This is a genomic window from Streptococcus sp. KCJ4932 (genome assembly GCF_004352745.1).
GTDB classification, from domain to species: Bacteria; Bacillota; Bacilli; order Lactobacillales; family Streptococcaceae; genus Streptococcus; species Streptococcus ruminicola.
The window spans coordinates 1-57,671 of sequence record NZ_SJWW01000010.1; the positions used below are offsets into that span (position 1 = coordinate 1).

The following is a 57,671-nucleotide window of genomic DNA, read 5'->3' on the forward strand; positions in this document are numbered from 1 at the left end:
CTATTCACCTCATCCTTCTTTTGACAGCTTCATTTTATCATTTTATTTTATAAAAGTATATACTTTTATAAAGAATTATGTTATACTTTTTTTGGATGCGTTTCCTGAAACTTTGTTTATGTTTTTGTATACAATTACTAGCACATGTCACAAAAAGGAGATCTACACAACTAACACTATTAATGTCTAAATTGAACACTTAGTTTTAACATTTGGGAGAGGAGAAAACTAATGAATAAAAAACTCGTCGGATCATTAACAGCGCTAGCTTTGCTTACTGGTGCTGTGTCAGCTCATGAGGTAAAAGCTGATGCGATTATTTCAGGAAATACTTACAAAATCACAGCAAAGCACAGTGGGAAAGTTCTTGATGTCGCTCGTGGTGCAACTAATGCTGGCGCTAACGTCCAACAATGGGATGACACTGACGGGACTAATCAAAAATGGACAGTCCTTGATGCTGGAGATGGTTACTATAAATTGGTCTCAGCCAATAGTGGAAAAGTCCTCGATGTCGCTTCCGCAGCAACCTACAACGGCGCTAACGTCCAGCAATGGGACGATACTAACGGGACTTGTCAAAAGTGGAAAATTGTTGATAACGGCGACGGTTCTTACAAACTAATATCAGCAGTCAGCGGAAAAGTGCTTGATGTGGCTCGTGGTTCTAAAGCTGCTGGCGCTAACGTCCAACAATGGTCTGATACTAATGGGACTAATCAAAAATGGGAATTTACAAAAGTAGGTGAAGATCATCCCAACCCTAATCCAGTAACCACAACTAGTGGTTTCCACACAAGCGGAACAACACTCTATGATGCCAAGGGCAATCCATTTGTCATGCGCGGTATTAACTACCCTTATGCTTGGTATAAAGGGCAGGAAGACACTGCCATTCCTGCTATTGCAAAAACTGGTGCCAACTGTATTCGCATCGTTACGGGAGATGGGCAACAATACAGCAAAACGTCTCTAGCAGAAATTCAAAAACTCATCAAACTTTGTAAAGACAACCACTTGATTGCCATTGTTGAAGCGCATGATGCTACTGGTTCCGACAACATTCAAGATTTGGAAAATGCGGCAAATTATTGGATTGAAATGAAGAACGCCCTCATTGGAAACGAATCAAATGTTATTTTGAACATTGCTAATGAATGGGCTGGTTCTTGGGATAGTTCTACTTGGGCATCAGGTTATCAACAAGTTATCCCCAAACTTCGTAACGTTGGGATAAAAAATACCATCATGGTTGACTGCGCTGGCTGGGGGCAATATCCAAAATCAATCGCAGATGCTGGCCAAAGCGTCGTCCAATCCGATTCAGAGCACAACCTTATTTTCTCAATCCATATGTACGAATACGCTGGTGCCTACGGTGCTGTACAAAACAATATTGACTCATCATTAGCCGTTGGGGCACCGCTATGTATCGGTGAATTTGGCATTAAACACACAAATGGTCCAATCGATTACAAGACAATCATGAGCTACTCTCAAGCCAAAGGTGTCGGCTATCTTGGTTGGTCTTGGAAAGGAAATAGCAGCGAGCTTGCTTACCTGGATATGGTTCAAGACTGGGCTGGTACACAATTGACTGAGCAAGGTAACGCCATTATCAATGACACAAATGGTATCAAAAACACCTCAAAATCTTGCAGTATTTTTGACTAATCATTTCACACTCAGAGTCTGAACTACGCTTCAGGCTCTTTTATGTTAATAGCAATGCTTTCTCACTACTTATTTTTGACCTACAATTTAAAATTTTCTGAATATTTGATATAATGTTAGCTAGACATGTTTTATTCTAAAAGTTTTTGTGGCTTTTGGTGAAAGGAGACTCTCATGAAAAATACCGTATTGAGCTTTCAAAAAGCTAAAGCAGACGGTAAAAAGTTAACCATGTTAACCGCCTACGACTACTCAACAGCTAAGTTAATCGATAGCACTGGTGTCAACAGCATTCTTGTTGGTGATTCTCTTGGCAACGTCATGCTAGGCTACGATGACACTATTTCAGTAACCATGGAAGATATGATTCATCATGGCAAAGCGGTCTGCAGAGGGGCTAAAAACGCTCTAGTTATCGTTGATATGCCTTTTATGTCTTATCAAGTTTCGGTTGAAAAAGCTGTGGAAAATGCTGGGCGCTTGATGAAGGAGACTCATTGCCAAGCCGTCAAATTAGAAGGTGGTAAAAGTGTCTGTCCACAAATCAAGGCAATGGTGGAGGCTGGGATTCCAGTTTGTGCTCACCTTGGTTTAACCCCACAACACATCAATGCCTTCGGCGGTTTCAAAGTTCAAGCCAAAACCGAAGCTGCTGCCAAACAACTTTTAGAAGATGCCAAAGCTGTTCAAGAAGCTGGTGCTTTTGCCGTGGTTCTTGAAGCTATCCCAGCTAAACTCGCCCAACTTGTAACCAAACAGCTAGATATTCCAACCATTGGGATTGGCGCTGGCAATCAAACCGATGGACAAGTGTTAGTTTACGCTGATTTGTTGGGGTTATTCTCTGATTTCACACCAAAATTCGTCAAACGCTATGCCAACATCGGCGAGCTCATCTCCGACGCTGTCAAAAACTATATCGAAGATGTTGACGCTCAGAAATTCCCAACACCTGATAATGAATATCATATTGATGACAGTATTATTGAAAAACTCTATTGATTAGAAAAGAGGCATGACATTACATGAAAATTGTTCACACCGTTGAAGACGTTCGAAAAGCTGTTCAAGCTTGGAAAGCAGATGGAAAAACTATCGGACTTGTTCCCACAATGGGCTACCTTCACGAAGGGCATAAGAGTTTGATTGACAAAGCTGTTTCTGAAAATGACCACGTTGTTGTCAGCGTTTTTGTCAATCCAATTCAATTTGCTCCGACTGAAGACCTTGAAAGCTACCCACGTGATTTGGAACAAGATGCCAAACTCTGTGAAGCCGCAGGCGCTAGCCTGATTTTCAATCCAGAACCTAGCGACATGTACTCTCCTACTTTTTCAAGTTTCATTGACATGTCAACGTTGACGAAGGGACTTTGCGGGAAAACACGTCCAATTCATTTCAGAGGTGTTTGTACCGTTGTTGGAAAACTCTTCAACATTGTGGAACCAAATAAAGCCTACTTTGGTCAAAAAGATGCGCAACAACTGGCTGTTATCAAACACATGGTTGACGATTTGAATTTTAACCTTGAAATAGTTGGTTGCCCAATCGTTCGTGAAGCTGATGGACTTGCTAAAAGTTCACGTAACACTTACCTTTCAGCTGACGAACGAAAAGCTGCTCTTGTTCTTTCACAAAGTTTAGCTCTTGCTGAAAAGATGATTTCTAATGGCGAAAAAGACACTAGCAAATTAAAAGAAGCTATGGCTGCTTTTATTGAAAAAGAACCGCTAGCAAAAATCGACTACGTCGAATTTGTGGACTGGAAAACTCTAGAACCCGTTAGCGAAATCGACCGTCCTGTCCTCAATGCCATTGCAGTTTACATTGGCAAGACACGCTTGATTGACAATCACATCTACGAGTAAGGGAGAAAAAAATCGTGCACATTCAAATGTTAAAATCAAAAATTCACCGCGCTGTCGTAACGGGTGCTGAGGTGGATTATGTTGGTAGTATCACCGTCGACCCAGAACTTTTTGAACTAGCTGGTATGGTAGAATACGAAAAAGTACAGATTGCTGATGTTGAAACCGGCAGCCGCCTTGAAACTTACATCATTGCTGGCGAACCAGGGAAAGGCGAAATTTGCCTTAACGGTGCCGCAGCAAAACTCGTCAATGTCGGTGACCACGTCATCATCATGTCATACGCTGACTTCACACCTGAAGAAGCCAAAACTCACAAACCACGCGTCGTCTTCGTTGATGACAATAATAAACTCGCACGCTTTACGCGCTACGAAAAAGCAGGGCGTTTGTATGACCTTGAAGTTGAAAAATAAGCTAAAAAGGAATCCGAAAATTTCGGATTCCTTTTTAGTTTATGTCTACTTATAATTAGTTTTCATTTGGGTGACTAGCAATGATTTCCAATTCACCATCAAATTTCCAAGTTTTCACATCGTTTGGAAGAATGAAATGGTCACCTTTTTTCACGTTATACACACAGTTATCAACAGTTAAGCTACCTTGACCAGACAAAACACTGACCAAAAGATATGGAGCTGTTTGACTAAAAGCAACCTCACCAGACACCACCCATTTATAAACCGCAAAGAATTCATTTGACACCAAAAGGCTTGAAGTCAAGTTATCCACACCGAGAGTCACAGGGGTGCTGTTAGCTGGTTCACCAATGGTTAAGACATCGATTGATTGTTTGATATGAAGATCACGAAGATTCCCAGCAGCATCTCGACGGTCAAAATCGTAGACACGATAAGTTGTATCACTTGATTGTTGTGTTTCCAAAATCAAAATACCTTTACCAATGGCATGCATTGTGCCGCTTGGTACGTAGAAGAAATCACCTGCTTTGACTGGAACTTTTGTCAATAAATCGTCCCAATCACCTGCTTCAATCATCTTGGCAAGTTCTTCTTTAGATTTGGCATTATGACCGTAAATAATCTCAGAATCTTCATCAGCAGCAATGACATACCAACACTCTGTCTTACCAAGCTCCCCTTCATGCTCAAGAGCGTAAGCATCATCTGGGTGAACTTGGACACTAAGCCAATCGTTGGCATCCAAAATTTTAGTTAACAATGGAAAGACTTCTGATTTTGGATTGCCAAAAAGCTCTTTGTGGTCACGGTAAAGTTTATCTAAGCCTTGTCCTTTATAAGTCCCATTATCCACAATCGACACACCATTTGGATGAGCTGAGATTGCCCAGTATTCACCAGTCGTTTCTGTTGGAATATCGTAACCAAACTCATCACGAAGCTTAGTTCCACCCCAAATTTTATCGTGCATTTGCGCTTTTAAAAATAATGGTTCTGCCATAATTTATCCTTTCTTTCGGGGGATTTCCCCGTTCAGCAGTTAAGCCTGGAGACTTTTCTCCAGACTTAACCGTTACCCTATCGACTCTTAACTATTTTTAACATCTAGCAATGAATACCCGCGGACATCATAACGATTTCGCGTACGTGAATACTCAATCGGTCTACCATTTTCCAAATAAACCACTTGCTCAACTTGCAAAATCGGGTCATCATCCTTGCAAGCAAGGTAATCTTTGTCATAGTGGTCAGGCTTTTCAGCCGTAATATGACGATAAGACCCAGCAAATTTAAGTTCCAAAGTATTCCAAAGGTAATCATAAACGGATGCTAATAAAATACTATCATCCAGACCTGGAACTAAATCGCAAGCCATGTAAGTATGCTCAAGCGCATACGGCTCACCATCTAAGAGACGTAATCGAATAATCTTATAAACTGGCGTTGATTCTTCCACTTGAAGGCGCTCAGCAATTTCCGCATTGGGAAATTCAACCGTAAACTCAATAATTTGACTCGTTAATTGTCGAGGGTCATCCTTCAAATCGTTACTTAAACCATTGTAGTTGTTCAATCGAAATTTTGAATCCTCTTTGTCCCAAAATGAGGAATTCAAAACCTTGGTGCCATTTCCTTGTTTTGAAATGACCAAGCCTTCGATGGTTAACATCTCAATAGCTTTTTTCACCGTCATTCGACTAACGCCAAATTCCTTTGCCAAATCAGACTGAATCGGCAACATGGAATCAATCGGATACGTTCCATCTGAAATTCTAGCTCGAATAATCCCTGCAATCTCTTCATATTTTGACATAGATCGCTCCTACTCTACTTGTATAGACTAATATTTTTAAACTATAGTCATATTATAGCGCAGAGTCAGGTTGTTTGTCCAGCATGTGCAAGAATGGTAGCCAAATACAGCCAACAATCAAGCAGTCAACAATTTGAAGAAGTCCACCAGCAAGTGAGTTTGTCGCAATCATTCCACTAAAGAAGACAGGTACTGTCCAAGGAACTGAAACCCCTGTTGGTGCAGGAACAAGACCAATTGACATCACAAAGTAATTAAGGGCTGTGACAATAATTGGTGAGATGACCCATGGAATAAGAATTGTAGCATTCAAAACGATTGGCAAACCAAAGATAACAGGTTCATTAACATTGAAAATACCAGCACCAAGTGCCAAACGACCAACATCACGATATTGTTTTTTCTTCATGATAAAGGCCATGATAATAACAACTGCAAGCGTCATACCTGAACCACCAAGACCAACAGTAAATGTTTCCATGAATGGTTTTGAAATAATATGAGGAAGATGTTCACCAGCTTTATAAGCTTCCAAGTTTTCAAACATCAAAGTATTCCAAACAGGGTCCATGACTGAATTCACAAGAATTTGACCGTGAAGACCAAAGAACCACAGGAATTGAATAAAGAAGATTGCAACCAAAGTTGCCCAGATACTACTTCCAAGACCAACAAGCGGAACTTGAATAACGTTATAAATCACATCGTGAAGATTTGTTTTGAAACCAACTGTCACAACAGCATTAATCGCTGTAAAGACAGATAAGGTCAAAATAGCTGGAATCAAAGCTGCAAAAGACTTAGCAACTGCAGGCGGTACACTGTCAGGCATTTTAATTTGCCATCCTTTTTTGCTCGTGCGGCTGTAAATTTCTGCAGCAAGAAAAGCAACAATCATCCCAAGAAACATTCCTTTTGCACCAAGGCGATCAAGACTCAAAACACTTGAAACTTTTTCGCCACCATCACTTGTTGTGAAAAACGGTGTCAAAATAAGGAAACTTGCAAATGAAATAGCACCCCCGAAAATTCCTTCAACATCGTAAGATTTAGAAAGATAATAACCAATACCAAAAGTAACGAAGACTGTCATAATCGACATGGTAGCACTTTGACCACTACCAAGCAGGTCGTTTAAAAGCGCTTTCGTGCCATCGTTTAAAAAAGGAAGGTTACAAATAACCACGACAATTGACCCAAACATGGTCAAGGGGAAGGCAAGCATAAAGGCATCACGCAAAATCGATAAATAACGATTTGAAGCGAGCTTGTTTGCCAAAGGCAAAAGTTTGTCACTGATAGCATCTAGAAACTTGTTCATAAACACTCCTCTTTCCATTTATTTGTTTTTACATTATCATTATAACTTATTTTTTGTAAAAGTCTAGTCTTTTTATATAAAAATATTGTCTTTTAATTTTAAAAGTGTATAATTGTACTTGTAAAACCAAAACTTATTAAGGAGAATCCTATGGCAACTTACACTTTTCCAGAAGATTTCTGGTGGGGAGCTGCGACATCTGGACCTCAAAGTGAAGGACGTTTCAATAAGAAACATGCTAATATGTTTGATTATTGGTATGAAATTGAACCTGAAGCTTTTTACAACCAAGTTGGACCAGACACAGCCTCTAACTTCTACAATAGTTATAAAGAAGATATTGCTCTAATGAAAAAAGTCGGTTTAAATAGTGTCCGTACTTCTATTCAATGGACACGTTTGATCGATGACCTTGAAAAAAACACTGTCAACCAAGATGCAGTAGACTTCTACAATAAAGTCATTGATTGCTTTATCGAAAATGGTATTCGTCCAATCATGAACCTACACCACTTCGACTTACCAGTCGAACTTTATCATAAATATGGTGGTTGGGAGTCACGTCATGTGGTTGACCTTTATGTAGGCTTTGCTGAACAAGCTTTCAAGGCTTTCGGTGACCGCGTCAAAGACTGGACAACTCATAACGAACCAATGGTTGTTGTCGACGGTGAATACCTCTATCAATTCCACTATCCAAAATTAGTTGATGGTAAAAAAGCTGTCCAAGTCGCTTACAACTTGAATATCGCATCCGCAAAAGCCATCGCTAAATTCAGAGAACTTGGCTTAGACAAAGACGGTGGTCGCATTGGTACAGTTTTAAACTTAACACCAACTTATGCTGCTTCTGATTCTAAAGAAGACCAAGCTGCTGCACACTTTGCTGAACTTTGGAATAACAAAATGTTCCTTGAACCGGCTATCAATGGACATTTCCCAGAAGAACTTGAAGAAGTTCTCAAAAAAGATGGTGTCATCTGGCAAACAGAACCTGAAGATGCTCAAATTCTTAAAGAAAATACCATTGATTTCTTAGGTGTTAACTTCTATCACCCAAATCGTGTAAAAGCACCAGACATCGCACCAAATTCTGTCGGAGCTTGGATGCCAAATCGTTATTATGACGAATACCATATGCCAGGACGTCGCATGAATATTGATAAAGGCTGGGAAATTTACCCAGAAGCTATTTATGATATCGCCATTAACATCCGCGACAACTACAATAATATTCCTTGGTTCGTCTCTGAAAATGGTATGGGAGTCTCTCGCGAGGAACGCTTCATGGATGAAAACGGTCAAGTCCAAGACGACTACCGCATCGACTTCATAAAAGAACACTTAGCTTGCCTTCACCGTGGTATCCAAGAAGGTTCAAACTGCTTTGGCTATCACCTTTGGACACCAATCGATTGCTGGTCTTGGATGAATGCTTACCGTAACCGCTATGGATTCATCTCAAATAACATCCATACTCAAATCAAAACCATTAAAAAATCAGGTGAATGGTTCAAACAAGTCACTATCGATAATGGTTTTACCGATTAATCCCTCCTAATCCCATATTTCAATCCTCCAATTAAAATTAATATTTATGATTATCACCCATCCTCGGTAATCAAAACTTCTATCCTTTTATTAATTCAAACAAAAAGCTCCCTTCCTCTAACCAAGGAAGGGAGCTTTTGATGATGATAAAAAGAGCGAGTTTGTCACTCGCTCATCTAATTTCATTTATTTAAGTGCAAGTCTTTGATACATTCCCATCATCTCGATAGCAACTTCTTTCAAAGTCATTGTCGTCATCAAATGGTCCTGGGCATGTACCATGATAATTTCAATTTTAATTTCGGTACCGCTTGCATATTTCTGCAACAAATCTGTTTGAGCATGGTGTGCCTGTAATAATTCTTCGTCAGCAGCAGCTAATTTTTCTTCCACCACTTCAAATTTACTTTCTTTCATAGCATCAAACGCTTCATGAACGTAAGTTCTAGCTGTTCCACTGTGTAAAATAATCTCAAAAGCGGCAAGTTGTAATTCTTCTTCTGTCATATCTTGCAATCCCTCATTAAATGCTTTCTAAAATTAAGTTAGCCATTTTTTCAACTCCCATTGGAATTGGAACATAAGCTTGTGGTGGCACTTTAACGACTGGTCGTCCTGATTTTTCACCAGCAGTCGCAAATTGGTTGTAGTACATAGTTGCTTGCGGGCTAACAAGATACAAATCATAAGTAGCATCCGTAATCACGCGCTCACCTTCATTAGAGCTAATCGCTTCAACAGTAATATCTTTACCTTGATTTTTGAAGAATTCTGTTGTTTTTTGAGCCATAAGTGATGATGACATTCCAGCAACACAAATAATTAATGCTTTTGACATGGGCATTCTCCCTTTTTGAATATAAATATTAGCTAAAGATGTTTTCACTCCCCAACATCTTTACCAAAAGTATATCACAGGTGTTTTAATAAGTCTAGTCTTTTATTTTAAAAGAACAAACTTTTTTAAAAATCACATTTAAAATCCAACTAATTTCTCCAAGCTAATCATTTGTCTCTGCCCTTTCATTATGGTAAATTGACTAAAAATACTATTCACATGAGGTGTCTTATGACAGAAAAAACACTAACCATCGTCTACATTAGCTTAAGTGGCAATGTCCAGAGTTTTGTGAAACGTTTAGGAGAATATCTTCAGAACCACTATCAGCTCTCTAGCAAAGCCATCAATATCAAGGATCTTAACCACGAAACCTTTCCCGTTGCCTCACCTTTTGTGGCAATTCTGCCAACCTACCTAGAAGGTGGCAATGGCGTTGATTCGGGTGATGTTGAGATTTTGACCACCCCACTTGGAGATTTCATTGCTGCCCATGATAATGACAAACAGTGTTTTGGTATTATCGGCTCAGGCAACCGCAATTTCAATGAACAGTACTGCTTAACAGCCAAACAATACGCCAACCGCTTTGGATTTCCCATGCTTGGGGACTTTGAACTCCGCGGCACAAGCTCAGATATTGAACGACTAGCAGAAGTTATCGTAGACCATTTTCAAAACTTTACGCCTCAGTCAAAATGACTTTTTTTCTTCGTCAGAAACAAAGTCGCAAATAAATGTTATAATGACATTAGACTGTCGGAAATGTCCGACAAATGACTAGATGGTATTGGAGAGACAATGAAAACAACAGTTGATTACATTACAAAACTTGCAAATATCCCTTCACCTACTGGCTACACAAGCCACATTATGAATTACGTGATTGCTGAGCTTGAAAGCTTTGGCTACGCTCCTGTCCGCACAAATAAAGGTGGCGTTATGGTCACTGTCACTGGTAAAGATGACAGCAAACACCGCGTGGTCACAGCTCACCTTGATACCCTTGGTGCTATGGTGCGAGCTGTCAAACCAGACGGTCGCCTTAAAATGGACCTTATCGGTGGCTTTGTCTACAACGCTATCGAAGGTGAAAATTGTACTATCCACGTTGCCAAAAATGGTAAAAAAATTAGTGGTACAATCCTTATGCACCAAACTTCTGTTCATGTCTACAAAGATGCTGGAACTGCTGAACGCAATCAAGATAACATGGAAGTTCGTCTGGACGAAAAAGTAACCAATGAAAAAGAAACACGTGCTCTTGGTATCGAAGTTGGTGACTTTATCTCATTTGACCCACGCGTGGTTGTTACCGAATCAGGTTTCATCAAATCACGTCACTTGGATGACAAAGTATCAGCAGCCATTCTCATTGAATTGCTCAAAGAATACAAAGCTCAAAATATCACTTTGCCATACACAACTCACTTCTACTTCTCAGCTTTCGAAGAACTCGGTCACGGTGCTAACTCAAGCATTCCAGCTGCAACAGTCGAATACCTTTCAGTTGACATGGGGGCTATGGGTGACGACCAACAAACAGATGAATACAGCGTTTCAATCTGTGTCAAAGACGGTTCTGGACCTTATAACTACGAACTCCGCCAACACCTTGTTGCCCTATCTGAAGAAAATAAAATCCCATACAAATTGGACATCTACCCTTACTATGGTAGTGATGCCTCTGCTGCCCTTCGTGCAGGTGCCGAAGTCAAACACGCCCTCTTTGGCGCAGGCATCGAATCAAGCCACTCATACGAACGCACACACATCGACTCTGTCCAAGCAACAGAACGCCTTGTTGACGCTTACCTAAAAAGCCCAATTGTGGAATAAAAATATATAACAAAATCTTTTTTCTGATACTTCCCTTAGGTGGTATGGTCGGCAGCGAATTCCTTCGAAATTCCATGCCTAAGTTTTGAGCCTAAAGCCTCAAAACTTCCCGGTGGCTGATTTATCATTATTTCAGCCACTTTCACCACGGTGGAAAGTATCACTCTATCGAGAGCAAAGCTCGCAATATTTCTAAAATCAAATTATAGTAAATAACTAATTTTAGATTTGTTTATATTTTAAAACGCCTTTTACCAAGGTGTTTTTTTTACACATCAAAAGCGCCCCGGGACAAGGGCGCTTTAAAAAACAAACAAATAATTAGGAGGTAGAATTAATTAGTAGTTAAGTTCGACAGCAAGACCAAAATGGTCACTGACGATTGGAGATTCACCGCCATCAAAGACAACGGTTGAGGATTGAATCTCAATTTCTTTACTTGTAAAAACGTGATCAACCTTGAGTGACTGTTTATTGCCTTCCCAGCCATCAATATCTTCGATAATGGTGTGATCACCTTGAATGGATTTAGCCACTTTGTGACTATCTTGCAACTCAAGCGGGCTGTTTAAAATCATGTCATAGCCAGCCGTATCGGTAGGATTGTTGAAATCTCCCATAAGGACAAGGGGTCTAGGAAAATCGCTGAGCGCTTTTTCTAACTTTGCCCATTCACTTTCAAATCCTTTACCGAACCAAGACATATGAAGGCTCACCACGGTAACTGGTTTGCCATCAACTTCAGTCTCAGCCGCTAGGACACGTCTAGTATGATAATCATGCTCATCATCCACCGCTGAGACAAGAATATCTTTTACCTTAATTGGATTTTTCGATAAAATCACAACACCTTCATTGTACTTATCATATCCAATATGGTTATAAGCCCAAGACCAATAATAATGTCTTCCTTGGCTTCTGAGGTAATTGACCAATTGAAGAGCATAATTATCACGGTGTAATTCGGGGCTACCAGGTAATTTTTCATACCCTTCCACATCTTTTGCAGCTAAGCCTCGAATGTCTTGGTTAATTTCTTGAAGACAAATGACATCATAATTCTCAATGTAAATATTTTCTGCCAAATCGAATAATTTTTTTAACGAATTTGCCTCTAACCAAGAATGCGTATTAAGTGTTAAAAATTTTGCCATGTCCTTTCTCCTCAAGTTAAAGGAGAGTCCGAGATGTCTACCCCGGACTCCCTTCTATTTAGTTTTAACCCAAATCTCTTTATCACTATTAGTAATATAAGCTTAAAGTTCTACTTTTGCAACAGGTGTTTTAGCAGAAACTTTTCCTGTTTGTGTTAAATTGACTGCTTTAATTTCTGCTGTATTTGTGAAGGCAACAATGATTGTCGTTTCACGTCCTGCTGAACTGATAGCTGCCAAGTCAGCTACCACCAAAAGATCACCTGCTTGAACACGTTGACCTTCTGCTACTTTAACAGAGAATGGCACACCGTTAAGAGCAACAGTATCAAGTCCGATGTGAACAAGAACTTCAAGACCACTATCAGTCAATAATCCAAAGGCATGTTTAGTCGGGAAGACACTTGTGACAATACCTGACACAGGTGCATAAACATTACCATTTTCTGGTTCAACAGCGAAGCCATCACCCATCATTTTAGCTGAAAATACGGGATCTTTAACAGCTGTGATTGGTTTTACTTCACCATCTGCGATTGATAGGACATCTTCTGTGACACCTTTATATGAGACTTTTGTAACATCATTACCTTTAACTTCTGCTAAGTCGATTGTTGGAATTTCAGCACCAGAATCAAGAAGGTCTTGAATATCAGATTTCAAGATATCCGCTTTTGGTCCGTAAACAGCTTGAACACCAGAGCCTTTGATAATGAGACCCATAGCACCAGCTTTTTTCCAAGTTTCTTCATCACCAACTCGTGCGACATCTTTGACAGTTACACGAAGTCGTGTCATACAAGCATCAACATCTTCAATGTTATCGCGGCCACCAAGGAGATTAATGATTTGAACGATTTGAGAGTTTGCAGATACTGTCGCACCAGTTGTTGATGCAGCAGCGTCATCATCCATGTCATCGTAATTACCGTTACGACCTGGAGTGGCAAAGTTAAATTTCTTAATCATAAAGTCTGCGATGAAGTACATCACAACACCTGATAAGATACAGCAAATAACAAAGTTAATTAAATCTCCACCAAGACCTGCTTTAAGAGCCATTGGTGTACGTGTCAAAAGTTCGATATTACCAAATGAATGGAGACGAAGGTTAACTAAATCAGCAAGAGCAAATGTCACCCCTTGTACAAGTGCGTATACAACATAAAGTGGCATTGCGACAAACATAAACATGTATTCGATTGGTTCAGTAACACCTGTCAAGAATGTAGCAGCTGCTGTTGAGATAAACATCGCAGTGTATTTTTTCTTCTTGTCTGGGTCAACGTTACGGTACATTGCAAGGCTAAGCCCCATAAGTGTACCAGTTGCACCAATCATTTGTCCGACTTTGAAGCGGGCAGGTGTTACAGTTGCCATAAGGTGATGGTAATCTGAAGGATTTGAACCTTTAAGGTTGATAAGGTCTGTTACCCATGCTAACCAAAGTGGGTCTTGACCAAAGACTTCAGTACCTTTTTGAGCACCAGTCAAGATTTCATAAGTACCACCAAGTGAAGTGTAGTTCATTGGGATAGTAATCATGTGGTGAAGACCAAATGGAAGAAGCAAACGTTCCAAAGTACCATACAAGAATGGAGCTAAGAATGGAGCTGAGTTTTGTGATGACGCAATCCACATACCAAATCCATTAATTCCTGATTGGATGATTGGCCAAACAAGTGCCATAAACAAACCAACAAGAACTGAACGATAGATAACAACGAATGGTACGAAACGTTTACCATTGAAGAATGAAAGAACATCAGGCAATTTGCGGTAGTTATAGTATTTATTGTAAGCTGTTGCCCCAACAAAACCTGAGATAATACCTACAAAGACACCCATGTTAAGCGCTGGTTGACCAAGCACATTGACAAAGTAGTCAGAGACAAGCATCTTGCCACCGAGAACATTGTGAACAACACTTTTACTATCAGCAATCATATCAAGTGATACACCGTAAACGTGACCAGTGATCAAGTTGATAAGAATAAATGCGATACCAGCGGCGAATGCACCACCAGCACGTTCTTTTGCCCAGCTACCACCAATAGCTAGAGCAAACAAAATGTGAAGGTTATTGATAATCCCCCAACCAATTTGTGCGATAACATTACCAACAGTAGCAAGTACAGCTGAGTCAGCATTGATTAGCGGGAGCGAGTTACCAATACTAACCATCAAACCGGCTGCCGGCATAACGGCAATAACAACCATCAAGCATTTACCGAATTTTTGCCAAAATTCGAAGCTGGTCAATTTTTTAAATGCCTTCTTCATGAAACGACTCCTTAAAACTTTTTCTCGGAAACCATTTGCTTTACAAATCAAGCAAGAACGTCACTAATATTACTTGAATTGTTTAAAATAAATGGTTTTTGAGTTGAATAATTTACGCAAACGTTTGCGTTACTTTTGATGATTTTATTATAGCACGTATTTTTATTTTGTAAAGCGTTTTCGAGAAAATTTTTTTAAACAAAAAAGAGCAAAGAGACCTTTTCCCAATGAAAAAAAGCTTTCTTTACTCTTTTCATTTTTAATTAAAAACGCAAGGTTGATTCTCTTTCGATGATTTGATGAGGAATGATGACTTTCTGGCTTACGCTTTTTCTAGATTTTTCCAAAAGCAATTGCGCTGCTTTTTCACCAAGCTGATAAGGAAAAATATCAACCGATGTCAAAGCTGGATTGGCAATTTCTGTAATCAAAGAATTGTTAAAGCTAATCACGGCATAAGACTTTTCTTGCTTGCTATTTTTAAACAAACGTTGCAAACGAATAGCCATGATATCATCACAAGCAATAAAGGCTTGCGTTTTAGGATGCTCAGCTAAAAACTGCTGCAGCTTAAGAATATTCTCATCTTCTTTGACCCTTGAAAAATGAAGAGACAAACTGTCTTTTTGCTGTTCATCTAAATATTCCTGATAGCCTTGATAACGCTCAGTCTGCACCAATTCGTTCATGTCAGTATAGGCAAAAACAAGGTGCTCAAAACCTTTATTCACCATAAATTCAGCAACATCTCGCCCTGCCTGATGGTTATCATTATCCACAAATTGGACAGATTTGGTAGCAAGCTTTTCATAAGAACTTCCGACAACTACACAAGAAACTTTCTTCTGCTTTCTCACAAAATCAAAAACTGGGTCATCTTTGTGCGAATACAAAAAGATAAATTTGCTAATATTGCCGCTACGAATCAGTGCCTGACAATTTTTGCGCAGTTCTTCTGGCGTGCGCCCACTTGCCAAGCTAACCATGTAATCATTCTCACTACAAACACTTGAAATACCTTGGATAATCTGCATGAAAAAGGGGTTATTACCAAGAGAATCTTGGCTCTCACGAACTGGCAGCACAATCCCAATGGTGTTAGTCGTGCGATTAACTAAATTTTGCGCAGAATAATTTGGTGAATAATCTAATTCTTGCATGGCACGACGAACGCGTTCCTTAGTTGCTTCACTAATCATGTCACTGTTATGCAAAGCTCTTGAGGCTGTTGACGTAGAGACGCCAGCAAGCTTTGCTACATCCTTTATCGTTGTCATTTTCTATCCTCATCTTGAAATCGTTATCTATAGGATAAGAATTTTTTAAAGCGCTGTCAATTAAAAAATAAAATAAGAGCGAGAAAAATCTCACTCTTGTTTTAATAATTCCAAAGCATAGCTGACGCTTGATAAAGCATAAAGCGGTGCTGTCTCTGCACGCATGATACGCGGACCTAAGCCAATTTTCAGACTACCTTTTTCCTCGAACGCTGCAATTTCTTCTGGGGAAATCCCACCTTCTGGTCCGAAGATAAAGAGAATTTTCTCTCCCGCTTTAACTTGTGACAGTTCACGCGCTAAAACAGCTGTCTCACCTTCTTTAGCAGACTCTTCATAAGCGATGAAAATCTTATCAAACTGTTCTAATTCTGCTAGAAAGGCTGCTTTTTTCTCAAAAAGAGTCACTTGCGGGATACGATTACGTTTACTTTGCTCCGCAGCACCAAGAGCAATTTTTGCCAACTTGTCTGCTTTTTTAGCTAATTTCTTGCCATCCCATTTGACGACAGACCAATCCGCTGGAAAAGCCCAAAGATTTGCCATCCCAAGTTCAGTACCTTTTTGAGCTAGAAATTCTAACTTATCCCCTTTTGGAAAACCAGCAGCAATCGTCACTTCAACTGGCATTTCAACATTGCTATCAAGCTCTTCAATGATTTCAAAACAATGCTCAGCACTGTCGATAACCTTTGCCAAACGTTTGATGTGGTCATCAAAAACTAGTACCACTTCTTCATCTTCAGTCAAGCGCATGACGTTGAACATGTGTTTAACCGTGTCTTTATCTGTGATTGTCACCACATCTTGAGCCTGCCCAGCTACAAAATATTGTTGCATTTATCCTCCAATTACACCTGAAATATCATCTGTTTTTTTGAAAACACAAGCATTCCATTCACCTTGAACCATATGTGTTTCAAGGAAGAATCCTGCGTCTTCAGCTGACTTACGAACCATTTCCCATTTATCAGAAATAATTCCTGACATGATAAGGTAGCCTTCATCTTTCACAAGACGATAAGCATCTTCGGTCATGTTAACCAAGATATCCGCAAGGATATTTGCCACAATAACGTCAGCTTTGATGTCTACACCTTGCAAAAGGTTACCAGTAGCCACGTGGATATTTTCAGTGTTGGCATTAAGGTCAATATTTTCTTGTGCCACGCGCACAGCTACTTCATCAAGGTCATAAGCGTAGATATCTTTAGCCCCAAGAAGTGAACTTGCAATTGAAAGCACACCTGAACCAGTTCCCACATCAATCACAGTTTCACCACCACGAAGCACTTGTTCAAGCGCAAAAAGACTCATTTTTGTTGTTGGGTGAGTACCTGTACCAAATGCCATACCAGGGTCAAGACGAATCGTCTTTTCACCCTCACTAGCTTCGTAATCTGTCCAACTTGGAACAATTGTCAAATCATGGCTAATGCGTGTTGGTTCATAATATTTCTTCCAATTTTCAGCCCAATCTTGCTCAGCCAATTCTTGTGTCTCATAGTGAACCTCACCAGCATCCACACCAAAATGTGTCAATTCAGCCAAACGTTTAGACGCTTCTTTTTCAACTTCTTCAATGTCAATGTGTTCAGGGTAGTAAGCCGTAATTTTCACAGTTTCCACTTGTTTAATTTCTGGGAAAACTTCACCGTATTTCCCAACATGTCCAAGATAATCAGCACTATCATCGATAGCAACCCCTTGACTACCCAATTCAATCAAAATATTGGATGCAGCCTCTTCTGCATCACGCAAGACCTCAACAGTCAACTCTTGCCACTTGTCCATAATTCTGATACAAAGGACGACTAGAAAACGACTGAAAAATAGGAAGCTTGATGGCGTGTCGACAGACACTAGTCAAGCTTATCTTTTTTCCGAGTTTTCCGTCCGTGTTCAAAGCTGAACACTTATCCTTACACTCCTTTTCTATTTTGTTTCGGGCGGGTTCAGTTAAAACACTAACCGAACCTTTTCCTTTCTATCTAATTTATTTCAGGCGGAGCTATTAACTCCCGCTCACTAACTTTGCTTAATATCTCGGATATGCAAAGAATTCTGTTTCTTTTAACTCTGCTTTGCCTTTTTCAAAGCTTTCAGCATCCCATTCAAGAGCAAAGTCAGTTGCATTTTCATCTGCTAAGAAATCCATCAAATCATCAAGACCTTTAGTTGCAACGTCGTTTAATGTTTCTGCAAAATACGCTAAAAATTCACGTGAGAATCCTTTTTTAGCATCAAAAGGAACAGTCACCAAGTAGTCATCATGGTCAACTTTAGATTTTGCTTGATTGTAAAATAGCACGTAATCTTCAAAAACGATATCCTCGCTGCTAACCTCACCTTGGTCATCCACTGTTTCAACAGCAGCTTGGTTCTGCGCTTCCAAAATAAAAGTCACTTCCACCGCATGATTTTTCTTATTCCAATCGATGGCGTAATCAAAGGTGAAGTGCTTATCCATTTCTTCTTCTAATACTGATAAAAAGCCAAATTTAGCCATTAAAAATTTCTTCCAATCTTCTTTTGTGTTACAATTATTTTATCATACTTAAGGGGAAATGACATGCAAATACGACCAATGAAGCTAGAAGACATTGAACAAGTCGTTGCAATGGAAAATAAAACTTGGGACAACTTCAATACACCTGCTAGCTTACCAGCCGCAAATAAACATAAAATCATTCAAGCCTTTCAGAATCATTCACATTATCTCGTTGCTGAAGAAAACGGGGTTATTTTGGGAGTTCTTGATTATCATGCTTACTATCCTTTCCCTAGCGCACGTCACGTGGTAAGCTTTATTATCGCAGTCGACAAAGACACCCAAGGTCAAGGTATCGGGCACTCTCTTATCCAAGCTTTCTTTACCATAGCTAAATCTGATAATTACAAAAAGGTTGTTATCCACGTGCTATCATCAAATAAAAACGCCTGCCGTTTCTATGAAAATTTAGGATTTACTCTAGAAGCTACCCTTAAAAATCAATTCTACCTAAACGGCACTTACGTCGATGACCTCATATACAGTTATTACTTGGAGGAAATACATGCCAAATAATCTCGCTTTACGGATGCGCCCCAAAAACATCGATCAAGTTATCGGGCAAAAGCATCTGGTAGGCGAAGGAAAAATCATTCGCCGCATGGTCGAAGCTAACATGCTCTCGTCCATGATTCTCTACGGTCCTCCCGGCATCGGGAAGACCTCAATTGCTAGTGCTATTGCCGGAGCAACCAAGTACGCCTTTCGTACCTTCAATGCCACAACCGACAGTAAAAAGCGCCTGCAAGAAATCGCTGAAGAAGCCAAATTTTCTGGTGGTCTGGTTTTACTCCTTGATGAAATTCATCGTCTCGATAAAACCAAACAAGACTTTCTCTTACCCCTACTTGAAAATGGAAATATCATCATGATTGGGGCAACCACAGAAAATCCATTTTTCTCAGTGACACCTGCCATTCGCTCCCGCGTGCAAATTTTCGAGTTAGAACCTCTATCAACCGGCGATATCAAACAAGCCCTACAAACTGCATTATCAGATAAAGAGCGCGGCTTTGAATTTGATGTCGATATTGATGCGGATGCTCTTGATTTCATCGCAACAGCTACCAACGGTGATTTGCGCTCTGCCTTTAACTCGCTAGACTTAGCGGTCATGTCAACCAAAGCTGATGATAAAGGTATTCGCCACATTAACCTTGATACCGTTGAAAATAGCTTGCAGCGCAGCTACATTACCATGGATAAAAACGGCGATGGACACTACGATGTGCTCTCAGCTCTTCAAAAATCCATCCGTGGTTCTGACGTCAATGCTAGCCTGCATTACGCAGCTCGCTTGATTGAAGCTGGAGATTTACCAAGCCTTGCTAGAAGACTGACTGTCATCGCGTATGAAGACATTGGTCTTGCCAATCCCGATGCCCAGATTCATACCGTTACAGCACTTGATGCAGCTCAAAAAATCGGTTTTCCTGAAGCCCGCATCTTGATTGCTAACGTCGTAATTGACCTAGCCTTATCACCAAAATCAAATTCTGCTTATACCGCTATCGACGAAGCTATCGCTGATTTGCACAAAAACGGCTCACTACCAATCCCACGCCATTTGCGTGATGGACACTATGCTGGCAGTAAAGAGCTTGGTAATGCTCAAGATTACAAATACCCTCACAACTATCCTGAAAAATGGGTAAAACAACAATACCTTCCAGATAAATTGGTCGGTAAAAATTATTTTGACCCCAACCAAACAGGAAAATACGAGCGTGCCCTCGGTGCCAATAAAGAACGCATCGATCATTTATCAAAATAATTACGACCTACTTTCTGTAAGTTTTCTTGAGTTTTTTCAAAAAACGCTTTCTAAAATTTCAGTTTATCCCTTGAAAAAATTTTTTAAAGTGGTATCATAATTACATAGGTTATTGCTGTGGCATACGAATTCACATCAATGTGTTGACCGACTAAATTTTTGTATTTCGGGAAACAGTAGTCTTTCTCCAGTATGCAAGCCGTCACACGCGGAAGCGACTAAGGAGAAGCGAGTTGCCCACCTGCTTTAAGATCGCGGGTTCAATACAAAGCGTGGATCACGGTGCCAATACAGCTTATTATCCTTCCTTAGCTCAGTTGGTAGAGCAGTGGACTCTTAATCCATGGGTCATAGGTTCGAGCCCTATAGGGAGGATTTTCCCACATCCCTGAAGCCTTGCTATTGCAAGGTTTTTTTGTTTGTAAAACAAAGGCAAAGCAACCCCCACACTAGACTAGCGTGGGGGTATTTTTATATTAATTTCTTTCCATACGTTTTTTCGTAATTAATAGAACAACTGCGACAAGGACAAGGATTGATCCTACAAGATAAAGGATTGTTGTTCCCATGCCACCAGTTGATGGAAGAAGAGATCCTTTACGGCTAATGATTTCAGCGGTCAATGACCCTTCTGGAAGATTTGATTCGAAGTGTGCATCGCCTGATTCACCCTCAAGTTTGGTAGGATCTAGATTTTCATTATAATCAGTCACAATTTTGAAATCGATTGGTTTAATAGTGTTATAACCATCTGGTGTTTTGGTTTCTACGAGGATATATTCACCAGCGTCACGTCCCTTAAAAGAGAATTTTTCTGTTTCACCAACTGTTTTTTTATCAACTTCTACTTTTTTATAAGTGTCGCCGTCTTTGACGACTTTGTAAAGCGTAAATTCAGCACCTTTCAAGCTTTCTTTGTTTTTATCAACTTCTTCAAAGATTGCTTCGTAGGTGTAGACTTTGACAACTTTCTCAGGAGTTTTACCTGTACTTGCTCCGACACCAGTATTATTAGGGTTGTTTGAGTAAATCAACTCAACGCTACCTGTGTTACCAGCTGAACCCAAAACAGCATTTTCATTAAGAGTTGCATTATATTCAATTACGATTTTTGATGATGACGTAAGCTTACTAAGCGATTTTAAATTATCAATTTTAAAATTTAAGCCATCGAGTTTAAAGTATTTTGTAACATCTATTTGATTTTCTCCATTAACAAGATAAACCGTTGCATCACCATTGTAAGTCAATCCTGGTGACAATTTATCTGCTAACTCAAAATAGTAGCTCTCATAAGAGTCTAGGTTATCTGGCAGAGTCGCTATCAATTGAAAGGGAATTTTATCTTTCACATCATAGTCAGCATAATCTTGCCATTCACTAACATAACCCGTTGTATCATTAGTTTCTTTAACTTTTTTTGTAACGCTTGGAATAGATGTTTTTGGCGTTACTGTAACATCTTTTACCACTTCTAAAATATAGTTTGTATAAGCTTCATTGCTACCAACTGTTTTATTTTGAACTAAGTAATAACCAGCCGTATGACCAGTTAGACCAGATGCGTTTTGAAGGTATTGTCCTGCTGTTTTAGCAAATTCTTCTGCATAGCCTGAATTTTCTTTATTGGCGTCAAGCTTTTCTGCCACCTCTGCTGCAGAACTCACGCCATATTTTGCTTGAAGAGCTGCTTGACCAGCTGGTGTAATCCCATCTCCCCATTTGATATTGGAAAGAGTTGTTTCATCCGATGACAAATCACCAGTGAAGATTTGGTAGGTTTCATAAGTTCCTGAACCACCATTAGTAACGGTGATATCGTAAGCTAGAGCTTTCCCACCAATAAAAAGAGCTGCCATTAAGGTAGCAAGAATAAGTTTAATCTTTTTCATATTAGGTCCTTTTTTCCCATTTGAAGAAGATAAAGTCACATTGAACTCAACACTTCTAAATCTTCTATCACTTTCACTTTTTTTCAAAAACTATAGGATACTATTATATCATAAAAATTTACTTTGATAGTTAAAAGTTACTCATGATTATCACACTTTTGTTAAATAATTCTTTAGTTTTTATTATTTTAGATACAAAAAAGCGCGCTAATATAGCGCGCTTTGATAGTTATTGAAAAAAAGAAAAGTTTTAAAGGATTAATACTATTGTATCACATTTCTTTCTTCCAGCAACATCAGCTTTTAATATAAAGATTGTCACAGTGTCAATTCAAACCCATCACAGTTAAATCAACACAAAAAGAGAACCACTAAAAACGTATTATAGTATCATCATCTCAAAACAAAATGTTTAGCTTATCTCAACAAAATCGGCACTGTCCCCAGTGCCAATGGAGATGTAAACAATAATGTTTCGGATAAATTTATTTTATCATAATTAAAGCTTACCACATCAAAATTCCCCAAGAAATATCTTGTCAGTCTGACAAGAGACAGTTTCTACTCTCTTTTTTGAAGCTATTATGCTAGAATGTAGGTGAAAAAATTGTGTTCATGGAGGTTACAATGGATACACTCATTATTTACGCGCACCCTTATGACAAAAGTTTCAATCACGCTATTTTAGAAAATGTCGAAGGGACTTTGTTGCAAAGGCAAGAAAAATTCAACCTCGTCGACTTATACAAAGACCATTTCAATCCAGCCTACACCAGTGAAGAACTGGCTTTATTTAAGGATGGGAAAACCACTGACCCGCTTGTCGAACAGTACCAAAAATTTTTAACCTCTACTAATCACGTCATTTTCATCTTTCCTATTTGGTAGAATGACACACCTGCAATCATCAAAGGCTTTATCGATAAAGTCATGAAAAAGAAATTTGCCTACGAGGTCGGAAAAACTGGTCTTATTGGGCATTTGACCCACATTGAAAAAGCTACAATCCTCACCACATCTACTTCACCAACTTGGTACTTAAGACTTTTTTGTGGCGATGCCATCAAGCGCGTTTTCATCAACGCTACCTTAAAACAACTCGGAATTAAGCATATCACATGGCAAAATATGGGAAATATCGATAAAAGCACCGCACAAGATCGCCATGACTTTCTAAATAATATCAACCTTTAAAGCAAATCAGCACCCATTGGGGTGCTGATTTTAATTGTCTTTATAGTACTCAAAAGCAATGGTGTAAGTCTTTTCTTCATTAGCTTGAAAGACAATATCGCCAAAACCATCATGATTAATCGCATCAGGTAAGAATTGAGCTTCAAGAGCTATCGCTTCAAATTCTTTTGCCATTTTACCCTTATCACGCGCTGGGTAGATGCCATCAGGAATGCCAACCATACTGTAAGCAACCCAAGCATTACGATCTGAATAAAGTTTAACAGCATCGCCACTTTCTTCATCTTTTAACTCACCACAAGGTGCATCAAGTGAAGCTGGGACTAAAAAGGCATCATCAAATCCACCTGTCGCCTTAATGGCATCTCCAAGATTTCTGCCAGCTCTAAAATCATAAGCTGTTTCAGAAACGTCAATGAGTTTTCCTGTTGGAATTAGGTCATCACGCGTTTCCAAATAATGGTCCGCTGCCAAAGTAAAGACATGTTTTGTCAAATCTTGTCTTTCTCCAAGGTTAAAGTACACATGATTCGTTGGATTAAATAGTGTCGCTTGACCGCCATTTTTACCAGTGTAAGTGATTGTAAAACGATTGTCGTTATCCAGCGTAAAACGTGCTGTTACCAACATATCACCAGGGAAACCATCCACACTTTCTTTAGCATTATATGTCATGACAATGCTAGTTTGATTGCGTTCTAAATCAACACAAGCTTTCCAAATTTGCTTATGAAAACCTTGAGGCCCACCATGAAGAGTGTTGCCATTTTCATTTTGCGGAAGTTGCATGAGTTTTCCATCAAGTTTAAACTGACCATGATTAATGCGTCCAGCAACACGACCAATAGATTGTCCAGCGCACAAAGTATTCTTGCCATATTCATCAGGATCATCAAAACCAATGATGATATTTTTGTGTCCACCTTTTCCATCTGGCACCAAAAATTCTTGCCAAGTTGCTCCCAAAGTTAACAAACCAACTTGCACATCATTGTCATTGACAATCGTGTATTTTTCAATATTTTTCCCATTAATTGTTGCTACAATTTCTTGTACTACTTTCATTTTTCTCCCTCTTTCTTAGGTCTTGTCTTTATTTTACTCCTCCTAAAATTTTTTGTAAACGTTTTCTGTTTGTTTTTACCAAGTTTTTACCAACAAAAAAATCCTGCCCTTAAGGACAGGATTCATCTATTTAAACTTATTTTACAACAATGTTAACAAGTTTATTAGGTACCGCAATCACTTTGATAATGTCTTTACCAGCGATTTCATCTTGAATTTTTTCGTTTGCAAGAGCAAGTTTTTCAAGTTCTTCACGGCTTGAGTCTTTTGGTACAACAAGTTTTGCACGAACTTTACCTTTGATTTGGATAACAATTTCAACGTCGTTTTCAACGAGTTTTGATTCGTCCCATGTTGGCCATGCAACGTATGAAATTGATTCACCTGAATGTGTCAATTCTTGCCACAATTCTTCTGAAAGGTGTGGTGCAAATGGTGCTAACAATTGTACAAATCCTTTAGCGTAGTCAGCATAGAGTTTGTCTTCTTTGTTTGCTGCGTTAACAAATACCATCAATTGTGCGATAGCTGTGTTGAATTTCATTGCTTCAAGTTGTTCAGTGACAGCTTTGACAGTTTCGTTATAAACTTTATCCAAGTTACCATTGTTTTCTGCAACAACTTCTTTTGTTGTCAACAAGCGGTAAACGCGGTCGAGGAATTTACGTGAGCCTTCAAGACCTTCTTCAGACCAAGCGATCGAAGCATCAAGTGGTCCCATGAACATTTCGTATACACGAAGTGTATCAGCACCGTAACGTTCAACGACGTCATCTGGGTTAACAACATTTTTAAGTGATTTAGACATTTTAGCTGGGGCTTGTTCAAGTTCTTCACCAGTTTCAATGTGGAAGAATGAACCATCACGTTTTTCAACTTTATCAGTTGCTACAAGGGCACCACGGTGATCGCGGTAGCTTGTTCCCAAAATCATACCTTGGTTAAAGAGTTTTTGGAATGGTTCTTTGGTTGGAACAACACCTAAATCATAAAGGAATTTGTGCCAGAAACGAGCGTAGAGAAGGTGAAGCACAGCGTGTTCAGCACCACCGATGTAGATATCAACTGGCAACCAAGCTTTTAGAAGCTCTTCATCAGCCAATTTTTCATCGTTGTGTGGATCAATGTAACGTAGGAAGTACCAGCTTGAACCAGCCCATTGAGGCATTGTATTTGTTTCACGACGACCTTTAACACCGTCTTCACGTGTAACTTCAAGCCAATCAGTCAAGTTAGCAAGTGGTGATTCACCTGTACCTGAAGGTTTGATATCTTTTGTTACTGGCAATACAAGTGGAAGTTGATCTTCTGGAACAGCTGTTGTTGTACCATCTTCCCAGTGGATGATTGGGATTGGTTCACCCCAATAACGTTGACGTGAGAAGAGCCAGTCACGAAGACGGTAAGTTACTTTCTTATTACCAACACCTTCTGCTTCAAGCCATTCGACCATTTTGTCAATAGCTTGCGCTTTATCAAGACCATCTAGGAAACCAGAGTTGATGTGAAGTCCATCTTCTGTGTAAGCTTCTTCTTCAACATTTCCACCTTCAAGAACTGGAATGATTTCTAGGTTAAATTGTTTTGCAAATTCCCAGTCACGTGTATCGTGAGCAGGAACAGCCATGATAGCACCAGTACCGTAGCTTACAAGAACATAGTCAGCAATCCAGATTGGCATTTCTTTACCGTTTACTGGGTTGATTGCATAGCTACCAGTCCAAACACCTGTTTTTTCTTTAGCAAGGTCTGTACGAGCAAGGTCTGATTTAAGGCTTGCTTGGTGTTTATAATCAGCAACAGCTTGTGCTTGTTCAGGTGTTGTAATTGCTTCAACAAGTGGGTGTTCTGGTGCCAAAACAGCGTAAGTTGCACCAAATAGTGTATCTGGACGAGTTGTGAAGACTGTGAAGTCTTTGTCGCTATCTTTAACTTTGAAAGTTACGTTAGCACCAGTTGATTTACCAATCCAGTTACGTTGCATGTCTTTGATTGATTCTGGCCAATCAAGGTCATCCAGGTCTTCAAGCAAACGTTCTGCGTAAGCTGTGATTTTAAGCATCCATTGACGCATTGGTTTACGAACAACTGGATATCCACCACGTTCTGAAGTTCCGTCCGGAAGCACTTCTTCGTTGGCGATAGCTGTACCTAATTCTTCAACCCAGTTAACTGGTACTTCAGCTTCGTATGCCAAACCTTTTTCGTACAATTTTGTGAAAATCCACTGAGTCCATTTGTAGTAGTTAGGGTCAGTTGTGTTCACTTCGCGGTCCCAGTCATATGAGAAACCAAGTGAGTTGATTTGACGTTTGAAGTTGGCAATGTTTTTAGCTGTAAATTCAGCTGGGTCATTACCAGTGTCCATTGCGTATTGTTCTGCTGGAAGACCAAAAGCATCCCAACCCATTGGGTGAAGCACGTTGTAACCTTGAGCGCGTTTAAAACGGCTAAGAATATCAGTCGCAGTGTATCCTTCTGGGTGTCCTACGTGAAGACCAGCTCCAGATGGGTATGGGAACATGTCTAATGCGTAGAAGTTTGGTTTATCCGCATCTGTTCCTGTTTTAAAAGTATGGTTATCGGCCCAAAAAGCCTGCCATTTTTTCTCAATCTCTTTGTGATTATAAGTTGCCATGTCATTTCTCCATGTTCTTAGTATTGGTTACTATTATACCACGAAAAGAATAAAGAAAAAAGGCGAAATCACGGGGGATTTCGCCTTTTAGTAGCTAATCAAAAAATTTTTACAAATCAAAGATTTCCTGATTCATCTGACAGATATTCTTTCAATTTTGCCATATCATTTTTGGCATCTACTAAACCAACTTGGTAGATTTCTTCGTATTTTTCTGGGTTTGTTTCGAGTCGGCCGATTTCCAGGTTTTGACTTGGGCGAATGGCAAAGAGCTCACCTTTCTTTTCCAAATCAATAATGTGCTCAACCGTGTCATTGTAGTGCTGATAACGTTTTGAAGCTACTTCTACGAATTTTGGATATTTTCTGTAAAAGAGTTTGTAAAGACGACCGCTACTTGGTTTTTTACGATAATCAATCGGACGCGTTAGCACCACAATCAATTTATCAAAGCCTAGACTTCTTGCAAAATCAACTGGAATGCTGTCTGACAAACCACCGTCAAGATATTTTTGTCCTTTCCATTCCACGATTTTTGAAGCTAATGGCAAAGCAGAGCTAGCTCGGAGCAGCTCCATTTGCTCAAAGACATTATCAACTTTGTGGTATTCGGGTTTCCCAGTCGCTAGATTCGTCACCGTTGCGTAAAAAGGAACTCCTGACTCTTCAAAAGCTTTTTCATCAAAAACATCTAATTCCATTGGAACCTTGTAATAGGCAAAGTCTTTATTAACGACATTTCCTGTTTTTAACCACGAACGAAGCCCCATATAATTTGGGTAAGAAGCGTATTTTTTATTGTAACGAATGGCACGACCTTTTTGTTTTGACAAGAAATTAACGCCAAAAAGTGCCCCTGCTGATACCGAAACAACACCATCAACCTTGATACCAGCCTCTAAAAAAGTATCTAGCACTCCTGCTGTATACAGGCCTCGCATGCCGCCACCTTCTAGTACTAAACCAACAGACATTCTCTTCCTCCGTTCTTTCTAATTTTGTTACTTATTATACCAAAAAACAAGCTATTTAGATGGATTTTACTATGTTATAATAGTCCTAAGAATTCAAAGGAGATAGTTATGCGAAAGAAAATCTACAACATTATCGAGCCAACCAAAAATATAACTACCATTGAAAAAATCTATGATATTTTCATGATCCTTGTCATTATTGCAAGTTTACTTCCGCTAACTATCAAAACACATTTTACTTTTTATGCAATTCTGGAGAATGTAACCACTCTGATTTTTATCATTGATTACTTGTTACGCTTGATGACGGCTGATTTCAAACTCAAACAAGGAAAAATCTCTTTCATCAAATACCCTTTTTCTTTCCTTGCGATGACAGACCTTATTGCCATTTTATCTTCTCTATTATTTTGGAATAATACTTTTCGATTATTTAAAATCGTGCGCATGATTCGTACCATTCGCGTTTTCAAACTCTTTCGTTATTCTAGAAGTATTAACATGCTCATCCATGTTCTTAAAAAGCAAAAAGAATCTTTGTTAATCGTTGGAGCTTTAGTTGTTATCTATATTTTCATCTCTGCTCTCGTTATTTTCAATGTCGAGCCAACAACTTTTGGCAACTTCTTTGATGCACTTTATTGGGCGACCATTTCTTTGACAACCGTTGGTTACGGTGATATTTACGCCGTTTCTGCCATCGGAAAATTAATCACCATGATTTCATCAATCCTTGGCGTGGCAATCATCGCTCTTCCTGTCAGCATCATGACCGCAGGCTATCTTGAAGAAATCGAAACACGACGACACAGACATAAACATTAAATAACTAAAAAGCTGAACCCCTTCAAGGAGTTCAGCTTTTTGATATTACAATTCAGCAATTTGGTAAAGTTCCAATTCAGCTTGTGTTTCTGTTCCGAACATGTTAATCATCAATTTAACTTTGTTGTTTTCAATTTCAACAACGCGTCCTTCTTGACCAGAGAAAGCACCGTCGATGATTTGAACCACATCACCAGCTTTGATGTTTGTGTCAACGACATCAACAGTTTGTCCCATTGAGATAAGGATTGAACGGATTTCTTCTTCCAAAAGTGGAGTTGGTTTTGAACGGTTACCGTGTGAACCAACGAAACCAGTAACGTTTGGAGTGTTACGAACAACGAACCAAGCTTCGTCTGTCATAACCATTTCAACCAAAACATAACCTGGGAAGCGATTTTCTTCAACTTCTTTGATTTTACCGTTCTTTTCAACGTTAACAGTTTGTGTTGGGATTTCAACACGCAAGATGTTGTCCAACATGTTGTAAGTTTGTGCACGTTGCAAAAGAGTTTCTTTTACTTTGTTTTCGTAACCAGAGTAAGTTTGTAGCACAAACCAACCTTTATCAAAAGAATCTAACATAATTTCCTCCATTATAAAAAAGCCCCTTAAAGGCTCCTTGGGTGTTTTTCTTTATTTTATTATAGGAAAAATCGCTAGCGCTGTCAATGAATTACTGCTAAAGAAGCTGATTTAACACTTTAAAAGACAGCAAGATATTGCCAAAGATAATCAGCAAAGTTACTAGCGCATAAAGGTAATAACGATAATCAACTAAGCCAAAAGAAAATAGAAAAGCAAGAGAGATAACAGCAGTTATAATACCACCAATCAAGCCTGGAACATATCTCCTTAGCACCAAACTTTGCACAAGATGACCAACAATATGGTAGATATAAGCAATTATAACTGTCACATAAAAACCAAAATGCTTGCTGTAATAGCGGATGCCTAAAACCAATAGCAAAAGCAAGAGTTGCTCCAAAACCGTAAGATTAAAAACCAATGGGCTATAATAAGCTTGAACTTTTTTAGTTGCCTTAGATGCTGGTAACTTTGTCACAAATCCAGGCATAAAAATCAACTCTTCCATCTCATGTATCATAAATAATGCTGGAAAAATCATAAAAAAGGCTATCATGCTCATTACCCCCAAAACTTTTGTTAGCTACTTCAGCTCCATTATGATCTTTAATGACAAAAATAAACAACCGTAGCTCAAAGCTACGGCTGTACTTTAAAATCGATTTAACAAATTCATCACTCCCAGTGAGAGCAATTTATCGAAAATGAAAATAACAATGGTAAAGAATGCTGTATATTCAAGTACAGAGATATAATCTTTCCAACGTTGTTTACGATCTGGCCAAGTTGTTTCACTTAAAATCGTAAATACTCCCTTAATGAATGCCACAGGCGACTCCTCCTTATTCTATCATCTCGCTCATTACTCTAAAGCTGAGAATGACCGCTACAAATTATCGTGTTTCTTTGTGTAGCGTGTATTTTTTACAATGTTTACAATATTTATTAACTTCTAGTCGTACAGGTTTGGGGTTGCTACTAACTCCGATAGAGTAGTTACGGCTTCCACATTCTGTACAAGCTAAACTTGCTTTTTTCTGTGCCATAATTCCTCCGAGACCTTATTTTATCATGTTTTTCGTAAGTTGGCAAGTAACTTAGTTAGTCTGCTTGTTGAACCAACTTGAGAAGCTATCCCAAGCATCTTTAACCGCACGGCCAATCTTATCTCCTGCATCTTGAGCTGATTCTTGAACTTTATCAAGAATGTTATCAGAACTTGAGGATTGACTTGTACTTGTTTGACCATTAGCGCTGTAAACCAAGTCGTAACCATTTTGGCTATAAGCATTTTCAACGGTAAATTCTGTTCCCGCAGTATATGGCAAAATGCTGCTGGCTACTGCGCTAAAGATTGTCGACGCTGTACCAGAACTTGCATCAGTCAGGTAGTGATTTTCATCTGTCGAATCATAACCAATCCACTGAGCGATAACCACATCTGGCGTATAACCAATAACCCATTGATCACTGGTCAAATCAGCATTGAAGTTAGCTTCCACGGTACCAGTCTTACCTGCGATTGTGTAACCATAAGCATTGGCGTTGACCGCAGAACCGTTTGAGAAAGTTCCAAGCATCATGCTGGTCATTTTGTTAGCTACAGATTGGCTAATCACGCGCTTGGTTGATGGCTTGAATTCTGCAATAACATCACCGCTGGCATTTTCAATTTTCGTAATCAAATGTCCTTTCGGCATTACACCACCATTAGCAAAGGTTGCGTAAGCTTGAGCCATTTCAAGTGGGTTGGTTGTAACACCACCACCAAGGGCAACGCCCAATTCTTCCTTAACATTTTTCATGTTAAGACCAAATTTTTGACCGTAGCTCATTCCCTTGCTAACACCGATTTTATGAAGTAAGTAAACCGCTGGGATATTGTATGAATTTGCCAAAGCTTGATACATTGGAAGGTCTGCTGTTTCAATACCGGCGTAGTTCGTTGGAGAATAACCATCGTAATCCCTAGGTGTATTTGGTAAATCAGTCGTAATGGCGTAACCTGAAGCAACAGCTGGTGAGTAAACCACTAGAGGTTTAATGGTTGAACCAGGGCTTCGTGAGGCTTGTGTCGCGTAGTTAAAGCTACGGAAAGTTGCTGAACTTGGGCTGACACGTCCGACCAAACCACGAACCGCACCAGTTGACGGATCCATGGCAACACTAGCTCCTTGGGCTGTTTGACCATCATAATCAGATACTGGGAAATAAGCCGTGTTATCAAAAACAGCTTGCATATTTGCTTGATAGTTTTGGTCTAATTCTGTGTAAATCTTATAGCCGTTGTTGACGATATCATTTTCAGACAAGCCATATTTTTTCTCAGCTTCTTGAATAACCGCATCAAAGTATGAACCGTACTGATAATCATCAGAATTTCCAGTATAAGTATCGTTCAATTCACTTGCGATATCAACTTGCTTAGCTTGATTGGCTTCTGCTTGTGTGATTTTTCCTGCATCAACCATAACTCCTAAGACCGTATTGCGTCGGTTTGTCGCATTTTCTACAGAATAATAAGGGTTATAAATTTCAGGACCTTTTAGCATCCCAGCTAAGATAGCTGATTGTTCAACAGTCAGATTGGCAGCATCCGTTCCGAAATACTTGCGGCTGGCATCTTGGACACCCCAGACCGAATTTCCAAAATAAGCATTGTTCAAATACATGGTCAAGATATCATCTTTACTGTATTTTTTGGTCAATTCAATCGCTAAGAAGAATTCTTTAGCTTTACGAGTGACCGTTTGTTCTTGGCTTAGATAAGCATTTTTAGCCAATTGTTGCGTGATAGTTGACCCACCACCAAAACGTCCCATGGTGAACAAAGCTAAGAAGAAACGAGAGTAATTAATCCCACCATTTTTGTAAAATGAACGGTCTTCTGTTGCAATTACCGCATTTTTCATGTTATCGCTAATGGCGTTTAACTCAACGTAAGTCCCTTTTTGCCCTGAAAGCGAACCAACTTGATTGTCATCTTTATCATAAATAACAGTTGTCGCCTTCAATGCGTCCTGCAAATCCGAGACATTAGTTGATTTGGCAACAGCAAAAAGGTAAGAGCCAATGGCTAAAACACCAATACCAACCAAAATGAGTAAGATTTTTCCAACTCGGTAACGACGCCAGAAACGTCTAATAGGATTCTTAGGCGACGGCATAAAACGCGAAAGCTTTTGCAACCAAGCTGGCTGCTTCTTTGCTTTTTCGTGATACCCTTTACTACGTTGGTAGGTTGGAGCTGCCTGCTCCTTAGTCTTTTCAGTTTCAAAGTCACTTAAGTCATCAGCCAGATAATCATTATCACTTTCCTGACTGGTGTGATTCTTGAAAGGTACTTCTTCTTTTTCTGATTTGAAAAAAGAAAGAAGCTTTTCTTTAATCATTTTAAATTTTGTCATAACCACATTATAACAGTTCTTTTGAAAAACGTCAGATGAAAAGGGATTTCATCTTGATTACAACGTTTTCATCTCTTTTGTGGTAAAATAAAAGTATCAATAAAAACGCTCACAACTTATCTGGTTGTCACAATTGTCCACGATACTTGAACGAGTATTAGAAAGGATTTTACCATGAACAAAGGATTCGAAGCATTCAAAAAAACATTGTCACACGATAGTTTAAAAGCCGTTTACGACGAAACAAAAATCGAAGTTTCAGAAAGTGAAGCTGAAGGGACTGAAGCTTACTCAATGGCTGTCGCAACTCAAATGGCAGTTAACCTTTTGGAAAAATACCACGATTGGCTACACGAAAACGAAGCTAAAGACAAGTAAATCTAGGCGCGCCATAAGGTGCGTTTTTTTGCGCACTCATGCTATAATAGAGCTATGACTTTAACATATACGCTTAAAAATCCTTATCCAGATAGCACAGTTAAGGAACTATTAGAAGAGCATTTACTGATTCCACGAAAAATTCGCCATTTTTTACGCACCAAAAAACACTTACTGATTAACGGGGAAAATATCAACTGGCAGAGCTTGGTCAAAACAGGCGACACTATCCAGCTAACTTTTGATGACGACGATTACCCACAAAAAACGATTCCATTTGGTGATAGCAAGTTAGTTGAATGTCTTTACCAAGATGAGCATCTCATCATTGTCAACAAACCTGAAGGCATGAAGACACACGGCAACGAGCCAAATGAAATTGCTCTACTCAACCATGTGTCAGCCTATGTCGGAAAAACATGCTACGTCATTCACCGCTTAGATATGGAAACGAGTGGCGCTGTTATGTTTGCTAAAAATCCTTTTGTTCTGCCAATTCTAAATCGTCTGCTTGAAAACAAAGACATTTCACGTGAATATTGGGCACTAGCTCAAGGAAAATTTGAACCTAAACACCAAGTCTTTCAAGATAAAATTGGACGTGACCGTCATGACCGCAGAAAACGTGTCGTTGACCGAAAGAATGGTCAAACTGCCCTAACCATCGTTGATCGCCTCAAAGTTTTTCAAAAAGGAACTTTGGTCAAATGTCGTCTAAAAACGGGACGCACGCACCAAATCCGCGTCCATCTGTCAGCACACGGACATGCCATCATCGGTGACCCATTATACAGCAAAATTCCTGCTAAACGTCTCATGCTCCACGCGCATAAACTCAGCTTCACACACCCATTTACTCTTGAAAAAATCAGTGTTGAAGCCAAGTCAAAAACATTTGAAGCAGGATTACATTAAGAGGTTGGGACAAAAGTCACCAACCTCTTTATTTATGCAATTATAATAAGCAAAACGGAGTGATTAAGTGGGTTCTAATGGGTTGATAAATCAACTTTTACACCCCTACTCCCTTTTCTTATTTTTTACTCAAAGTGCTACCAAGCATTGGCTTACTGTAATCAAAATCAGCATCTTTATTTGCTTGCCATACCACTAGGGTAAGTTTGTTACCGTCGACTTTAATACCGAAAGTATATTTAACACCAACGCCGCCAAGACCACTAACTGTAAAGACGCTTGTATCAGCATCGTCCCCGTAAAGGTAATGATAGACATTATTTCCTTTGTCTTCAATACCCGTAACCTTGGTTTGTTTCTTATTATTTTTAGTCGTTTGAGTGATTGTCCCATCAGCCTCAAAGGTAAATGACGTATCACTCTTATCGTCGACTTTCCATGTGCCAAGCATAGCTTCTGGAAAGAGCGACTCTCCTTTGACTTGATTATCTTCATTTGTCACTGTGATACTCTTTTGACCTGAATTAGCGACAACATAAGTCGCGCCAGCTTTCTTCAAGGTTACTTTACCTTCTAAGGTTTGGATGACTTCACCTGATGTTTGCTTTTCAGTATCTGTCGATTTATCGTAGTGGAAATCATAAGTTGCTGTAAATCCTGCCACATATGTTTCCTTGCCGACTTGAGATAGACTGGTCAAGGTGATATTTGGTACTGTTAGACTTGTTGCCTTGCGACTATCGGTCTGCATCTTAGCCTTGATACTTTCTTTCAAGCCTTTGTAAAAGTCATTATTACCGCCGTCTTCAAAAACCGTAGATACCGTTGATGAGTCTTGCCCAGCGTTCAAATACAAAATCATTTGGTCAAAAGCTGATACCAAAACTTTGCCAGCTGTTTCATTATCCAAAAGATTATCGACATTCAAAGCAATCGTGTCCCCATCAGCGATACTTGCTAGAGCTTGTTTTTGTGATTTCAAATCACCATCTGAGAATTTCTTCTTCACATAAGCTTTAGCTGAATCTGTCAACGGGTAATCACTAACCTCGTACTCACCATTTTCCAAAGTGCCTACGCGTGTGTTATCAAAATAAAGCTCACCATCAACTAAGTTACTTGTGACTTTAAAGTTTTTAAAAGTCACCGATAAATCAAGAACCTTGTCCTTACCATCGTAATCTTTACTTAACTCGATTGGTTTGCCATTATATTTTCCAGAAATACTTGCCGTGTAATCAGCGATTGGCAAGCGTTCAAGCTTGACGCTGTAATCAGTTGAATCACTAAGCGCAACTTTCTTTTTATTGAGCAAAATGTCGACCTTATCAACATTCGTCTTAATAGTCAAATCCAAAGGTTTCAAAGCAATACGATAGTTTGGGAAAATCAAAAACTTATGACCGATTTTTTTCACATAAGCATCATCAGAAGCATCAGCTTTCTTCAACTCACTACTTAGCTTGTCAGCTTCTGTTTTTGAAAGTTTACTAAATGTCGCATACTTGGCTTCATCAGTTGTAACCTTTTCATTGTTATCAGCCCAAACGATATAACCTTTGATATTGTCAAAAGTATCCCCAGATTTTTGGTAGGCTGCTACGTAATCTCGAATGACTTGTTTTTTAGAGTAGTGAAAACTTCCCCAAACCACAAAAACCAAGAGTAGCACTCCCACAATCACACTAGGAATCCAGACTTTCTTACGTTTTAGCGTATGTTTAAACTTTTTCATCTTTAGTCTCCCTATTCCATCAAATCTTAAATTATTATTATACCAAAAACTTTTTAAGCTACCATTACAGAAAAATCACACCATATGACACCTAAAAAAGGCGGCTCAAAAAGCCACCCTTGTCATTCAAAAGTCATCTTTGTTATCCACAATAACAAGATAAATCGCACCTAAAACCGCACCTGCAACACCTAACCAAAACATCATAAGCCTACTCCCTTCATACAGTAAGCATATCTAAAACTAAACCAACATTTTCTAACCTTAGTATACTACAGACAGGTCTTTTTTACGATTATTTTATAGCTTTACCAAAGAAAAAAGCAAACCTTACCAAATCAAAAAGGTTTGCTTTTTCCTAAGTTTTTTAGTGTAGCTGTCAGTCTTTTCAGAAAGTTATACAGTCAAGCTGCACCAACATATTTTCAGCTGCCCCCAACTGAAAATACGATGTCAAAAGTAAATCAGTTTACAAGAATGCCTAGCTGAGTTATCAGTCGTTTTTTGGTGTGAACAATCACCTAGCTAAAACACTCTCAATAAACCTATCTCATGTCATATCTCTCGGAAATGTACTAATTTTTGTAATTGAACGCATAATACTACTAATACTACAGACGGTGTCGCTCAATAAGAAAAAAAGATATGACTTATACATCTCAATCCGAAGATTCAGATGTCATGATTAGCATAATGCTAACTCTCCTGGATAAAAATCCATCCCTTTAGAGCAATACTTTCCATTACACATGACTCCCAAAAATCAAAAGCTCCCAAACAATTGATTTATTCACATGTAAAAACATCTTGCCTAACCAAGACTAATATTGCTCTGTAAGTACTTCTTCAAATACTTACGAGTATAATATACCACGGAAAAAAGCACTTATTAGAAATTCGCAAATATGAAAATTCAATTTTTGTTTTTTCATATATGATAATTTTAAGTTTTCCCTGTTTTTTACGATACAATAAGGACATAGGAGGTCATTATATGCCTAAGAAAATTTTTTTATTAATAGCACTTCTTATTCTGGCCTTTTTAATCCAAAGTCTATTCACTCTAATAAAAACCGGAAAGTTTAATCCTTCAATTTTTATTATTTATATCATTTAATAAATTGTTCCAAATGTTCCTCTAAGAGCTTAGCCATTGTAGGATTTCCTAATTTTTTAACCATTTCAATACACTCTCTCATCGGTTGAACATCATCAGTCTCACCTTTCAAATAAGCCAAGGTATCTTTTAAAAAGGTTAAAAATACTACGGTAAACATGTCTTGATAATTAATCATGCTTTCTAGCTTAGTCATAAAATAAGTCGTGTAGTAAAGCTGATTACGCTCAATCAAAGCTAAGATAATATTAATAAAGGTCAACTGCGCAGCTTTTTTATGTTGAGGAAGTGACAGATAAAATTCATTGCGTTCAGCAAGCGCTCTTCCTAAGAAAATCAAATCAGCATCAGATAAAATCGACATGGTGTTTCCAAAAAGATAAAGTTCATACTCTGTCCATTGTTCGATGCTATAGAGATATTGCGTCAAAAATTGCTTATCATCTTCTTTAATCTCATAACTTGGATCAAGGGCATAAATAGCACTGACAATATCAATCCTCGTCAAACGATTATAGGTATCAAAATTTTCGTCAGCTTCAAAATTTTTCAGCACCTCTTTAAGGCCTTCAATATCACCAGCCACTTGTAAATTAGCCAACTGGTTTCCAAGTCTAAAATAAGAACTTTCTTGATAATGATTCAGGGCGTGTCCAAATTCTGAAAAGCTCATGTGAATCGCTGAAATCGCCACTAAAAGTTTGTCTGCTGTAAGCATGCTTTGCCCATTTTCAAACTTTGATAACTGCGAAACTGACAACTTCTGACCAGCAACATCTTTTAACTTTAAGCCCCGCGCCATGCGTAATTCACGATATAGCTCGCCTAAGCTCATCATTTCTTTTTCATCCACGATAACACACCCCTCTTTCTAAAAAATTGCTTTTTTTAATTATATCAAATTCTTTTTAGATAAATAAATCACATAATCAACAAAAAGAACACCTCGCTTGAGGTGTTCTTTCTAATTAATCTATTCGAATTTTGAATTAGAATCCGCCCATCATTGATGGATCCATGCCAGGAGCTGCTGGTGTGCTTGCAGCAGGTTCTGGATGGTTAGCTACAACCGCTTCTGTTGTAAGAATAAGGCTTGCGACTGAGGCAGCATTTTGAAGAGCTGAACGTGTTACTTTAACTGGGTCAATAATACCAGCTTCAACCATGTTCACCCATTCACCGTTAGCAGCGTTAAATCCTGTACCAACTTCTGAGTTTTTCAAACGTTCAATGATAACTGAACCTTCGTAACCAGCGTTGAAGGCAATTTGACGAACGGGTTCTTCAAGAGCGCGAAGAACGATGTTACGACCTGTAGCTTCATCACCGTCAAGTTCAAGTTCAGCAACTTTAGAAATAACGTTAACAAGGGCAGTACCACCACCAGCAACGATACCTTCTTCAACAGCGGCACGTGTTGCGTTAAGGGCATCTTCAATACGCAATTTCATTTCTTTAAGAGCTGTTTCTGTAGCCGCACCAACTTTGATAACTGCAACACCACCAGCTAATTTAGCCAAACGTTCTTGAAGTTTTTCGCGGTCAAATTCTGATGTTGTTGAAACAAGTTGTGATTTAATCACGTTGACACGGTTAGCGATAGCATCTGCATCACCAGCACCTTCAACGATAACTGTGCTGTCTTTATCAACAGTTACTTTAGCTGCTTGACCAAGAGCTGCCATGTTAGCATCTTTCAACTCAAGACCAAGATCTTCTGTAATCACTGTAGCACCAGTCAAAATAGCGATATCTTCAAGCATTGCTTTACGACGATCACCAAATCCTGGAGCTTTAACAGCTACAACGTTGAATGTACCACGGATTTTGTTAAGAACAAGTGTTGGAAGAGCTTCACCATCAACGTCATCAGCGATGATAAGAAGTGGACGGCTTGTTTTAAGCACTTCTTCAAGAAGTGGCAAGATATCTTGAATGTTTGAGATTTTCTTGTCTGTAATCAAGATGTATGGATTTTCAAGGTCAGCGACCATTTTTTCGTTGTCAGTAACCATGTATTGTGAAAGGTATCCACGGTCAAATTGCATACCTTCGACAACATCAAGTTCTGTTTCCATACCACGTGATTCTTCAATTGTGATAACACCGTCATTACCAACTTTTTCCATGGCTTCTGAGATGTATTCACCAACTTTTTCAGAACGTGATGAAACGGCTGCGACTTGGGCAATAGCTTCTTTATTAGCAACTGGTTGAGCGATTGATTTCAATTCGTCAACAGCTACTTTAACAGCTGCTTCAATACCACGACGAATACCGATTGGGTTAGCACCAGCAGTCACGTTTTTAAGACCTTCGCGAACGATAGCTTGTGTCAATACTGTGGCAGTTGTTGTACCGTCACCAGCGATGTCATTTGTTTTAGAAGCAACTTCTGAAACCAATTTTGCACCCATGTTTTCAAAGTGGTCTTCTAGTTCGATTTCTTTGGCAATTGTCACACCATCATTAGTGATAAGTGGTGAACCAAATGATTTTTCAAGAACAACGTTACGACCTTTAGGGCCTAAGGTTACTTTAACTGTATCTGCTAAAATATCTACCCCACGCATCATACTTGCGCGTGCATCTGATGAAAATTTAATATCTTTTGCCATATCTATTCCTCTGTTTGATTTCTATTAATATACTATTTTATTAATCTATCTTACGCCAATACGGCTAAAATTTCAGCTTCACGAACGATAGTAACTGTATCGTCACCATCTTTCACTTCGACACCTGCACCAGTTTCAATAATCACTTTATCTCCAGCTGCAACACTTGGTGCGACCAATTCACCTGTCAATGTACGGGCACCAGTACCAACAGCTACAACAGTTGCCGTTTGTGTGCTTTCTTTGCCTGCGCCAGCAAGGACAAAACCACCAACTGTTTGTTCTTTTTCTTCTTCAACTTTCAAGACCACACGGTCACCTAATGGTTTCAACATGCTTTTGCCTCCAATATTTTTATTGTTATTAGCACTCCTTACATTAGAGTGCTAATGTCTACAAAAACTATTCTAACACTTGGTCAAAAATAGTCAAGAAAAAAACACTAAAAAACAACTTAGACGCTAAGTCATCTAAGTTGTTTTTCTTATTACCCCAAAACTAGGGCGTCATCATTTAAGACTTGACCACTATTTTTATGGAAGAGGTCCATGAGCTGGGCAACAGTTAAATTTTTCTTTTCTTCGCCACGAACGTCCACAACGATTTTACCGTGGTAAAGCATAACCAAACGGTTACCATACTCAATAGCGTGTTCCATATTGTGGGTAATCATCAAGGTTGTGAGTTCTTGCTCTTCAACGACTTTCTTGGTCAGTTGCATGACCATGTCACTTGTTTTAGGGTCAAGGGCCGCAGTATGTTCATCAAGAAGAAGAACTTTTGGACGAACCAAGGTTGCCATGGCAAGCGTGAGTGCTTGGCGTTGCCCACCTGATAGAAAGGCTGCATCAGTCTTCATACGATTTTCCAAACCTAAACCAAGCTCAGACAATTTCTCTTTGAAGAGTTGACGTTCTGCTTCAGTGATTGATTTTTTGAAGAAGCTGCGCTTTTTCCCACGACGATAAGCAATGGCCATATTTTCTTCAATCGTTAAGTTAGTTGCTGTTCCCATCCGAGGGTCTTGAAAAACTCGGCTGATATCTTTTGAACGTGCAGCAACTGAAGCCTTACGAATGGATTGTCCTTCCAAAAGAATATCTCCTTCGTCAATCTCAACCACACCTGCGATAGAGTTCATCAAAGTAGATTTACCAGCACCATTTCCTCCAATCACTGAGATAAAATCCCCTTGTTCGATGTCCAAGTCAAGGCCTCGCAAGACATGATTTTCGTTAACGGTTCCTTTTTCAAAAGTTTTATGGATATTTGATAAGCTTAAAAGTGCCATTATGCCTTACCTCCTGGTGTCAATGTTTTTGAGGGTTTGATGTGTAGTTTATTGCGAATTTCTGGAACATAAAGAATCAATGCAAGAAGGACTGCCGAAGCTAGTTTAAGCATTTGTGCGTCTACGTTCATGGCTAAGATAATGACAAGAACCAAACGGTACAAGATTGATCCAAGAACGATTGACCAGAGACGTTTGCCAAGTGGCAAGTATTTGACAATCACTTCTGCAAGAATAATTGAAGCCAAGCCATTAACGATTGTTCCTGTTCCCATATTCATATCAGCGTAGCCATTATTTTGCGCTAAGAGTGAGCCAGCAAGAGCAATCAAGCCATTTGAAATCATGTAACCAAGAATTTTCATACGGTCAACTTTAATCCCGTTAGCTTCACCCATAGCAAGGTTATCACCTGTCGCACGAAGAGCGAGTCCCATTTGTGTGTTCAACAAGACGACAAGTAGTAAAATCACCAAAGCTACAAAGATGACACCAATCAAAATCACGGCGTAAAGTTTTGAAAGGCTGAGAGCTGACGTCATCACTGTTACAAGAGTTTCTTGACCCGCTAGGGAAACATTAGCACTACCAAGGACTAAAAGGTTAACTGAGTAAAGAGCTGTCAACACGATAATCCCTGTTAAAAGTGCTGGAATTTTCATCTTAGTATGCAAGAAACCAGCAACGGCTCCAGCTAACATCCCAGCCACAAAACCACCAATAGTCGCAATCAACGGGTTAATGCCGTTGACAATCATGATAGCTGTTGAAGCTGCCCCAAGTGGGAATGAACCTTCAGCAGAAAGGTCTGCAATGTCCAAAATACGGAAAGTAATGAAAACCCCGATTGCCATAATAGCCCACAAAAGACCTTGTGAGATAGCTGTCAAAACAATATCAATCCAAGCATTTGAAGCTTTTTTCGCTGACTTATTTGATGTTTTTGTCGGATTTGCTTTAGCAGTGCTACTTGCCTGCGTACTTGTCTTTTCACTATCATCAGTCGATGCTTTAGTTGCTTCATTTTCAATGCTACTTAAGTCAATGCCAAGCGTTTTTGCCATGTCATCATTAGCTACTACGTTAAGAGCTTTTGGATATTCTGCTGCTACTTGGCTGACATCTTCACCCTTGATAATGCGAACAGCTAATTTAGCTGTTTGACGACCAAGCGCCTCGTAATTGGCACCGTAAGTGAAAAGGACGCCTTGGTCAACTACGTCTGCAGAGCCACCAACAACTGGAACTTTCATTTCTTTTGATAGTTCTGTAAGTAGTGAAATGGCACTGACAATCATATTATCTGTTGGGATGAAAAGAACTTGTGTCTGGCTCATCAAGCTTTTAGCCGTATCTTGCACGTCATTCGTTGATGAAATCCCTTTGGTAATGACATTAATGCCTGCTTTAGCAAATTCTTTTTGTGCTTCTTCAACTTGAACTTCTGAATTACGTTCATTAGTGGTGTACATAATCCCAACTTTTTTCACATCAGGCATAACTTTTTGCAACAATTCTACCTGTTTTGAGATAGGAGACATATCGCTCGTTCCAGTCGCAATGCCGTTAGGAGTTTCCATAGTATCTACTAGTTTAGCTGATACAGGATCTGTAACAGCTGTAAAGACTACTGGAACATCTGTTGATAGATTTGACAAAGTCTGCGCTGCTGGAGTGGCAATCCCTAGAACCAAATCATTGTTAGAAATCAAGTTAGTTGAAATGGTTTGAAGATTAGACTGGTCGCCTTGAGCATTTTCATAATCTAGCTTAAGATTCTTACCTTCGACATAACCTTCTTTTTTCAACTCATCCACAAAGCCTTTACGCGCAGCAGTCAATGATGGATGTTCCACATATTGGAGAATGCCAAGATGGACAACATCTTTGCTTGCATTTTTATTTGACGAACACCCTACTAAGGTGAGGGCAGCTAACATAACTGCCATCAAAGCCGTTAAACCTTTTTTCATAATTTACCTTCCTCTACTTTTTACCTACTTGCCTAAAGCACGTGCTAGACAAGTTAACCTAATATCACCATTAGGGATTTCCCCTAAATCAATCACAACAAAAACCAGCTAGTTCAAAAAACTAACTGGTTTTTACGCGTATGCAAAAAAAGTAGAAACACTTAAAAGCCAGTTAGATTTTTGAGTATCTAATCGGCTTTTCAAAACAGGAAAAATGCTTTAGCTTCATAGATACAAACGCAGGTGACGTTTGCATCCATGGTGGCTACAAACGTCTATCTAAAGAAACTAAAGTAATAGTATCGATTCAGTTTTTCAGTCGTTATAGACGTTAAATTAAGCATACTTTTTCTCCTGTTAAGAATAACAAATCAATGAGTGCTAGGTATTGACTTGCATCAATTGTTTTTGATTGTAAACTAGTCTACCCTTATTTTGATGTTTTGTCAATATATTTTTAAAATTCAGAAAAAATAGCAATAAAAAAGTTCCTAGCATGGAGATTATCTGCTAGAAACTTTTTCATGTTGAGTGTTTGAGTAAGTATTGTAATTTTTTGTATTGTTATTTTAGAATAGTTTTTTAAAAAGATTGGAGTTTTGTTTCAAAATCATCAATAACCTTGGCAACATTCTTTTTGCCATGGTATATGCCGTAACCAAATAACAGCATTCCTATACTTCCAGAAATCATTAAGACAAAACCGAGAATTAGCAAAATGATGTGTTTGTTAAAGAAATAAATGAGTAAAAATCCTAAACTCGTTACTGCTAGAAATAAGGTCATCCAACGGCCTAAATTTTCAAGCATGTGTTTTTGATAAGCTATTTCAGTTTCATAACCTCTGATTAATTCTGATTTTGTCATAATAATTCCCTTCAATATCTGCTGGATTAGTAAGATAGACCTGGATTGAAGAATCCGACAAGAACACCGACAAAGGCAATGACTACTAAAAGAAGCATTACTTTGATTGGTGAGATGTTTTTCTTAGCCATCAACCACCAGCAAAAGACGATAAATAGTGCTGTTAAGAATCCTGGGTAAACAGCATCCAATTTATCTTGAAGTACCAAGTAAGGGTGTTTGGCACTACCAAGTTGGAATGATGTTTTAACTGATACCCAAGTTGCGGCAACACCACCAACAACCATACCACCGACGATTGAGACAGCTTTACGAATGGCTTGACCTTGGGCACCGACAAGGAATTCAACGGCTTTATCACCGAGTTCATATCCTTTGAAGTAGGCAAATTTCATACCAAAGTAAGCAAGCAAGTTCCACACAAGAATGTAGAAGATAGCACCGATTGGTGAGCCACCAGTTGAAAGACCAAGAGCGATACCCAAGATAACTGGAATCAAAGTACCAACGACAAGTGAATCACCGATACCAGCAACTGGTCCCATAAGCCCTGCACGAAGACCGTTGATGGTTTCATCATCGACTTCTTCAGAACCATTAGCACGCGCTTCTTCAAGCCCTGCTGTGATACCAACGATAAGGGCACCGAGTTGAGGTTCAGTATTGAAGAATGCTGTGTAAGTTTGCATTGAACGCGCTTGGTCTTCTTTCTTGTCATACAATTCTTCTACGATTGGAAGCATTGATGTCAAATAACCAAAGGTTTGCATGTGTTCTTGTGAGAAACATGTCAAGTTACCATAGTACCAATGATGGAAAGATTTCATCAAGGTTTTTTTAGTTAATTTCTTTTGAGCCATCTTAGATATCCTCCTCATCATCGTCATCAAAATCATCTACTGCAGCAGTTGCTTTTACGTGTTTTGCCATTTCAAGTTCGTAGAACAATACCGCAAAAATCAATGAAATCACTGCACATGATACCAAGTTCAAACCAAGTGAAGCTGCCAAAGTGAAACCAACAAAGAATGGGATGAAGTCAGTCACTTTTTCAACAATTTGTTTCAAAAGAATGGCAATTCCGACACATGGTAACAAAGCACCAACAGTAAAGAGAGTTTTCATTGGGATACCATCCATTGGAAGAGCATCTTTCATTGCAGTAACAGCAGTTGCACCAAGTTTACACATGATTAATGTTGGTACAAATGAAAAGACAATGTGTGATACCCATGGGTATAACCAGTCAACCTTGTAAAGTTGTTTGAAGTTACCTTTTTCAACCGCACGCCAACCGATATGTTGCCAAACAAGGTTCATTGTTGCTGTTCCGTAGAAAAGAACTGTACCAACAGTACCAACAAGAGTCCCCATTGATTTAGCCAAATTAGCCGCATCAGCTGAGTCAGCTGACAAACCTTGTGAATGGATGGCTACCATTGCCAAAGGAATACCAATGTATGATACCGCACGCACATCAGCTGAAACTGTACCACCCGGTGTTACAAGCGCAATGTAAACCAATTGCATTGCCACACCACAGATGACACCTGTTTTGATATCACCAAGAATAAGACCACAGACAAGACCACCGACTAATGGACGACCAAGAGTATAGTTACCAATGGTTGTACCACCAAGCCCAGGCATTGAAGACAAACATGCAAACAAACCTAACAAGGCCGCTTGAAACCAAGAAATTGCCATAATACTTCTTCTCCTATATTAAGATACAAAGAGCGTTAAGAAATCCGTATAAAAATAGGAAACTGACGACGTGTCATTGGGACACTAGGAAGTTTATCTTTTTTACTAGGATTTCAGCTCGTGTTTAATTACTAAAATACAAAGAGCGTTACGAGCACTGGCAAAATAGGAGTTTTGACGAAGAGTTACCAGACTCTAGAAAAAAACTATCTTTTTGACACAGCTCGTAGCTCGAGATACAAAGAGCTACTTTGTTAGCTCATTAATAACCAAATTTTGATTTAAAATCTGACCAATAACCAATTGATACGTCTGGCAACAATTGGAATTTCACTTTGTAACCAGCTTTTTCGATTGCTTCAATGGCATCTGCTTCTTCTTGAGTGATTGATTGGTTATTACCAAGTTTGACAGCACCAGGTCGGTCATTACATGGGCCAACGATGATTTCTTTAACATCACTTGGAACAAAACCTTGATCCACCAAGATTTTTTTCATGTCAATTGGATTTTTAGTAATCACGAAATAACGCGTATCTGAATCCAAAACTTTTTGTGATTTTTTACCAAAAGCATCTACTGACCAAACGAAGGTTTTCTTATCAGAAGCACCTTTATATGCTTGTGTCAACACTTTGTTGCTAGCTGCCGCATCGTTTACAGCAATCAAACCATCGCATGGGTATTCTTTTGCCCAACGTGTTACAGTTTGACCGTGAATCATACGGTCATCAATACGTACAAATGAAACTGTCATTTTTTCTTCCCCTTACCTTAAATATCGTCTTCTTCGTCGTCTGAAACGATTTTGAATTCTTGAAGAGCCGCTTGAGCTTCTGGCAACACAGCTTGAACAAAAGCATCGCCCTCAAGCATATCTTTCATCACTGCTGAGGTAATTGCCATTGGTAAATTCATACCGCCTAAAACAATAGCGTCATCAAGTTTGCCAACTTCATCCAAGACACTGCAAGCTGTTGTCAGTGGGCTTCCGCCAACAATATCTGCAAGAACTACAACTGAATCTTCAGCTGTCAAACCTGAAATGGCTTGTCGAAAGTCTTTTGCAAAGTCATCAACTGTTTTGCCATCTTTCAAACCAATAGCGATAACTTGGTCCATTTTATCTCCCGCAAACATTGCTAGAGATGTTTTCAGACCTTCAGCAAAACCACCATGACTCACCAGTAGTAAATACTTCATAGTTTTTATCTCTCCTTCTCTGATTATTATTCTAGCAAGTCATTAAGCGTTTTCACACTCTCGATTGTCACACGCTTGGGCTGATAAATGTCATCTCAAAAATGACAATTGTCACACAAAAAAACCAAGCACACGCTTGGTTCTCTTTATTTATTATTCAAATTGTCCTCAATCCTTTTTTGAATTGAAAACAAATCCGTCTCAACACTATTTTCAGCAATGGCTTTGCTAATGAGATAATCAGCTTGCCCAATCACACTGTTATAAGTTTTAAACGTTGGCTTGGTAATTCCCTGACTTAGCATAGAGTCTAGAGTCGATACCGTCAAAGAATCTGGTCCGAAGCCTTCTTCTTTTAATTTTTCCTTAGAAGCTTTACTTTGCATGACTGACTTCAAAACAGAACTTCCCTGTGAATAATCAAAAACAGACTGCTGGGTTTCTTTATCCGTGCAGAGGAGTTTTAAAAATTCCCAAGCTGCTGATCGGTGTTTGGTTTGAGAAGAAATAGCATACAGAGAAGTTGACACTTGGGTTGCATCCACGCCTTTTTTGCTAGCAGGCATGGTGACACAAGACCAAGAAAAAGTAGAATACTTGGCTACATGATAAGGATAAGGTTTGTAGGTACGGTAAGTGGCTAAAGACATAGGTAGAAAAGCAACCTTTCCTTCGTCAAAGTCTTTACTAGTCACATCATAATTCCCATTTAAAGCTTTTAATTGCGTAATCAATGACAAAGCTTTTTTAACCTTGTCACTATCAAAATAAGCCTTCGTTCCCGTCGCATTAAACAACTTTCCACCGTAAGCTGCGACTGCTTGCTGCCAATCATAACCTGCACAGCCATACTGGTCAATCGCCCCGTCACCATCAGTATCCTTGGTGACTTGTTTACAAATCTTATAAAAATCATCCACTGTCCAACCAGATTTTGGAATCTGGATACCTTCTTTTTTCAGCAAATCAATGTTAATACACATCATGGTTGGATTGCTTTCAAATGGCAAAGCGTAGTGTGTGTGATTGTACTCGCCAGCTTGATAAGAAGATTGGTAAAAAATCGAATCGTAAAAACTCGTGCTGATATTACTATCCAGATTTGCCAGTGCACCTGTTGAAGATAAAAGGTTAAAGTCATCTTCTGGCACAATGAAAACATCAGGCTGTGTACCCGCGACAATCTGGTCGGTCAACCAAGTCGAATAATCTGACTTTGAAATTCCACTTTCATAAACCACTTTAACGTTAGGATGCAATTTTTCAAAACGCTTAATCGCGCTATCAATGACTTTATAGTCATTACCATTTGGCACATCCCAGCTACTACCAGCATAGACACCAATTTTGAGGACTGTTTTTTGCTGCATGCGATAATAAGCATAGCCACCAAGCCCCACGCAAAGGGCAAGCAGTAAAACAAGCAAAAAGCGATATTTTTTTAGCCTAGTCATGGTCATCATCCTCAAAAGATTTTAAGGTAACTCCAGTCTGCACTGCCCAAATAGCTAACTGTGTGCGGTCACGTAAGTTCAATTTCGAGAGAATATTAGACAGATAATTTCTGACCGTTCCTTCTGACAAATATAATTTTGCTGCAATTTCTTTATTGGATAGTCCAAACCCAATCTGCTGAATAATACGCCACTCCATTTTATTGATATCTTGCGTCAAGCTGTCATCAACTTGAATAGCATAATTTGACTGTGCCATTTGCGAGAAAAGTTTGAATACCTTAGTGGCAATATCTGGATTCAACATGGCACGACCGTCATTAACGGTCACGACCGCATCATGCAACTCATCCATCGATGTTCCCTTTAGCAGATAACCACTGGCACCATATTTTAAGGCACTGTAAATGAAATCATCGTCGTCAAATGTCGTCAAAATAATGACTTTAACATTTGGAAATTGAGCTTTCACAGCTTTGGTGCAGACCACGCCATCCATTTTAGGCATACGAATATCCATTAAAATCACATCTGGTTTGGCAGTTGGTAAGACTTCCAAGACTTCTGTCCCATCGCTCACTGCACCAACAACTTCTATATCAGGATAAGCAGACAAGACGATTTTCAAGGATTCTCGTATTAATTCCTGGTCGTCTGCAATAAGTACTCGTATCATTCTTCTTCTCCTTTTATTTTGGGGATATGAATGGTCGTCGCAAAACCATCTTTACCTGAAAAAGCGACCTGACCACCGATAATGGCCAAACGTTCTGTCATTTGTGTCAATCCAAAGCCGTAAGTGATTTTCTCACTACCTGTCCCGTTATCCTTAATCAACAAAACGTAATCCTCTTGATTAAGCATGCTAATCTTAATCTTTGTTGCTCGCCCATGACGCAAAGAATTAGTCACAGATTCCTGAATCACACGGAAAATCACGTCTTCTTTAGTTTTATCAAAATCGACATTGTCCCAATGATAATTCAAATCAATCTGCAAATGAGATAATTCTTGGTATTCATCGAGCATTTTTTCAAGAGCATCTTTTAAGGTACGATTCTCTAGAGCGCCTGGGCGCATCTTGTTAAGGGAGCGTCTAACGTCGACAATTCCCTCACGAACAACGTTTGACACACTCTTTAATTGCTTCTTAGCATGCTCAGGATTAAGGTCAATCAAAACCGTTACAGCATCAATCCCTGCTGAAATACCTGTTAAAGCATGCCCTATGGTGTCATGAATTTCACGCGCAATACGTCTACGTTCACGATCCTCAGTAATCTTTTCAGACACCGCTACATATTCTTTCAAACGCGTATTAGCCTGCGAAGCCATTAACAACTCTTCTTCAATTTTATGATTTTCCGTTACCGAATAAATGATGTAAATCATCAAAGAAATGATAAAGACAATCATATTTAGCGATACCAAGCAATTCTTGATAAAAAGAACCATCAAGCGTGTGCTAGCTGGGAAGAAATTAATGTAAACATCCAAATCTGGTGTCCGCACCAAAAGCGACAAAACATCATAATTCGATAGCAAAAGCGCCCCAAAACTAGCCAAAATAAAAAGCAACCATGATCTCTTTTCACGAAAAGTGTAAAAATCCGTGTAAGAAAAGAAGATGTCCATGAAAACCATCAAAATCAAGCCATTGTAAGACAATTGCAGAGCAAAAAAAGTAGCAAAAAGTAATACCACTTCTAAAACTGCAAGCCAATCACGTGTTTTTGTTTCCCTTTCAAAGGCACGATTTCGAACGTAAATCACAGCCAGAAGTCCTAAGAAAAATAAATTCGATAACCAAAAAATCAGCTCTGGTGAACTTGGGATAATATTGATTTTTTCCAACAATGACCGACTAAAACCATTTTCGATGATATATTTTGTCGCTGACAAATAAACCGTACTATAAAAAAGCACTGCTAAAAAATTAATGGCAACCAAGGCACGTTTGGCCAATTCAACATTCTTCAAAGCTTTCATCATTGCCACCCCGTGATATCTGTATTAGAAACCGTCTCACTAGTCATAAATTTGACTGGGATGACAATCTCTTTAGCCACTTTTTTTCCTTTGTCCAGCTGATAACCTGCTTGAATAGCCTTTTCGCCAATCGTTATCGGTGATTGAGCTACGGTTGCCTGAATTGATGATGTTGTTGCCAAAAGAGTTTTCATATCTGGCGAACCATCGACACCGTAAATTTTCACCGTATCCGTCAAGCCCATATTTTCAATCGCCGCTAGGGCACCAATAGCCACTTGGTCATTAAGTGCCATCACCGTATCAAAAGATTCCGCCGAATTAATCACTGATTCAACTTGCGGCATTGAGAGTTCTGTCTGACCCAAACAATCCTTACGGTCTACCACTTGATAAGCATCATGTCCTTTAATCGTATCTAAAAATCCATTGATACGATCTACCGCTGAGACTGCACTGCGATGCTCAAGTAGCAGGATTTTAGCGCTACTTTGCGATTGCATCAAATTTTGAGCACACAAAACGCCTGCTTGATAATTATCAGAGACAATAGTCGTATCAACTGAAGAATTATCAGACAACTGACTGTCCACAACCACAACTTTAATGCCTGCTTTTTTAGCTTTTTTCAATGCCTTGATCAAGCGACTGCTATTAGCGTCAACGGGATTGATGATAATGACATTAACCTTTTTTTGAATAAAAGATTCAATCTGCTGCGCTTGCTTATCAACATTCAATGCTGGATCTCTGGTGTAGAGAATATCATTTTTTTCTTCAACGATTTTATCAATTTCATTATTTAAAACCTTATAAAAATCATTATTCATGGTCATGTAGGTTGCCCCGATTTTGACCCGATTAGCATTATAAGGCACTAATTTATAATGGAAATAAATACCAAGCATCGCAAAAAGTGCTATAAAAGCGCTTACCACAATACCTAAAATTTTTCGATTTTTCATCTTATACCTTTTACTTAACAAAATAACAACACTCAAACGTAGTTTTATTATAACACGTTTAAAATGTATAGACAATTTACCTCCATAGAACAAACAATAAAACGGGAGAACATGCTGTCCTCCCGTTTTACTCCCTACTTGAATTTACAATTCTTTTTTCTTAAAGCATTTACTTGCAAAAGCTCCCACAGCAGCAAGCAATGATAAGATTCCTAGACCAGCTAAGTGACTGTCTTTTTCACCTGTTTGTGGTAATTGAGCTGTGCTTGTCTTTATCACAGTATCTGCTGAGACAGTTTGTTCCAGACCAACCGCTTCCTTAACAGCGTTGACAAGACCAGTCACGCTTGATTGTGCTGATTCAACAGCATCACTGCCTGTGTCATCAGAACTTGGAGCATCACAGGCAGCATTACTATCATGCCAAATGCTCTTCAATGGGTAAAGAGTAATATCAGCTGTAGCTGCATCACCTTCAACAAGGACTGAAAGACCTAAACTTTGCGGTGATGTGAAAATCTGATTTGCTCCCGTAACCGTGTCACCTTTAGTAAAGACTTCAACACTAGCACGGTCAACAAAAAGGTGAAGGTCGATACTTCCGTCAGCATTTCGTGTCACCGCTTGACTATCAATTTCTCTAAATTTATCTGAAATGATAATTCCCGACTGGCTGCGGTCAATGACAATTTTACCCGTCTGCAAATCATAATAAACCTTAGTCACTTCACCTGGTCCGACACGAAGGTTAAAGCCAACTTTTGTTGTACCTGCACTTGGTTTAAAGTGAGCGATAATTTCATAAGTATCACCAGAAAAGTCCTTAAAGAGATTATTATCACTAGCAACCGTTACATCCTTGTATTCAACGCTGTGGTCAAGATCACGCAAGCTTTCATAGGCTTTAATCGGTGTTTGAGTGAGAACATATTTGTCACCGTCTTTGACAAGACCCAGTGTCAAATTAAGGTTGAAAGTACCATTAAATTTTTGGCCAAGACGATCAGCAACAAGCAAAGCATAATCATCCCAAGTATTCATCCAGTTCACTTCAATAATTTTTGGAATCGTTGGGTGTGCACTTGTACCAAAATCTTGTGTAAAGTAAGTTTGAGCAGCATAAGAATCTTTACCAAAGTTCATGATACCATCTGTCGTCTTATAAGCTTCGTCAGGCGTATATGTCCAATGTCCACCAACTTGTTGTAAATCACCTACTTTATAATAACGACCACCACGAGAAAGTACCCATTTGACAGTTCCGTCTTCTGTTTGGATTGGATAAAGGTCTGGACATTCTGTGTGGAGATCTGGATAAGTAGATTCCACTGACCAATTAAGCAAATTATCTGATGAATAAATGCGGAGCGGTCCACCAGCCACTACCATAAACCACTTATCTTCCCAACGAAAGACCTTCGGATCACGGAAATCACGATTTTGTAAAGGATCAGTTGACCAGTCAGCCACAACTTTATCCACTTTTTGCCAAGTCTTACCAGCATCTTTACTGTAAGCGAGTTTAATACGTTGACCTTCACCATCTGCTGTAATCAAAGCAACCAGGCCGCCGTTGTTACCGTCAAACAAACCACTTGTGTTGTTATTATCAGCTACGATACATCCTGAGAACATGGTTCCGTTATAGTCTGGGTAAAATGCAATCGGTTGGTCCGTCCAATGAATCAAATCCGTACTTGTCGCATGTGCCCAATGCATTGGTCCCCATTTGGTATCATCGTAAAATTGGTAGAACATGTGGTAAACACCGTCATAGTAAACCATACCATTTGGGTCATTTGCCCAGCCATCTTTGACAGAATAGTGATATTGGTCGCGAAAATTTTCATTATAGTAAACCGAAGCTGGTTGACGACGGTGAACATTGATGCGGTAAGTTGCTGTCGCTGTATAGCCATCTGCTGTTGTGTAGCTACTTGTCACAGTAAGATAATTCACTCCGACTGCTACTGGAATGTCGCTAGCATTTGCATAAACATTTCCATTAGCATCTGTTACAGTGACAACAGCTTGTGGATTATGACCCACAAAACTCAAATCAACAGTCGAGGCATCGTTTGACACGTATTGAATGTAAGCTGCTTCTTCAGGGAAGAATTGACCTTTAGATTCAACAGGACCATTTTTTGAAGTCACCGTAACATCATCAATAATTGGTAACTCTTCATCAGTTAATTCACGGTAGAAGGTATTTTGAAAGACCATCTCACCATTCCAATTGAGCAAACCAAAATGACCATCGGAGATGTAAGTGGTTTGACCTTTATCATCACGCTGAAGTGTATAATCTCCTAAATTAGCGACTAGAATGCCGTTAACATAATAGGAAATTTTCCCATTCAAAGCAACCACCTTAAGAGCGTATTTGTTATCTGGGCTTGCTGCAATTTCTTTTTCATCAATCAAATTGGCTTCGCCCCAGCGCATGAATTTGACTTTGTGAGAGTTCCCATCTAGATTAACGACATAACCTTTGAAATTGGTTGCGTCATTATTTGAACGAAAAACAAGTGAAGCTGCTCCGCTATTTTGCAAGAAAGTAACGTCTGTCTGATAGACAAAATTTTTCCCTGTCGAATCTGAATAAAGGAAATTATCCCCTTTCCCAACGGCGTTGCTATAAAGACCATTTTCCCCTTCTTGCCAAACAGTGGCATCATAGCTTAAGCCTTGAAGATTGGTGTGATAAGCACTTTGAGGTGTTTGGGTTAGATTGGTAGCGACAAATTTTTTAGCAGCTTTTGAGTTAGCTTGGTTAGCTGTAACTAAGTCTGATGTCGCTACTGTCTGAGTTTGGTCGCTACTTGCTGGCGCTGTTGTCTCAGCTGACGGCGTATTAGTAGCTTCTGTTAGAGCATTATCTGATGTCTCTTGTTGAGCAAGAGAGTCAACGGGCTCTACTGTATTTTCTTCAGGTGCTACATTTGTATCTTCGACACCTTGAGCTACAGTTTTTTCTGGCATATCTTCTGAAGGTTGACTTGAATTGTCAGCTTCTGACTCTTCAGGGCTACTCGCGACAACTTCAGTTTGAGTGTTTGGGACAGTCACTTCATCAGCTTTAGCAAGACCAGTCACACCTCCCAAAAGAAGACCACAAACCAAAAGACTGCAACCATAAACCCATTTTTTCCCACTTTTATGCATGTACCAATTCACACACTTCGTTTCATGTTCTTTGTTCATAATTCCTTTTTTCCTCCTGTCTCAAACATTCAACAAGATAAGGATACCAAATCAAGAAAGCGTTATCATCAGACGTTTGTCATCTCCTCAAGGTGACAAATCTCAATAATTTAAGTGGCAAAAGTCATTTAAAAAAATTCTCACACTAGGTGCGAGAATTTCGAAAAGTCGTGAAAAAAGAGGAATCCATTTTATCTAGCAAGTTTAAATTTTTCTAGAATTAAAGCAATGCCGTCATGATTGTGGTTGGCAGTGACATGACCAATGCGCTCTTTAACTTCTTGCGGAGCATTTGCCATGACATAAGCTTCACCAGCCGCTTCTAGCATGTCCAAATCATTAAAATTATCACCGAAAGCTAAAGTTTCTGACATCTCAACACCGTAGTGTTTGGCTAATAGGCTGACTGCACGCCCTTTTTGGATGCCACTTGCCATAACTTCAATGTAATAAGGTAAAGATCTTGCGATTGATAAGCCTGGATAGAGTTCTTTTAGTTTTTCTTCCAGTGCTTGCATACGCTCAGGCTCACCCATTAAAAGCAGTTTGTGAACTTCTGGTAAATGACCGATTGCCTCTAAGTCTGCTTCTTGTGAAACAAGACCAACAACACGTTCTTCACGAGAAATCCATTTGTTCAAGCGGTTTTGCGACAACCATTTTTCACCGCTGTAAACATTCCAAACCACATCTGCCACTTCTTTTTCCAAGTACTGACAAATAGCTTGCGCCGCCTGCGGGCTCATTGGACAACTATCAATCACTTGACCACATTCATCTTGAATAAAAGCACCATTGTAAGAAATCATCGGCACTTCAGGCAAAAAATCTTTGATGATTGGCTTGATTGCTTCAGGCATGCGCGCCGATACGGGCACAAATAAGACACCTGAATTGACAGCATCACTCAAAGCACGACGTGTTTTAGAAGTAACTTCCAAAGCGTCATTGATGAGTGTCCCATCAATATCACTAAAAATAATTTTAAACATTGCTCTTTCTCCACACATTTTCTCCAGTATAGCATTTTTGAAAGGGCTTTCCAAGAGGTTTTTTCATTATTTCAGTAAAAAAAGTTAACAAGGCGATAATATCCAGAAAATCTGACATTCCTTTCATTATTCTGACAAAAAAAGTCCGAGTAAACACACGGACTTCATCACTATTAAAAGGGTAATTCTTCCTCTTCCAGCACAAGGTCAGCCAAATCATTGGCCACATTATTTTCTCGCATGGCACGTTGGGCACGACTTTCTAATAGTTGGAAAGAATGGCAGAGCACTTCTGTCACATAATTGGTGTGACCATCTTTTTCGTATTTACGCGTACGAAGCTCTCCATCAACAGAAATCAAACTCCCTTTTCCAGCATAAGAAACGAGCGTTTCTGCTAAACGCCCCCAAACCACAAGCGAAATAAAATCCGCTTCACGCTCACCATTTTGCGATTTAAAACGACGGTTAACGGCTAGTGTTACACGTGTAACAGATTTTTCGGTTGGTGTTGTCACCAATTCAGGCTGCGCTGTCAAACGCCCAATCATAATAACTTTATTGTACATCAATTACCTCCTATCTTATTATTCGAAAAAAATTTGGTAATCCACTTTAAAAAAGAATTTTTCAAAATATTCTGTTAAAATGAAATATATTTTACAAGCTAGGAGATTTTATGACAGTCAACATCAATGCCTACAAAGAAATGCTGAATCAGCCTTGGGGAAAAATCATGTACCGTTTGATTTTTGCACAACTCAACCACATCAAAGATAAACAAGTCCTTGATTTTGGTGCTGGTTTTGGAACAACCTCAGAATATTTATCACAAAATAATACCGTTACTGCCGTTGAACCAAATGCCGATATGCTTTTTGCCGACGATACACAGACATTCACTAAAATTAATGGCAGTTTAGAAGTTCTTAAAAACTTACCAGAACAATCCTTTGATGTCATCATTTGCCACAATGTCTTTGAATACATCGACAAATCTCAACATCAAAAATACCTTAATGAATTTGAACGCCTCTTAAAACCACATGGTGAACTTTCCTTAATTAAGCACAATCTTACTGGAAAAGTCTTACATCAAGTCATTTTTAACAATAATATTGAAGATGCACTTTATCTCTTAGATGGGAAAGACAGTTACAATAGCTCATCATTCGGACATGGTGAAACTTATAGTATTGACGAATTAGCCAGCAAAACTAACTTAACTCTTGAAAACTACCAAGGTCTGCGCACATTTTATGCCCTTCAGCCAAATGAATTCAAAACTGAGGATGGTTGGCTAGAACGTTTAACAAAAATGGAATTAGCTGTCGCTAATCAAAAGCCCTATAAAGACATCGCTTTTCTACAACACCTTACTTTACGAAAAAACTAAAACGAGCTAGATTATTCTAACTCGTTTTTTATTATGTTACCCTTTCCAGTGTTTTTCTGGATTAAAGGCTTCACCGACAACAGCTGTGTCATCAAGTTCAGTGATACCACGTTTTTGTGGAGCATTTGGAAGGGCTAATTCACGAGGTGAGCACATCATACCAAAGCTCTTTTCACCACGAAGGGCACCTGGGAAGATAAGACTGCCGTTTGGCATCATAGCTCCTGGAAGAGCGACGATTGTTTTAAGACCAACCGCAGCATTTGGCGCACCTGCAACGATTTGAACAGTTTTGTCATCTGAAATTTGCACTTGGCAAATGTTCAAGTGGTCACTATCTGGGTGAGCAACCATTTCTTTGATTTGACCAACAACAAATTTTGGTGAAGGGTCATTTTCCAATTGTTCGCTAAAGCCTTCTTTTGTCAATTCAGCGTTAAGTTTAGCAACGTCTTCATCAGACAAAGTCACTTGTCCAACACCGTCAATTGCAATTAGGCTTGATACTTCAAAAATATTCCAAGCGACTGTTTCACCATTTTTTTCAAGAAAAACACGTGATACGTTACCTTTACGTTCGTAGTCAAGTTTAGCACCTTTGCTATCTTTGACAATCACCATAAGGACATCACCGACGTGTTCTTTGTTGTACGTAAAAATCATTTTCTCTCCTATTTCAATCCAGCTAAGAAGCTGTTAATTTCTGCTTTGGTTTTGCGTAATTTATTAACTAAACGACCAATTTCTTTCCCATTTTCTGTTACCACAAAACTTGGAATGCCAAAGATGTTCCAACGTTGAGCGACTTCCATGAAATCATCACGGTCAACACGAACAAAGGTAAACTCTGGATTTTCCGCTTCAATTTCTGGCATTACTGGGTAAATAAATTGGCAGTCTGGGCACCAATTTGCCG

General features: G+C 39.1%; 53 protein-coding genes, 1 tRNA gene, 1 other RNA gene and 2 pseudogenes (1 of these 57 running past the window's edge). 16 read left to right on the top strand and 41 right to left on the bottom strand.

Going from position 1 to position 57,671, the window contains the following annotated elements:
• Nucleotides 1-231: 231 nt before the first annotated feature.
• From E0E02_RS05450 to panD, 4 genes are all read left to right on the top strand, one after another.
• Nucleotides 232-1,674, top strand: coding sequence for an RICIN domain-containing protein (locus E0E02_RS05450; RefSeq protein ID WP_133018066.1), 1,443 nt, complete (start codon nt 232-234; stop codon nt 1,672-1,674).
• A 174-nt stretch (nt 1,675-1,848) separates the two neighbouring features.
• Nucleotides 1,849-2,676: a 3-methyl-2-oxobutanoate hydroxymethyltransferase gene (gene panB / locus E0E02_RS05455; RefSeq protein WP_074561200.1), complete on the top strand. Its 828-nt coding sequence runs from the start codon at nt 1,849-1,851 to the stop codon at nt 2,674-2,676.
• Nucleotides 2,677-2,699: 23 nt separating this feature from the next.
• On the top strand, nt 2,700-3,542 hold the full coding sequence (panC, locus tag E0E02_RS05460; RefSeq protein ID WP_133018067.1) for a pantoate--beta-alanine ligase: 843 nt from the start codon (nt 2,700-2,702) through the stop codon (nt 3,540-3,542).
• A gap of 14 nt (nt 3,543-3,556) precedes the next feature.
• A complete protein-coding gene (panD, locus tag E0E02_RS05465) occupies nt 3,557-3,958 on the top strand; it encodes an aspartate 1-decarboxylase (protein ID WP_074561198.1) in 402 nt (133 codons plus the stop codon).
• A 55-nt stretch (nt 3,959-4,013) separates the two neighbouring features.
• Here the strand turns inward: panD and manA are convergent, their stop codons facing one another.
• The 3 genes from manA to celB all read right to left on the bottom strand — a co-directional run bounded on the left by manA (nt 4,014) and on the right by celB (nt 7,098).
• On the bottom strand, nt 4,014-4,964 hold the full coding sequence (gene manA, locus E0E02_RS05470; RefSeq protein ID WP_074603459.1) for a mannose-6-phosphate isomerase, class I: 951 nt from the start codon (nt 4,962-4,964) through the stop codon (nt 4,014-4,016).
• An 87-nt stretch (nt 4,965-5,051) separates the two neighbouring features.
• The gene (locus E0E02_RS05475; protein ID WP_039697478.1) at nt 5,052-5,777 is read right to left on the bottom strand and encodes a GntR family transcriptional regulator; all 726 of its coding nucleotides are present in this window, start codon (nt 5,775-5,777) and stop codon (nt 5,052-5,054) included.
• Between the two features lie 52 nt (nt 5,778-5,829).
• Nucleotides 5,830-7,098 (bottom strand): PTS cellobiose transporter subunit IIC, encoded by a 1,269-nt coding sequence (gene celB / locus E0E02_RS05480; protein WP_074564909.1) that lies wholly within the window; start codon nt 7,096-7,098, stop codon nt 5,830-5,832.
• Between the two features lie 150 nt (nt 7,099-7,248).
• Between celB and E0E02_RS05485 the strand changes: the two genes are divergently transcribed.
• A complete protein-coding gene (locus E0E02_RS05485; RefSeq protein WP_132868995.1) occupies nt 7,249-8,649 on the top strand; it encodes a glycoside hydrolase family 1 protein in 1,401 nt (466 codons plus the stop codon).
• A gap of 186 nt (nt 8,650-8,835) precedes the next feature.
• Here the strand turns inward: E0E02_RS05485 and E0E02_RS05490 are convergent, their stop codons facing one another.
• A complete protein-coding gene (locus tag E0E02_RS05490; RefSeq protein ID WP_133018068.1) occupies nt 8,836-9,156 on the bottom strand; it encodes a PTS cellobiose transporter subunit IIA in 321 nt (106 codons plus the stop codon).
• Between the two features lie 16 nt (nt 9,157-9,172).
• Nucleotides 9,173-9,487 (bottom strand): PTS cellobiose transporter subunit IIB, encoded by a 315-nt coding sequence (locus E0E02_RS05495; RefSeq protein ID WP_074561193.1) that lies wholly within the window; start codon nt 9,485-9,487, stop codon nt 9,173-9,175.
• A gap of 231 nt (nt 9,488-9,718) precedes the next feature.
• On the opposite strand from E0E02_RS05495, the gene nrdI reads away from it, so the two are divergent.
• Both nrdI and E0E02_RS05505 read left to right on the top strand, forming a co-directional pair.
• A complete protein-coding gene (gene nrdI / locus E0E02_RS05500; protein ID WP_133018096.1) occupies nt 9,719-10,189 on the top strand; it encodes a class Ib ribonucleoside-diphosphate reductase assembly flavoprotein NrdI in 471 nt (156 codons plus the stop codon).
• A 99-nt stretch (nt 10,190-10,288) separates the two neighbouring features.
• Nucleotides 10,289-11,326: a M42 family metallopeptidase gene (locus tag E0E02_RS05505; protein WP_133018069.1), complete on the top strand. Its 1,038-nt coding sequence runs from the start codon at nt 10,289-10,291 to the stop codon at nt 11,324-11,326.
• A 338-nt stretch (nt 11,327-11,664) separates the two neighbouring features.
• Here the strand turns inward: E0E02_RS05505 and E0E02_RS05510 are convergent, their stop codons facing one another.
• The 6 genes from E0E02_RS05510 to E0E02_RS05535 form a co-directional block, all read right to left on the bottom strand.
• Nucleotides 11,665-12,480 carry an endonuclease/exonuclease/phosphatase family protein gene (locus E0E02_RS05510; RefSeq protein ID WP_238385879.1) on the bottom strand — a complete coding sequence of 272 codons (816 nt, stop codon included), beginning with the start codon at nt 12,478-12,480 and terminating at the stop codon, nt 11,665-11,667.
• Nucleotides 12,481-12,582: 102 nt separating this feature from the next.
• Entirely contained in the window at nt 12,583-14,763 is a 2,181-nt protein-coding gene (locus tag E0E02_RS05515) for a PTS transporter subunit IIBC (protein WP_074561189.1), read from the bottom strand.
• Nucleotides 14,764-15,026: 263 nt separating this feature from the next.
• Nucleotides 15,027-16,040 (bottom strand): LacI family DNA-binding transcriptional regulator, encoded by a 1,014-nt coding sequence (locus E0E02_RS05520; protein ID WP_133018071.1) that lies wholly within the window; start codon nt 16,038-16,040, stop codon nt 15,027-15,029.
• A 90-nt stretch (nt 16,041-16,130) separates the two neighbouring features.
• Complete coding sequence (locus E0E02_RS05525) at nt 16,131-16,880, bottom strand: 16S rRNA (uracil(1498)-N(3))-methyltransferase (protein ID WP_133018072.1); 750 nt, start codon at nt 16,878-16,880, stop codon at nt 16,131-16,133.
• Nucleotides 16,881-17,834, bottom strand: coding sequence for a 50S ribosomal protein L11 methyltransferase (gene prmA / locus E0E02_RS05530; protein WP_074869824.1), 954 nt, complete (start codon nt 17,832-17,834; stop codon nt 16,881-16,883).
• A gap of 244 nt (nt 17,835-18,078) precedes the next feature.
• The gene (locus E0E02_RS05535; RefSeq protein ID WP_003067791.1) at nt 18,079-18,549 is read right to left on the bottom strand and encodes a DUF3013 family protein; all 471 of its coding nucleotides are present in this window, start codon (nt 18,547-18,549) and stop codon (nt 18,079-18,081) included.
• A 63-nt stretch (nt 18,550-18,612) separates the two neighbouring features.
• Here E0E02_RS05535 and E0E02_RS05540 point away from each other — a divergent pair, with 63 nt between their 5' ends.
• The 4 genes from E0E02_RS05540 (at nt 18,613) to E0E02_RS05555 (ending at nt 20,740) form a co-directional block, all read left to right on the top strand.
• Complete coding sequence (locus E0E02_RS05540; RefSeq protein WP_074869814.1) at nt 18,613-19,107, top strand: GNAT family N-acetyltransferase; 495 nt, start codon at nt 18,613-18,615, stop codon at nt 19,105-19,107.
• On the top strand, nt 19,097-20,365 hold the full coding sequence (locus tag E0E02_RS05545; protein ID WP_074869811.1) for a replication-associated recombination protein A: 1,269 nt from the start codon (nt 19,097-19,099) through the stop codon (nt 20,363-20,365). The genes E0E02_RS05540 and E0E02_RS05545 overlap by 11 nt, the downstream gene beginning before the upstream one ends.
• 109 nt (nt 20,366-20,474) lie before the next feature.
• Nucleotides 20,475-20,665, top strand: a non-coding RNA gene (gene ssrS, locus E0E02_RS05550) — 6S RNA.
• A 2-nt stretch (nt 20,666-20,667) separates the two neighbouring features.
• A tRNA-Lys gene (locus E0E02_RS05555) sits at nt 20,668-20,740 on the top strand.
• A gap of 101 nt (nt 20,741-20,841) precedes the next feature.
• Here E0E02_RS05555 and E0E02_RS05560 read toward each other — a convergent pair.
• The gene (locus E0E02_RS05560) at nt 20,842-22,257 is read right to left on the bottom strand and encodes an isopeptide-forming domain-containing fimbrial protein (protein WP_133018073.1); all 1,416 of its coding nucleotides are present in this window, start codon (nt 22,255-22,257) and stop codon (nt 20,842-20,844) included.
• 627 nt (nt 22,258-22,884) lie between these two features.
• On the opposite strand from E0E02_RS05560, the pseudogene E0E02_RS05565 reads away from it, so the two are divergent.
• Nucleotides 22,885-23,451: pseudogene (locus E0E02_RS05565) on the top strand (NAD(P)H-dependent oxidoreductase).
• Nucleotides 23,452-23,481: 30 nt separating this feature from the next.
• Here E0E02_RS05565 and E0E02_RS05570 read toward each other — a convergent pair.
• The 3 genes from E0E02_RS05570 to E0E02_RS05580 all read right to left on the bottom strand — a co-directional run bounded on the left by E0E02_RS05570 (nt 23,482) and on the right by E0E02_RS05580 (nt 28,128).
• Entirely contained in the window at nt 23,482-24,516 is a 1,035-nt protein-coding gene (locus E0E02_RS05570; protein ID WP_133018074.1) for an aldose epimerase family protein, read from the bottom strand.
• Nucleotides 24,517-24,652: 136 nt separating this feature from the next.
• Nucleotides 24,653-27,154, bottom strand: a complete 2,502-nt coding sequence (gene leuS / locus E0E02_RS05575; RefSeq protein WP_074603398.1) for a leucine--tRNA ligase — start codon at nt 27,152-27,154, stop codon at nt 24,653-24,655.
• Nucleotides 27,155-27,270: 116 nt separating this feature from the next.
• On the bottom strand, nt 27,271-28,128 hold the full coding sequence (locus E0E02_RS05580) for a patatin family protein (protein ID WP_074603395.1): 858 nt from the start codon (nt 28,126-28,128) through the stop codon (nt 27,271-27,273).
• 108 nt (nt 28,129-28,236) lie between these two features.
• Here E0E02_RS05580 and E0E02_RS05585 point away from each other — a divergent pair, with 108 nt between their 5' ends.
• Nucleotides 28,237-28,953 carry an ion transporter gene (locus tag E0E02_RS05585; protein ID WP_133018075.1) on the top strand — a complete coding sequence of 239 codons (717 nt, stop codon included), beginning with the start codon at nt 28,237-28,239 and terminating at the stop codon, nt 28,951-28,953.
• Between the two features lie 45 nt (nt 28,954-28,998).
• On the opposite strand, the gene nusG is transcribed toward E0E02_RS05585, so the two are convergent.
• From nusG to pbp2a, 5 genes are all read right to left on the bottom strand, one after another.
• Entirely contained in the window at nt 28,999-29,538 is a 540-nt protein-coding gene (gene nusG / locus E0E02_RS05590; RefSeq protein WP_074564868.1) for a transcription termination/antitermination protein NusG, read from the bottom strand.
• A gap of 97 nt (nt 29,539-29,635) precedes the next feature.
• Nucleotides 29,636-30,097, bottom strand: coding sequence for an HXXEE domain-containing protein (locus E0E02_RS05595; RefSeq protein ID WP_240789017.1), 462 nt, complete (start codon nt 30,095-30,097; stop codon nt 29,636-29,638).
• Between the two features lie 96 nt (nt 30,098-30,193).
• Nucleotides 30,194-30,370 carry a preprotein translocase subunit SecE gene (gene secE / locus E0E02_RS05600; protein ID WP_006531712.1) on the bottom strand — a complete coding sequence of 59 codons (177 nt, stop codon included), beginning with the start codon at nt 30,368-30,370 and terminating at the stop codon, nt 30,194-30,196.
• Nucleotides 30,371-30,434: 64 nt separating this feature from the next.
• Nucleotides 30,435-30,587: a 50S ribosomal protein L33 gene (gene rpmG, locus E0E02_RS05605; protein ID WP_003067827.1), complete on the bottom strand. Its 153-nt coding sequence runs from the start codon at nt 30,585-30,587 to the stop codon at nt 30,435-30,437.
• Between the two features lie 51 nt (nt 30,588-30,638).
• Nucleotides 30,639-32,948: a penicillin-binding protein PBP2A gene (pbp2a, locus tag E0E02_RS05610; protein WP_133018077.1), complete on the bottom strand. Its 2,310-nt coding sequence runs from the start codon at nt 32,946-32,948 to the stop codon at nt 30,639-30,641.
• 174 nt (nt 32,949-33,122) lie between these two features.
• On the opposite strand from pbp2a, the gene E0E02_RS05615 reads away from it, so the two are divergent.
• Together E0E02_RS05615 and E0E02_RS05620 are read left to right on the top strand one after the other, a co-directional pair.
• A complete protein-coding gene (locus E0E02_RS05615; RefSeq protein WP_020916015.1) occupies nt 33,123-33,326 on the top strand; it encodes a hypothetical protein in 204 nt (67 codons plus the stop codon).
• A gap of 54 nt (nt 33,327-33,380) precedes the next feature.
• Nucleotides 33,381-34,241 carry an RluA family pseudouridine synthase gene (locus E0E02_RS05620; protein WP_093815848.1) on the top strand — a complete coding sequence of 287 codons (861 nt, stop codon included), beginning with the start codon at nt 33,381-33,383 and terminating at the stop codon, nt 34,239-34,241.
• A 118-nt stretch (nt 34,242-34,359) separates the two neighbouring features.
• Here the strand turns inward: E0E02_RS05620 and E0E02_RS05625 are convergent, their stop codons facing one another.
• The 19 genes and pseudogenes from E0E02_RS05625 to E0E02_RS05710 all read right to left on the bottom strand — a co-directional run bounded on the left by E0E02_RS05625 (nt 34,360) and on the right by E0E02_RS05710 (nt 55,928).
• Nucleotides 34,360-35,976 (bottom strand): hypothetical protein, encoded by a 1,617-nt coding sequence (locus E0E02_RS05625; protein ID WP_133018078.1) that lies wholly within the window; start codon nt 35,974-35,976, stop codon nt 34,360-34,362.
• 1,109 nt (nt 35,977-37,085) lie between these two features.
• On the bottom strand, nt 37,086-37,928 hold the full coding sequence (locus tag E0E02_RS05630) for an Rgg/GadR/MutR family transcriptional regulator (RefSeq protein ID WP_133018099.1): 843 nt from the start codon (nt 37,926-37,928) through the stop codon (nt 37,086-37,088).
• Between the two features lie 154 nt (nt 37,929-38,082).
• Nucleotides 38,083-39,711, bottom strand: a complete 1,629-nt coding sequence (gene groL, locus E0E02_RS05635) for a chaperonin GroEL (RefSeq protein ID WP_039697446.1) — start codon at nt 39,709-39,711, stop codon at nt 38,083-38,085.
• 50 nt (nt 39,712-39,761) lie between these two features.
• Entirely contained in the window at nt 39,762-40,046 is a 285-nt protein-coding gene (gene groES / locus E0E02_RS05640) for a co-chaperone GroES (RefSeq protein ID WP_039697445.1), read from the bottom strand.
• A 152-nt stretch (nt 40,047-40,198) separates the two neighbouring features.
• On the bottom strand, nt 40,199-41,002 hold the full coding sequence (locus tag E0E02_RS05645; protein WP_133018079.1) for an ATP-binding cassette domain-containing protein: 804 nt from the start codon (nt 41,000-41,002) through the stop codon (nt 40,199-40,201).
• Entirely contained in the window at nt 41,002-42,975 is a 1,974-nt protein-coding gene (locus E0E02_RS05650) for an ABC transporter substrate binding protein (protein ID WP_133018080.1), read from the bottom strand. Before E0E02_RS05650 ends, E0E02_RS05645 begins: the two co-directional genes overlap by 1 nt.
• 582 nt (nt 42,976-43,557) lie before the next feature.
• The gene (locus E0E02_RS05655) at nt 43,558-43,842 is read right to left on the bottom strand and encodes a PTS fructose transporter subunit IA (protein WP_074561150.1); all 285 of its coding nucleotides are present in this window, start codon (nt 43,840-43,842) and stop codon (nt 43,558-43,560) included.
• Between the two features lie 26 nt (nt 43,843-43,868).
• Nucleotides 43,869-44,702 carry a PTS system mannose/fructose/sorbose family transporter subunit IID gene (locus E0E02_RS05660; RefSeq protein ID WP_074561149.1) on the bottom strand — a complete coding sequence of 278 codons (834 nt, stop codon included), beginning with the start codon at nt 44,700-44,702 and terminating at the stop codon, nt 43,869-43,871.
• A gap of 1 nt (nt 44,703) precedes the next feature.
• Nucleotides 44,704-45,549 (bottom strand): PTS sugar transporter subunit IIC, encoded by an 846-nt coding sequence (locus E0E02_RS05665; protein ID WP_074561148.1) that lies wholly within the window; start codon nt 45,547-45,549, stop codon nt 44,704-44,706.
• A 262-nt stretch (nt 45,550-45,811) separates the two neighbouring features.
• Nucleotides 45,812-46,306 carry a PTS sugar transporter subunit IIB gene (locus E0E02_RS05670; protein ID WP_074561147.1) on the bottom strand — a complete coding sequence of 165 codons (495 nt, stop codon included), beginning with the start codon at nt 46,304-46,306 and terminating at the stop codon, nt 45,812-45,814.
• 17 nt (nt 46,307-46,323) lie between these two features.
• Complete coding sequence (locus tag E0E02_RS05675; RefSeq protein WP_074482733.1) at nt 46,324-46,752, bottom strand: PTS fructose transporter subunit IIA; 429 nt, start codon at nt 46,750-46,752, stop codon at nt 46,324-46,326.
• 146 nt (nt 46,753-46,898) lie between these two features.
• On the bottom strand, nt 46,899-48,212 hold the full coding sequence (locus E0E02_RS05680) for a sugar ABC transporter substrate-binding protein (protein ID WP_206282020.1): 1,314 nt from the start codon (nt 48,210-48,212) through the stop codon (nt 46,899-46,901).
• On the bottom strand, nt 48,199-48,882 hold the full coding sequence (locus tag E0E02_RS05685) for a response regulator transcription factor (RefSeq protein WP_074564860.1): 684 nt from the start codon (nt 48,880-48,882) through the stop codon (nt 48,199-48,201). Before E0E02_RS05685 ends, E0E02_RS05680 begins: the two co-directional genes overlap by 14 nt.
• Nucleotides 48,879-50,195: a sensor histidine kinase gene (locus tag E0E02_RS05690; protein WP_133018100.1), complete on the bottom strand. Its 1,317-nt coding sequence runs from the start codon at nt 50,193-50,195 to the stop codon at nt 48,879-48,881. The genes E0E02_RS05685 and E0E02_RS05690 overlap by 4 nt, the downstream gene beginning before the upstream one ends.
• Entirely contained in the window at nt 50,195-51,160 is a 966-nt protein-coding gene (locus E0E02_RS05695) for a sugar ABC transporter substrate-binding protein (RefSeq protein WP_074561142.1), read from the bottom strand. Before E0E02_RS05695 ends, E0E02_RS05690 begins: the two co-directional genes overlap by 1 nt.
• Before the next feature lie 144 nt (nt 51,161-51,304).
• Nucleotides 51,305-51,505, bottom strand: a complete 201-nt coding sequence (locus tag E0E02_RS09560; RefSeq protein WP_346503711.1) for an LPXTG cell wall anchor domain-containing protein — start codon at nt 51,503-51,505, stop codon at nt 51,305-51,307.
• A gap of 72 nt (nt 51,506-51,577) precedes the next feature.
• A pseudogene (locus E0E02_RS05700) lies at nt 51,578-54,367 on the bottom strand (GH32 C-terminal domain-containing protein); the annotation flags it as partial.
• Between the two features lie 191 nt (nt 54,368-54,558).
• A complete protein-coding gene (locus E0E02_RS05705; RefSeq protein ID WP_039697430.1) occupies nt 54,559-55,359 on the bottom strand; it encodes a Cof-type HAD-IIB family hydrolase in 801 nt (266 codons plus the stop codon).
• A 173-nt stretch (nt 55,360-55,532) separates the two neighbouring features.
• Entirely contained in the window at nt 55,533-55,928 is a 396-nt protein-coding gene (locus E0E02_RS05710; RefSeq protein WP_039697429.1) for a single-stranded DNA-binding protein, read from the bottom strand.
• Nucleotides 55,929-56,038: 110 nt separating this feature from the next.
• Here E0E02_RS05710 and E0E02_RS05715 point away from each other — a divergent pair, with 110 nt between their 5' ends.
• Nucleotides 56,039-56,755: a class I SAM-dependent methyltransferase gene (locus E0E02_RS05715; RefSeq protein WP_133018083.1), complete on the top strand. Its 717-nt coding sequence runs from the start codon at nt 56,039-56,041 to the stop codon at nt 56,753-56,755.
• A gap of 36 nt (nt 56,756-56,791) precedes the next feature.
• Here E0E02_RS05715 and ytpR read toward each other — a convergent pair whose 3' ends face one another.
• Together ytpR and E0E02_RS05725 are read right to left on the bottom strand one after the other, a co-directional pair.
• Nucleotides 56,792-57,418 (bottom strand): YtpR family tRNA-binding protein, encoded by a 627-nt coding sequence (ytpR, locus tag E0E02_RS05720; RefSeq protein WP_133018084.1) that lies wholly within the window; start codon nt 57,416-57,418, stop codon nt 56,792-56,794.
• Between the two features lie 8 nt (nt 57,419-57,426).
• A protein-coding gene (locus E0E02_RS05725) for a thioredoxin family protein (RefSeq protein ID WP_039697426.1) crosses the window boundary here: on the bottom strand, nt 57,427-57,671 show its 3' portion. The gene runs 73 nt beyond the window's last position; 245 of the gene's 318 nt are visible here — the last part of the coding sequence; the start codon falls outside the window, past its right edge — the gene reads right to left on this strand; the stop codon is at nt 57,427-57,429.

Excerpts from the sequence above, each read along its gene's own strand:
- E0E02_RS05450 (WP_133018066.1), top strand. The coding sequence starts at position 232 with ATGAATAAAAAACTCGTCGGATCATTAACAGCGCTAGCTTTGCTTACT.
- panB (WP_074561200.1), top strand. The coding sequence starts at position 1,849 with ATGAAAAATACCGTATTGAGCTTTCAAAAAGCTAAAGCAGACGGTAAA.
- panC (WP_133018067.1), top strand. The coding sequence starts at position 2,700 with ATGAAAATTGTTCACACCGTTGAAGACGTTCGAAAAGCTGTTCAAGCT.
- manA (WP_074603459.1), bottom strand. The coding sequence starts at position 4,964 with ATGGCAGAACCATTATTTTTAAAAGCGCAAATGCACGATAAAATTTGG.
- E0E02_RS05475 (WP_039697478.1), bottom strand. The coding sequence starts at position 5,777 with ATGTCAAAATATGAAGAGATTGCAGGGATTATTCGAGCTAGAATTTCA.
- celB (WP_074564909.1), bottom strand. The coding sequence starts at position 7,098 with ATGAACAAGTTTCTAGATGCTATCAGTGACAAACTTTTGCCTTTGGCA.
- E0E02_RS05485 (WP_132868995.1), top strand. The coding sequence starts at position 7,249 with ATGGCAACTTACACTTTTCCAGAAGATTTCTGGTGGGGAGCTGCGACA.
- E0E02_RS05490 (WP_133018068.1), bottom strand. The coding sequence starts at position 9,156 with ATGACAGAAGAAGAATTACAACTTGCCGCTTTTGAGATTATTTTACAC.
- E0E02_RS05495 (WP_074561193.1), bottom strand. The coding sequence starts at position 9,487 with ATGTCAAAAGCATTAATTATTTGTGTTGCTGGAATGTCATCATCACTT.
- nrdI (WP_133018096.1), top strand. The coding sequence starts at position 9,719 with ATGACAGAAAAAACACTAACCATCGTCTACATTAGCTTAAGTGGCAAT.
- E0E02_RS05505 (WP_133018069.1), top strand. The coding sequence starts at position 10,289 with ATGAAAACAACAGTTGATTACATTACAAAACTTGCAAATATCCCTTCA.
- E0E02_RS05510 (WP_238385879.1), bottom strand. The coding sequence starts at position 12,480 with ATGGCAAAATTTTTAACACTTAATACGCATTCTTGGTTAGAGGCAAAT.
- E0E02_RS05515 (WP_074561189.1), bottom strand. The coding sequence starts at position 14,763 with ATGAAGAAGGCATTTAAAAAATTGACCAGCTTCGAATTTTGGCAAAAA.
- E0E02_RS05520 (WP_133018071.1), bottom strand. The coding sequence starts at position 16,040 with ATGACAACGATAAAGGATGTAGCAAAGCTTGCTGGCGTCTCTACGTCA.
- E0E02_RS05525 (WP_133018072.1), bottom strand. The coding sequence starts at position 16,880 with ATGCAACAATATTTTGTAGCTGGGCAGGCTCAAGATGTGGTGACAATC.
- prmA (WP_074869824.1), bottom strand. The coding sequence starts at position 17,834 with ATGGACAAGTGGCAAGAGTTGACTGTTGAGGTCTTGCGTGATGCAGAA.
- E0E02_RS05535 (WP_003067791.1), bottom strand. The coding sequence starts at position 18,549 with ATGGCTAAATTTGGCTTTTTATCAGTATTAGAAGAAGAAATGGATAAG.
- E0E02_RS05540 (WP_074869814.1), top strand. The coding sequence starts at position 18,613 with ATGCAAATACGACCAATGAAGCTAGAAGACATTGAACAAGTCGTTGCA.
- E0E02_RS05545 (WP_074869811.1), top strand. The coding sequence starts at position 19,097 with ATGCCAAATAATCTCGCTTTACGGATGCGCCCCAAAAACATCGATCAA.
- E0E02_RS05560 (WP_133018073.1), bottom strand. The coding sequence starts at position 22,257 with ATGAAAAAGATTAAACTTATTCTTGCTACCTTAATGGCAGCTCTTTTT.
- E0E02_RS05570 (WP_133018074.1), bottom strand. The coding sequence starts at position 24,516 with ATGAAAGTAGTACAAGAAATTGTAGCAACAATTAATGGGAAAAATATT.
- leuS (WP_074603398.1), bottom strand. The coding sequence starts at position 27,154 with ATGGCAACTTATAATCACAAAGAGATTGAGAAAAAATGGCAGGCTTTT.
- E0E02_RS05580 (WP_074603395.1), bottom strand. The coding sequence starts at position 28,128 with ATGTCTGTTGGTTTAGTACTAGAAGGTGGCGGCATGCGAGGCCTGTAT.
- E0E02_RS05585 (WP_133018075.1), top strand. The coding sequence starts at position 28,237 with ATGCGAAAGAAAATCTACAACATTATCGAGCCAACCAAAAATATAACT.
- nusG (WP_074564868.1), bottom strand. The coding sequence starts at position 29,538 with ATGTTAGATTCTTTTGATAAAGGTTGGTTTGTGCTACAAACTTACTCT.
- E0E02_RS05595 (WP_240789017.1), bottom strand. The coding sequence starts at position 30,097 with ATGATAGCCTTTTTTATGATTTTTCCAGCATTATTTATGATACATGAG.
- rpmG (WP_003067827.1), bottom strand. The coding sequence starts at position 30,587 with ATGGCACAGAAAAAAGCAAGTTTAGCTTGTACAGAATGTGGAAGCCGT.
- pbp2a (WP_133018077.1), bottom strand. The coding sequence starts at position 32,948 with ATGACAAAATTTAAAATGATTAAAGAAAAGCTTCTTTCTTTTTTCAAA.
- E0E02_RS05615 (WP_020916015.1), top strand. The coding sequence starts at position 33,123 with ATGAACAAAGGATTCGAAGCATTCAAAAAAACATTGTCACACGATAGT.
- E0E02_RS05620 (WP_093815848.1), top strand. The coding sequence starts at position 33,381 with ATGACTTTAACATATACGCTTAAAAATCCTTATCCAGATAGCACAGTT.
- E0E02_RS05625 (WP_133018078.1), bottom strand. The coding sequence starts at position 35,976 with ATGAAAAAGTTTAAACATACGCTAAAACGTAAGAAAGTCTGGATTCCT.
- E0E02_RS05630 (WP_133018099.1), bottom strand. The coding sequence starts at position 37,928 with ATGAGCTTAGGCGAGCTATATCGTGAATTACGCATGGCGCGGGGCTTA.
- groL (WP_039697446.1), bottom strand. The coding sequence starts at position 39,711 with ATGGCAAAAGATATTAAATTTTCATCAGATGCACGCGCAAGTATGATG.
- groES (WP_039697445.1), bottom strand. The coding sequence starts at position 40,046 with ATGTTGAAACCATTAGGTGACCGTGTGGTCTTGAAAGTTGAAGAAGAA.
- E0E02_RS05645 (WP_133018079.1), bottom strand. The coding sequence starts at position 41,002 with ATGGCACTTTTAAGCTTATCAAATATCCATAAAACTTTTGAAAAAGGA.
- E0E02_RS05650 (WP_133018080.1), bottom strand. The coding sequence starts at position 42,975 with ATGAAAAAAGGTTTAACGGCTTTGATGGCAGTTATGTTAGCTGCCCTC.
- E0E02_RS05655 (WP_074561150.1), bottom strand. The coding sequence starts at position 43,842 with ATGACAAAATCAGAATTAATCAGAGGTTATGAAACTGAAATAGCTTAT.
- E0E02_RS05660 (WP_074561149.1), bottom strand. The coding sequence starts at position 44,702 with ATGGCTCAAAAGAAATTAACTAAAAAAACCTTGATGAAATCTTTCCAT.
- E0E02_RS05665 (WP_074561148.1), bottom strand. The coding sequence starts at position 45,549 with ATGGCAATTTCTTGGTTTCAAGCGGCCTTGTTAGGTTTGTTTGCATGT.
- E0E02_RS05670 (WP_074561147.1), bottom strand. The coding sequence starts at position 46,306 with ATGACAGTTTCATTTGTACGTATTGATGACCGTATGATTCACGGTCAA.
- E0E02_RS05675 (WP_074482733.1), bottom strand. The coding sequence starts at position 46,752 with ATGAAGTATTTACTACTGGTGAGTCATGGTGGTTTTGCTGAAGGTCTG.
- E0E02_RS05680 (WP_206282020.1), bottom strand. The coding sequence starts at position 48,212 with ATGACCATGACTAGGCTAAAAAAATATCGCTTTTTGCTTGTTTTACTG.
- E0E02_RS05685 (WP_074564860.1), bottom strand. The coding sequence starts at position 48,882 with ATGATACGAGTACTTATTGCAGACGACCAGGAATTAATACGAGAATCC.
- E0E02_RS05690 (WP_133018100.1), bottom strand. The coding sequence starts at position 50,195 with ATGAAAGCTTTGAAGAATGTTGAATTGGCCAAACGTGCCTTGGTTGCC.
- E0E02_RS05695 (WP_074561142.1), bottom strand. The coding sequence starts at position 51,160 with ATGAAAAATCGAAAAATTTTAGGTATTGTGGTAAGCGCTTTTATAGCA.
- E0E02_RS05705 (WP_039697430.1), bottom strand. The coding sequence starts at position 55,359 with ATGTTTAAAATTATTTTTAGTGATATTGATGGGACACTCATCAATGAC.
- E0E02_RS05710 (WP_039697429.1), bottom strand. The coding sequence starts at position 55,928 with ATGTACAATAAAGTTATTATGATTGGGCGTTTGACAGCGCAGCCTGAA.
- E0E02_RS05715 (WP_133018083.1), top strand. The coding sequence starts at position 56,039 with ATGACAGTCAACATCAATGCCTACAAAGAAATGCTGAATCAGCCTTGG.
- ytpR (WP_133018084.1), bottom strand. The coding sequence starts at position 57,418 with ATGATTTTTACGTACAACAAAGAACACGTCGGTGATGTCCTTATGGTG.